General features: G+C 56.9%; 52 protein-coding genes (1 of these 52 running past the window's edge). 27 read left to right on the top strand and 25 right to left on the bottom strand.

Translation table 11 applies throughout. From position 1 onward, the window contains the following. The 3 genes from IBT47_RS02525 to grxB all read left to right on the top strand — a co-directional run. On the top strand, positions 1 to 485 hold the 3' portion of the coding sequence (locus IBT47_RS02525; RefSeq protein WP_200559028.1) for a nucleotidyl transferase AbiEii/AbiGii toxin family protein. Its footprint begins 427 nt before the window's first position; 485 of the gene's 912 nt are visible here — the last part of the coding sequence; its start codon lies off the left edge, out of view; it ends in the stop codon at positions 483 to 485. Positions 486 to 585: 100 nt separating this feature from the next. Next, a complete protein-coding gene (locus IBT47_RS02520) occupies positions 586 to 876 on the top strand; it encodes a hypothetical protein (RefSeq protein ID WP_200559027.1) in 291 nt (96 codons plus the stop codon). A 251-nt stretch (positions 877 to 1,127) separates the two neighbouring features. Continuing rightward, positions 1,128 to 1,763, top strand: coding sequence for a glutaredoxin 2 (gene grxB, locus IBT47_RS02515; RefSeq protein WP_200559026.1), 636 nt, complete (start codon positions 1,128 to 1,130; stop codon positions 1,761 to 1,763). 129 nt (positions 1,764 to 1,892) lie between these two features. Here the strand turns inward: grxB and IBT47_RS02510 are convergent, their stop codons facing one another. Beyond that, positions 1,893 to 2,765 (bottom strand): DMT family transporter, encoded by an 873-nt coding sequence (locus IBT47_RS02510; RefSeq protein WP_200559025.1) that lies wholly within the window; start codon positions 2,763 to 2,765, stop codon positions 1,893 to 1,895. Positions 2,766 to 3,227: 462 nt separating this feature from the next. Here IBT47_RS02510 and IBT47_RS02505 point away from each other — a divergent pair, with 462 nt between their 5' ends. Continuing rightward, the gene (locus IBT47_RS02505; RefSeq protein WP_200559024.1) at positions 3,228 to 4,625 is read left to right on the top strand and encodes an NAD(P)/FAD-dependent oxidoreductase; all 1,398 of its coding nucleotides are present in this window, start codon (positions 3,228 to 3,230) and stop codon (positions 4,623 to 4,625) included. Next, positions 4,622 to 5,839, top strand: coding sequence for an NAD(P)/FAD-dependent oxidoreductase (locus IBT47_RS02500; protein ID WP_200559023.1), 1,218 nt, complete (start codon positions 4,622 to 4,624; stop codon positions 5,837 to 5,839). The genes IBT47_RS02505 and IBT47_RS02500 overlap by 4 nt, the downstream gene beginning before the upstream one ends. A gap of 1,058 nt (positions 5,840 to 6,897) precedes the next feature. Here IBT47_RS02500 and IBT47_RS02495 read toward each other — a convergent pair. From IBT47_RS02495 to IBT47_RS02485, 3 genes are all read right to left on the bottom strand, one after another. After that, on the bottom strand, positions 6,898 to 7,254 hold the full coding sequence (locus tag IBT47_RS02495; protein ID WP_105591748.1) for a DUF1937 family protein: 357 nt from the start codon (positions 7,252 to 7,254) through the stop codon (positions 6,898 to 6,900). Positions 7,255 to 7,587: 333 nt separating this feature from the next. Next, entirely contained in the window at positions 7,588 to 8,835 is a 1,248-nt protein-coding gene (gene eutH, locus IBT47_RS02490) for an ethanolamine utilization protein EutH (protein WP_105591747.1), read from the bottom strand. Between the two features lie 15 nt (positions 8,836 to 8,850). Then, a complete protein-coding gene (locus tag IBT47_RS02485; protein ID WP_200559022.1) occupies positions 8,851 to 10,293 on the bottom strand; it encodes a glycerol kinase in 1,443 nt (480 codons plus the stop codon). Between the two features lie 455 nt (positions 10,294 to 10,748). On the opposite strand from IBT47_RS02485, the gene IBT47_RS02480 reads away from it, so the two are divergent. Together IBT47_RS02480 and IBT47_RS02475 are read left to right on the top strand one after the other, a co-directional pair. Next, a complete protein-coding gene (locus IBT47_RS02480; protein ID WP_200559021.1) occupies positions 10,749 to 11,513 on the top strand; it encodes a DeoR/GlpR family DNA-binding transcription regulator in 765 nt (254 codons plus the stop codon). A 17-nt stretch (positions 11,514 to 11,530) separates the two neighbouring features. Then, positions 11,531 to 12,133: a LysE family translocator gene (locus IBT47_RS02475; protein WP_200559020.1), complete on the top strand. Its 603-nt coding sequence runs from the start codon at positions 11,531 to 11,533 to the stop codon at positions 12,131 to 12,133. 140 nt (positions 12,134 to 12,273) lie between these two features. Here IBT47_RS02475 and IBT47_RS02470 read toward each other — a convergent pair whose 3' ends face one another. The 12 genes from IBT47_RS02470 to IBT47_RS02415 form a co-directional block, all read right to left on the bottom strand. After that, positions 12,274 to 12,966: an amino acid ABC transporter permease gene (locus IBT47_RS02470; protein WP_200559019.1), complete on the bottom strand. Its 693-nt coding sequence runs from the start codon at positions 12,964 to 12,966 to the stop codon at positions 12,274 to 12,276. Positions 12,967 to 12,979: 13 nt separating this feature from the next. Continuing rightward, positions 12,980 to 13,672, bottom strand: a complete 693-nt coding sequence (locus IBT47_RS02465; protein WP_200559355.1) for an amino acid ABC transporter permease — start codon at positions 13,670 to 13,672, stop codon at positions 12,980 to 12,982. An 84-nt stretch (positions 13,673 to 13,756) separates the two neighbouring features. After that, positions 13,757 to 14,575: a transporter substrate-binding domain-containing protein gene (locus IBT47_RS02460; RefSeq protein WP_105591742.1), complete on the bottom strand. Its 819-nt coding sequence runs from the start codon at positions 14,573 to 14,575 to the stop codon at positions 13,757 to 13,759. A gap of 21 nt (positions 14,576 to 14,596) precedes the next feature. Next, positions 14,597 to 15,334 carry an amino acid ABC transporter ATP-binding protein gene (locus IBT47_RS02455; RefSeq protein ID WP_105591741.1) on the bottom strand — a complete coding sequence of 246 codons (738 nt, stop codon included), beginning with the start codon at positions 15,332 to 15,334 and terminating at the stop codon, positions 14,597 to 14,599. Positions 15,335 to 15,376: 42 nt separating this feature from the next. After that, complete coding sequence (locus IBT47_RS02450; RefSeq protein ID WP_105591740.1) at positions 15,377 to 15,943, bottom strand: peroxidase-related enzyme; 567 nt, start codon at positions 15,941 to 15,943, stop codon at positions 15,377 to 15,379. Continuing rightward, positions 15,940 to 16,422, bottom strand: coding sequence for a hypothetical protein (locus IBT47_RS02445; protein ID WP_200559018.1), 483 nt, complete (start codon positions 16,420 to 16,422; stop codon positions 15,940 to 15,942). The genes IBT47_RS02450 and IBT47_RS02445 overlap by 4 nt, the downstream gene beginning before the upstream one ends. Further along, a complete protein-coding gene (locus tag IBT47_RS02440; RefSeq protein WP_200559017.1) occupies positions 16,419 to 17,888 on the bottom strand; it encodes an NAD(P)-binding domain-containing protein in 1,470 nt (489 codons plus the stop codon). The genes IBT47_RS02445 and IBT47_RS02440 overlap by 4 nt, the downstream gene beginning before the upstream one ends. A gap of 289 nt (positions 17,889 to 18,177) precedes the next feature. Beyond that, entirely contained in the window at positions 18,178 to 19,140 is a 963-nt protein-coding gene (locus IBT47_RS02435; RefSeq protein ID WP_200559016.1) for a LysR family transcriptional regulator, read from the bottom strand. 4 nt (positions 19,141 to 19,144) lie between these two features. Further along, complete coding sequence (locus IBT47_RS02430; protein WP_200544953.1) at positions 19,145 to 20,032, bottom strand: sugar-binding transcriptional regulator; 888 nt, start codon at positions 20,030 to 20,032, stop codon at positions 19,145 to 19,147. Between the two features lie 83 nt (positions 20,033 to 20,115). Then, positions 20,116 to 21,129 carry a hypothetical protein gene (locus IBT47_RS02425; protein WP_200559015.1) on the bottom strand — a complete coding sequence of 338 codons (1,014 nt, stop codon included), beginning with the start codon at positions 21,127 to 21,129 and terminating at the stop codon, positions 20,116 to 20,118. Positions 21,130 to 21,141: 12 nt separating this feature from the next. Next, positions 21,142 to 22,641 carry an FGGY-family carbohydrate kinase gene (locus IBT47_RS02420; RefSeq protein ID WP_200559014.1) on the bottom strand — a complete coding sequence of 500 codons (1,500 nt, stop codon included), beginning with the start codon at positions 22,639 to 22,641 and terminating at the stop codon, positions 21,142 to 21,144. A 5-nt stretch (positions 22,642 to 22,646) separates the two neighbouring features. Beyond that, positions 22,647 to 24,317: a glycerol-3-phosphate dehydrogenase/oxidase gene (locus IBT47_RS02415; RefSeq protein WP_200559013.1), complete on the bottom strand. Its 1,671-nt coding sequence runs from the start codon at positions 24,315 to 24,317 to the stop codon at positions 22,647 to 22,649. A gap of 202 nt (positions 24,318 to 24,519) precedes the next feature. Between IBT47_RS02415 and IBT47_RS02410 the strand changes: the two genes are divergently transcribed. Next, a complete protein-coding gene (locus tag IBT47_RS02410; protein WP_200559012.1) occupies positions 24,520 to 25,653 on the top strand; it encodes a sugar MFS transporter in 1,134 nt (377 codons plus the stop codon). A 191-nt stretch (positions 25,654 to 25,844) separates the two neighbouring features. Here IBT47_RS02410 and IBT47_RS02405 read toward each other — a convergent pair whose 3' ends face one another. Continuing rightward, the gene (locus tag IBT47_RS02405; protein ID WP_200559011.1) at positions 25,845 to 26,576 is read right to left on the bottom strand and encodes an HPP family protein; all 732 of its coding nucleotides are present in this window, start codon (positions 26,574 to 26,576) and stop codon (positions 25,845 to 25,847) included. Positions 26,577 to 26,750: 174 nt separating this feature from the next. Here IBT47_RS02405 and IBT47_RS02400 point away from each other — a divergent pair, with 174 nt between their 5' ends. After that, a complete protein-coding gene (locus IBT47_RS02400) occupies positions 26,751 to 27,158 on the top strand; it encodes an Exc2 family lipoprotein (protein WP_200559010.1) in 408 nt (135 codons plus the stop codon). 96 nt (positions 27,159 to 27,254) lie between these two features. Here the strand turns inward: IBT47_RS02400 and zigA are convergent, their stop codons facing one another. Both zigA and IBT47_RS02390 read right to left on the bottom strand, forming a co-directional pair. Continuing rightward, positions 27,255 to 28,475 carry a zinc metallochaperone GTPase ZigA gene (gene zigA, locus IBT47_RS02395; RefSeq protein ID WP_200559009.1) on the bottom strand — a complete coding sequence of 407 codons (1,221 nt, stop codon included), beginning with the start codon at positions 28,473 to 28,475 and terminating at the stop codon, positions 27,255 to 27,257. 126 nt (positions 28,476 to 28,601) lie between these two features. Beyond that, a complete protein-coding gene (locus IBT47_RS02390; protein ID WP_200559353.1) occupies positions 28,602 to 29,195 on the bottom strand; it encodes a TetR/AcrR family transcriptional regulator in 594 nt (197 codons plus the stop codon). Between the two features lie 133 nt (positions 29,196 to 29,328). Here IBT47_RS02390 and IBT47_RS02385 point away from each other — a divergent pair, with 133 nt between their 5' ends. Then, a complete protein-coding gene (locus IBT47_RS02385) occupies positions 29,329 to 30,522 on the top strand; it encodes an MFS transporter (RefSeq protein ID WP_200559008.1) in 1,194 nt (397 codons plus the stop codon). 48 nt (positions 30,523 to 30,570) lie between these two features. Continuing rightward, entirely contained in the window at positions 30,571 to 31,779 is a 1,209-nt protein-coding gene (locus tag IBT47_RS02380) for an MFS transporter (RefSeq protein ID WP_200559007.1), read from the top strand. Here the strand turns inward: IBT47_RS02380 and IBT47_RS02375 are convergent. Continuing rightward, entirely contained in the window at positions 31,776 to 32,636 is an 861-nt protein-coding gene (locus IBT47_RS02375) for a DMT family transporter (protein WP_200559006.1), read from the bottom strand. The two genes, IBT47_RS02380 and IBT47_RS02375, sit on opposite strands and share 4 nt — an antisense overlap. 144 nt (positions 32,637 to 32,780) lie before the next feature. Here IBT47_RS02375 and IBT47_RS02370 point away from each other — a divergent pair, with 144 nt between their 5' ends. After that, positions 32,781 to 34,172, top strand: a complete 1,392-nt coding sequence (locus tag IBT47_RS02370; protein ID WP_200559005.1) for a PLP-dependent aminotransferase family protein — start codon at positions 32,781 to 32,783, stop codon at positions 34,170 to 34,172. Between the two features lie 120 nt (positions 34,173 to 34,292). Here IBT47_RS02370 and IBT47_RS02365 read toward each other — a convergent pair whose 3' ends face one another. After that, the gene (locus IBT47_RS02365) at positions 34,293 to 35,927 is read right to left on the bottom strand and encodes a Na+/H+ antiporter (protein ID WP_200559004.1); all 1,635 of its coding nucleotides are present in this window, start codon (positions 35,925 to 35,927) and stop codon (positions 34,293 to 34,295) included. Positions 35,928 to 36,304: 377 nt separating this feature from the next. On the opposite strand from IBT47_RS02365, the gene IBT47_RS02360 reads away from it, so the two are divergent. The 13 genes from IBT47_RS02360 to IBT47_RS02300 all read left to right on the top strand — a co-directional run bounded on the left by IBT47_RS02360 (position 36,305) and on the right by IBT47_RS02300 (position 50,683). Continuing rightward, complete coding sequence (locus IBT47_RS02360) at positions 36,305 to 36,865, top strand: GNAT family N-acetyltransferase (protein WP_200559003.1); 561 nt, start codon at positions 36,305 to 36,307, stop codon at positions 36,863 to 36,865. A 52-nt stretch (positions 36,866 to 36,917) separates the two neighbouring features. Then, on the top strand, positions 36,918 to 38,513 hold the full coding sequence (locus tag IBT47_RS02355; RefSeq protein WP_370569856.1) for an ABC transporter substrate-binding protein: 1,596 nt from the start codon (positions 36,918 to 36,920) through the stop codon (positions 38,511 to 38,513). A gap of 10 nt (positions 38,514 to 38,523) precedes the next feature. Then, complete coding sequence (locus tag IBT47_RS02350) at positions 38,524 to 39,519, top strand: ABC transporter permease (protein ID WP_200559001.1); 996 nt, start codon at positions 38,524 to 38,526, stop codon at positions 39,517 to 39,519. Positions 39,520 to 39,522: 3 nt separating this feature from the next. Beyond that, positions 39,523 to 40,362, top strand: a complete 840-nt coding sequence (locus IBT47_RS02345; RefSeq protein WP_234471666.1) for an ABC transporter permease — start codon at positions 39,523 to 39,525, stop codon at positions 40,360 to 40,362. Next, positions 40,359 to 41,957, top strand: coding sequence for an ABC transporter ATP-binding protein (locus tag IBT47_RS02340; protein ID WP_200559000.1), 1,599 nt, complete (start codon positions 40,359 to 40,361; stop codon positions 41,955 to 41,957). The genes IBT47_RS02345 and IBT47_RS02340 overlap by 4 nt, the downstream gene beginning before the upstream one ends. 17 nt (positions 41,958 to 41,974) lie before the next feature. Beyond that, positions 41,975 to 43,315, top strand: a complete 1,341-nt coding sequence (locus IBT47_RS02335) for an LLM class flavin-dependent oxidoreductase (protein WP_200544970.1) — start codon at positions 41,975 to 41,977, stop codon at positions 43,313 to 43,315. A gap of 442 nt (positions 43,316 to 43,757) precedes the next feature. Further along, positions 43,758 to 44,624, top strand: coding sequence for a MurR/RpiR family transcriptional regulator (locus IBT47_RS02330; protein ID WP_200544971.1), 867 nt, complete (start codon positions 43,758 to 43,760; stop codon positions 44,622 to 44,624). Positions 44,625 to 44,640: 16 nt separating this feature from the next. Then, positions 44,641 to 45,225, top strand: coding sequence for a D-alanyl-D-alanine dipeptidase (ddpX, locus tag IBT47_RS02325; protein WP_200558999.1), 585 nt, complete (start codon positions 44,641 to 44,643; stop codon positions 45,223 to 45,225). Beyond that, positions 45,222 to 46,781, top strand: coding sequence for an ABC transporter substrate-binding protein (locus tag IBT47_RS02320; RefSeq protein ID WP_200558998.1), 1,560 nt, complete (start codon positions 45,222 to 45,224; stop codon positions 46,779 to 46,781). The genes ddpX and IBT47_RS02320 overlap by 4 nt, the downstream gene beginning before the upstream one ends. A gap of 56 nt (positions 46,782 to 46,837) precedes the next feature. After that, positions 46,838 to 47,854, top strand: coding sequence for an ABC transporter permease (locus IBT47_RS02315; RefSeq protein ID WP_200558997.1), 1,017 nt, complete (start codon positions 46,838 to 46,840; stop codon positions 47,852 to 47,854). A gap of 3 nt (positions 47,855 to 47,857) precedes the next feature. Next, positions 47,858 to 48,751, top strand: coding sequence for a D,D-dipeptide ABC transporter permease (gene ddpC / locus IBT47_RS02310; RefSeq protein WP_105591715.1), 894 nt, complete (start codon positions 47,858 to 47,860; stop codon positions 48,749 to 48,751). Then, entirely contained in the window at positions 48,751 to 49,737 is a 987-nt protein-coding gene (locus tag IBT47_RS02305) for an ABC transporter ATP-binding protein (protein ID WP_200558996.1), read from the top strand. Before ddpC ends, IBT47_RS02305 begins: the two co-directional genes overlap by 1 nt. Then, a complete protein-coding gene (locus IBT47_RS02300; RefSeq protein WP_200558995.1) occupies positions 49,730 to 50,683 on the top strand; it encodes an oligopeptide/dipeptide ABC transporter ATP-binding protein in 954 nt (317 codons plus the stop codon). Before IBT47_RS02305 ends, IBT47_RS02300 begins: the two co-directional genes overlap by 8 nt. Positions 50,684 to 50,934: 251 nt before the next feature. Here IBT47_RS02300 and IBT47_RS02295 read toward each other — a convergent pair whose 3' ends face one another. Both IBT47_RS02295 and IBT47_RS02290 read right to left on the bottom strand, forming a co-directional pair. Next, positions 50,935 to 51,954 (bottom strand): S9 family peptidase, encoded by a 1,020-nt coding sequence (locus IBT47_RS02295; RefSeq protein WP_200558994.1) that lies wholly within the window; start codon positions 51,952 to 51,954, stop codon positions 50,935 to 50,937. 169 nt (positions 51,955 to 52,123) lie between these two features. Further along, positions 52,124 to 53,011, bottom strand: coding sequence for a LysR family transcriptional regulator (locus tag IBT47_RS02290; RefSeq protein ID WP_200558993.1), 888 nt, complete (start codon positions 53,009 to 53,011; stop codon positions 52,124 to 52,126). A 169-nt stretch (positions 53,012 to 53,180) separates the two neighbouring features. On the opposite strand from IBT47_RS02290, the gene IBT47_RS02285 reads away from it, so the two are divergent. Next, the gene (locus tag IBT47_RS02285) at positions 53,181 to 54,398 is read left to right on the top strand and encodes an alpha/beta fold hydrolase (RefSeq protein ID WP_234471665.1); all 1,218 of its coding nucleotides are present in this window, start codon (positions 53,181 to 53,183) and stop codon (positions 54,396 to 54,398) included. 256 nt (positions 54,399 to 54,654) lie between these two features. After that, complete coding sequence (locus tag IBT47_RS02280; RefSeq protein ID WP_200558991.1) at positions 54,655 to 55,758, top strand: glycosyltransferase family 9 protein; 1,104 nt, start codon at positions 54,655 to 54,657, stop codon at positions 55,756 to 55,758. Here the strand turns inward: IBT47_RS02280 and IBT47_RS02275 are convergent. Then, a complete protein-coding gene (locus IBT47_RS02275) occupies positions 55,673 to 56,629 on the bottom strand; it encodes a LysR family transcriptional regulator (RefSeq protein ID WP_200558990.1) in 957 nt (318 codons plus the stop codon). The genes IBT47_RS02280 and IBT47_RS02275 overlap by 86 nt on opposite strands. A 211-nt stretch (positions 56,630 to 56,840) precedes the next feature. Next, positions 56,841 to 57,671: hypothetical protein (locus tag IBT47_RS02270; protein WP_200558989.1), on the bottom strand; the 831-nt coding region annotated here is incomplete at its 5' end.

Genomic DNA, 57,671 nt, shown 5'->3' with positions numbered 1-57,671 from the left:
TTGTGGCATTTGCTGATTTATTTGCCGGTAAAATTTGTGCTGCGCTCGATCGCCAACATCCCAGGGATCTTTTTGACGTTAAGTGGTTACTCGAAAATGAAGGTCTTTCCGATGAGCTACGTAAGGCTCTGCTGGTGTATATCATCAGCCATCCTCGCCCGATCTCAGAGCTACTGCAACCCCAGTTAAAGGATATTGCTGCCATATATGAAGGTGAATTTCGTCATATGGCGGAGATAGACGTCCCTCTTGGCGAGTTGGAAAGCTGCAGGTCAGCATTAATCTCCCTGGTTAATTCCTCACTCACCGATTCTGAACGTCAGTTTTTGCTGTCATTCAAAAACAGGTTGCCAGACTGGTCGCTGTTGGGGCTGCAAGGCGTAGACCAGCTTCCCGCCGTTCGTTGGAAGCTACAAAATCTTGGCAAGATGTCTGCAGACAAACACGCTGTAGCATTGGACCGACTTCGTAAAATATTAGGTTGATCGTCACTTTCTGCGGGAATGCAGAGTCCGCAACTATGCTTATGTCACTTCCCCTACTCCGACACAGGACGGGCTGAATATCTCCGAAGATGATTTCCTTATGGAGCTGCGCCAGAGCGGGGTTGAGCACCAGGGACAGGTGCGGCTGACGCTGATTGAACTGGACGAGAAGCCGAGCCTGTATTATTTCGACGATCGGGACGTGCGACCCGGCCTCAGTGTGTTGCCGCCGGAACATCGATCCGCGTTTACCCGGGTGCCAGATTCGGGGTTATATGCCTGCATCCGCTGCGGGCTGAGCTTGTATATTGTCGGAGGTGAAAGCCCGCCCTGCCCCCGTTGCAAAAATGCGCTGTGGTCGGCGGCACTGGCGACCCGACGTACGCAGTAGCAGTTAATGAGAGTTCAGTTGCTAACGTTATCGATACCCGTGAACTCAAATCGTGCGTGCCATGTGGCAGCCAGGAACAGACTCAAAAAAGTAGAGACAGACTGATATCTCTCAACTATCTCAAAATCAGCGTTTTTTGCGATAGTCTGTTGTGATTACCCACCCGAACCTCGTATAACTTAGCTCAGTGCGGCGGTGATGCTGAATTACCGGACCGCAGACATTTTTCTGAATCAAACATGGGAAACACGATGAAGCTACATATCTATCAGCACTGCCCTTTCTGTAACCGCGCGCGCATGATTTTTGGTTTTAAGAATCAGCCCGTTGAGCTTTCGGTGATTATGGAAGGCGATGTGGAAACGCCAACCCGGATGGTGGGTAAAAAAGTGGTGCCGATCCTTGAGAAAGATGACGGAACCTATATGCCGGAGAGCATGGATATCGTTCACTACGTTGATGGCCTGCAGGGCGATCGCGTGGCGGCGGAGCCTGCAGATCAGGCGATCGTTGAGTGGAGCAAGCAGGCGTCCGGGGCGATTTATAAACTGGCTATTCCCCGCTTCACCCGCGCTGATTTTGCCGAGCTGGCAACGCCGGAAGCCCGCGCGGCCTATACTCAGCGCGAAATCGCCGCGTTCGGGAATCTGGAACAGTTGCAGGCGCAGAGCGAGGCGTTTATTGCTGAGGCAGTGGAAAAGCTGACCGAGATTGAACCTTATCTGCAAAACTTCAGTAAGGTATCCACCACCGAGTTTATTCTTTTCCCCGTGCTAAACAGCCTGAGCATCGTAAAAGATTTCCCGTTCAGCCCGGCCTGTTTGGCCTATTTGCAGAAGGTTTCTGCGCTGAGCAAGGTGCCGTTGTTTATTGAGAAGGCGCTCTGATTCACTTGTTCGCCCTCTTCCCTGAGGGCGAATCCTGGCTTCCTCATTCGTTCTGCGCTGCGGATTATCCTGGTGAGGCAGCCGCCAGTCCGCTCAGCAACATTAGTGATAGCTTTCAAAGTCAAGGGATTACCTGCTTACCTGCTTTCCCGCCCTCACCCGATAGTATAAAAGCGACAGCAGGATCAGCGCACAGCCCAGCATCTGCTGCAGGCTCATCATCTCGGTAAACCACAGCGCGGCGGCGACCACGGTCAGCAGCGGTTCCAGCAGCATAATCAGCGCGGCGTTGGCGGCGCTGGTCATACTCTGCCCTTTCAGCTGTAGCCAGAAGCGCAGGCTGGTGGCGATAAGTACGCTGGCGGCCAGCCATCCCCATGTGGACAGCGCAACCTGCGGCGGCCAGGTTTCCAGCAGTAGGGAGAGTACGGAAGCAATAACGCCGGTACAGATCAGCTGGAATGACGCCAGCGGACGTACGGAAACAAAGCTGGCGTATTTGGTGTTATAGCAAAAGTAGATCGCCTGCAGGATGGCCGAGCCGAGGAAAAAGAACTGGCTTGGCTCAAACACAATGTTCTTTTTCAGGGTCAGCAGGCCCAGCCCCACCATACCCACGGGCAGGGAAACCCAGAATGACGCCGACGGACGAGCCTGTAAAATCACCCACGCGACAATCGGAACAAACAGCATCGACAGGCTCATAATAAACGCTCCCTCCCCCAGCGATCGGGTGGTGGCGACGCCGTATATCCACAGCAGCATACAGCAGGCCAGCAGCAGGCCGCTGATCAGGACCGACCGGCGATGATGCAGAGCCTGTCTTAATTCGCTGCGTTTGCAAAAGCAGAGCAGTAGCAGGCCGGCCAGCAGGAAACGCAAACCAAGAAATGCCATGGTGGGCATACCGGACACTGCCTCTCTGGAACAGATCCAGCCAAATGCGGCAATCATAGTGGTGCATACCAAAAAGATATCTGCGTGGCCCTGCCGTGACGACATGTTAAGTCCTTAAGTCGTTGAAAAATTATGTCTGCTTTGCTGGTGCGGCGATGCTGGCTTTCGCTCGTTCTCTGCCAGGATGAGTCGTGATACCGGTAAATTGTATGGAATTTTTCTTCCGCTTTATATATCAAGCGAAAATATTAATTCACTAAAAGGTTAAGGCGGCGCGAGCCCGCAGAGCCGCTCATCCCCCCAGCATAATTAAACTCACACTAAAACCACATGTTGGTTTCTGATGCCAGGAAGGCGAATGAGGCGTATTAAGGCCGCCTGTTTTCGTCGAAGATTGATGTATTTTATCTTTATAACAGCCAGTTACCTGTGGATTTCCGGCGTTAACGGGCAACTTTCTGGAAAAGTTTGATGTGGTTTTAGTGTGGCTAATACGCTGTTTTGTTGTTGTGGTTGTGTGGTTTTTATGTTTAGATAATGACAGAACCTGAAGCCGGGATGATGTTTATGACACAGTTGAATGAAAATGTTGATGTGGTGGTGATCGGCGGTGGCGTTGTCGGATGTGCGGTATTCCGGCGCTTCACGCTGATGGGCGCACGCACGATGCTGCTGGAAAAAGGGGGAGATATTCTTTCCGGTGCCAGTAAGGCGAATAGCGCCATCCTCCACACGGGCTTTGACGCCCCTACCGGGAGCCTGGAACTGCAATGTATGCAGGCTGGTTACGAAGAATATATGGCCATTCATCAGCAGATGAATTTGCCGCTGCTGAAAACGACGGCCATCGTCGTTGCCTGGAACCAGGAGCAGCTGGAGGCCCTGCCGGGAATTGTGCAGCAGGCCCATAACAATGGCGTGTTCGACGTCGAACAGATTTCTTCTGAGGAAGTCTATCGCCGCGAGCCGCACCTGGCGAAAGGCGCACTCGGCGGCGTTTACGTTCCGGGAGAATACGTCATCGATCCGTGGAGCTCGCCGTTGGCCTATATGACTCAGGCGGTGATGCACGGCGGTCAATATGCTTTCAACTGTGAAGTACAGCGTGTGAAATCCACCGATGACGGCTGGGAGCTGACGACCAGCAGAGGCCGTGTACAGACCCGGCTGGTGATCAACTGCGCCGGGAATCACGGCGATCTGATTGACGGCATGTGGCGCACCCCGGAATTTGAAATCCACCCGCGCAAGGGGCAGTTCCTTGTGTATGACAAGGCTTCGGCATCACAGATTAACGCCATTATTCTTCCGGTTCCTACACCGACCACCAAAGGCGTACTGCTGTGTAAAACCATTTTTGGCAACATGATCCTCGGCCCCACTGCGGAGGAACAGCAGGACCGTAATCGTGCGGACGTGGATGAAACGGTCATGCAGGGGCTGATTGAGAAAGGCAGCCTGATGTTACCGACGCTGACAGACTATCCGGTCACAGCGACCTACGCCGGTCTGCGCCCTGCCACCGAGAAAAAAGAGTACCGCATTTTTCATTACCCGCAGGACAGCTGGATCACCGTCGGGGGAATTCGTTCCACCGGGTTAACCGCCGCGTTGGGGATCGCCAGCCACGTGGAATCGCTTTATCAGCAGCACTTCCCGGCGTTATTTACCCTGAACCCGCCCCCCGAGCTGCAATGGCCACGTATGCCGATGCTCTCAGAGTATGAAACGCGGGATTACGCCTGCCCGGGTAACGGCGGCATTGTCTGCCACTGCGAGCTGGTCACACGCCGCGAGCTGGAAGCGACGTTTGACTCCGCCATCCCGCCGGAATGCATTGGCGCGTTACGACGCCGCACCCGGGTAATGATGGGGCGCTGCAACGGCTTCTTTTGCAGTAATAACGTTGCTGAAATCATCGGTCATCGTTTTGAAAACACACTGGTCGTCGGGAAAGTCGAATGAGCAATCAGTATGAAGTCATTATTATCGGTGCGGGCCCATCCGGGCTTGCCGCAGCCCGCTCTCTGCTTGAGGACGGCATTCGCAACGTTCTGTTAATTGAACGCGAAGCAGAAGCCGGTGGCGTTCCCCGCCACTGCCGCCACCCTACTTTTGGTTTACAGACCTATTTCCGACCGATGAACGGCCATAACTGGGCGGCGCGCATTCTCAAACGTGTTGCCGGAAAATATGAAATCCGCACCAGCACCACCGTGGTGAATATTAAGCCCGGCGGTGAAGTTGACGTGTCGTCCGATCGCGGTTTTGAAACGCTGAAGGCGAAGCGGGTGATTATCGCCACCGGCGTGCGCGAAACGCCCCGCCACGCTCGCCTTGTCAGCGGCCTTCGGCCACAGGGCGTACTCACAGCCGGTGCGCTGCAACAGTTTATCTATCTGAAGAAGCTGAAACCCTGTAACCGTCCGGTGATCGTGGGTTCCGAACTGGTGAGCTTCTCGACTATCTGGACATTGCGCAACGCCGGAATCAAAGCGCTGGCGCTGATTGATGAGAATTGCCGTACGGTGGCGTTTCGCCCCAGCGCGCTGTACGCAAAACTGATGGGGGTGCCGCTGCATCTGGGGGCGCATATCACGAAAATTAACGGCGCTGAGCGGGTGGAAAGTGTGGAGTTCACCGATGCGAAAGGCCGGACGCAGTTAGTGGAGTGCGACAGTATTATCTTCACCGGGCGTTTCACCGGCGAGTACACGCTGATCCGTAAAAGCCATCTGGCCTTTGAACCGAGCAGCGGTCGGCCGCTGTTCGACCAGTCCGGGCGCTGTTCCGATCCCTGCTATTACGCGGTTGGTAATATGACCCATCCGGCGGACATGGGCGATCAGTGTTATCAGGAAGGCCAGCAGGTCGGGCATGCGGTCGCGGATTCCCTGAAGAGTAAGGATGCAGGAGGTTTCAGCGTGCCGGTTTCACTGGCCGAGGTGTTCCGTATTTCTGCGCCGAATGTGATTCGCTGTGGTGAGGACGGCCGTGGTGCGGTGACGCTGAATGTGCGTGTGAATGCGGCTTACAGCGGAGAGATTGTGATTCGCGATGGTGAGAAAGAGCTTTATCGTAAACGTCATCGCTGTATGCCGGAGCGGCGCGTTCTGCTGAAGAATATTGATGTGGCGGGGCTGACGCCGGAGAGTGTGTTGACGGTCTCTGTTCGCTGATTATTAGCAGATGCCGGTTGTTTGCAGTCGTTATCGACTCAAGCCAAAGTAAACGTTTAGGAAGCCGCGAGTCTATTAGATCGCGGCTTTTTTGTTGCTGGATGGGTGGTAACGGCGGCCAGCCTTTGCGGCTGCCGTGTGGTCCTCGCGCCGCTTGCGCGGTTCCCTCGGTTACGGCATCCGGCCTGCCGGACCGGTGAAGATGGTGCCTCCCTGCACCAGCTTCACCTGACGCCCACATCCCTGTTGGCGTCTCCTGGCCTGCTGCCTTCACCTCAGCGCTGCGAATTACCCGGCAGCCGCAAAGGCTGGCCACCTGCATCGATCCAGTCCGCTGTTAAAAAAGCAGTGAAGTTCGAAGTGAAGCGTGCTGTATTGAACTCCTGGCCATAAGCTTCTTTCAATGAACAGCCGCAAAGCTGCGGATTTTCCTGTGAATGCGACTACTTTTGCCACATACGTTTAGTCGCTGAGCCATACTTGCCAGAACTGCCCGACGCGCTGTGGCTACCTTGAAAGGGGATTCCGTAATTGTGTTCTGCTGCTAGTCCTCACCTCGACTTTTATCCCGACGCTACAATGGCTTAAATGACCGAATGCGTCAGTTTGCCTGAAAATAATCCGCAGCGCTGAGCCTGGTCAGGAATCCCGATTCAGTTCATCAGCCCAACACGACGTTCCCCCCTGGAAAAATTCAAGCGATATAGCTATCAAAACTCGGGCGGGTGGCGGAGACTGTGGGCAATCCGCAGCGCTGAACGTAGAGAAGATGCTAAATTCGGACACAAAACAGATCGGTCTTTGCCTCCTGGTTTTCTCAGATAACACAAATATCAAAACGCGGGCGGGTGGCGGAGACTGTGGGTAATCCGCAGCGCTGAACGGAGTGACGAAAGCCAGGATTCGCCTGCAAGGACGCAGGCGAAAGGCACAGCCGCGCAGGACGCGCGTCTGTGCCGGTCCGTGAGGCTGACGAGAGAAATGAAGGAACCGCGAAGCGGCGCGAGGACCGCCCGCAGGCTCCGCCACCCGCCCGAGTCAGCACTATGCCAACCAGATTAATTAAACTCCCCCGCCACCTCAGACCACAAACTCACCCGCTGATCTCTTCCTTTATAAAATTCGATCTCACGCTGAATCCCCGCGCTCTTATCCCAGCCTTCAAGGTCCAGAATAATCAACTCGCTCATGGCATCAAGAAACACAGCATCGATCGGCGCCCACATCTTGCCGATATTCGCTTTCTCCGTTTTCTCCAGCACCAGATTAATCGGATGAGACATAGTGACCTGGCTGAAAATAACATTTCCCGACTCGGCAATTTTTGCCGCAACTTTATTACACGCCAGAAAACGTTCGTGAACGACCTTCTCGTCTGCGTGGCTGTACGGGCAGGCAAGGAAAATTTTACGCATATAAACCTCAGTAATATAAGAGTCTGATAAAAAATATAAAAGTTATTCAGATGGAAAACATGATTGCTTACGACAGCAATACGGTTAACCCTGATTTAAAATATCGGCCATCTGCAATAATTCGGTAGTGCCTTTTCTGGTAGCAACCAGATGAGTGCCGCCTGCTAAATAACACCTGAAAGAATAAAGATTATTATTCAACCTTTCTGCACAAACTTTATTAATTAAAAGAGTACTTCAACTCATGGCACGGATGATAAAAAGCTGATGCTATTAATCATTTTTCATCACAGGCAGTATGTAAACTTCATGAATACAATCGTGTTTATCGCATTACTGGCTTAACTGTGCGGCCATTTTAGTTTCGGATGATTCACTCTCATTTAATTCATCGCGCTTTTCCATTCGCTGCGCTTCTGGTACGGAAATAAATATCGCAATCGCCACCGCAATCGCCCCTGCCATAAATTTACCCACCATAATCGGCAGTACCAGAGTCGGCTGGAAGTTAGCCGTGAAGGCCAGATGGTCACCTAACGTTGCCTGAGCACAGATCCCGAAGGCCACGCAAAGCACTTTGTCACGGGCGCGCATGTCTTTAAAGAGATGATACACCGCGATAATGTTCGCCAGCACCATCACAATCCCCAGTGCACCGGCTTCGGTCAGCTTCAGCTGGCGACCAATAAATTGCATCGGGCGGTGACAGTATTTCTGGAACAGATAGCAAATCGGGAAGGTTCCGGCCAGCATAATGCCGATATATCCGGCGATCTCAATGGCTCGATACAGCTCCTTTTCATCGGCGAACAGCGGGTCGAATACCCAGCCGCCGAAGACTTTAGTGAATACGCCGGTGAAATGCTGAATAATACAGGCCGCCAGCACCAGTTTAATAAAGGCGTCCATGATTTTGCCGAACATCAGGAAGCCGCGAACCATCCATTCAGTGCGGTATTTTAATCCCAGCGCCAGCAGGAAGCAGAACGCAAACAGCGGTGATAAAAGCTGTAGTGCATTAACAAAATCAATCGTCAGATAGTGACTGGCCGGTGACGATGTGGAAATAATATCGCGTACCGGGATGTTATTTACGGTAATAATCATCAGTGAGATCAGTACGCCAAACGGAATGCTGATTAATCCCGCCATTGCACCCAGCGCCAGATATTTATGGTCGCGCTTTTGCAGCATAATTAAACCTACCGGGATCAGATAAACAATACTGGCTCCCGAGGTGTAACCAATCAGCATCGCGGTGATCCACTGATCGCGGTTCGAGGCAATCACATCCGCCAGCTGGTAGCCGCCCATATCCACGGCAATAATCGACAGTGCGGCAATCGACACATCCGACCCCATCGACTCGAACAGCGGGCCGATAGTATGCGTAATACCGTAGGAAATAATCGGAATGGCAGCCATTATCCCCGCCTGCGCCAGAAATACCGGGCCGATGGAGTGAATACCGTTAACAAATTCTTTCCCCAGTCCGCTTTCCGGGCGAACGATCGACGCCATTGCTCCTAGCAGCGTGCCAGCCATGATGATGTAAATAATGATATTTCCAATCTCTGACATGATAGCCTCTTATTATTATGCTTTCCGCAGGTTGCGTGAGCGATTAATGATGTCCTGATACCGTTCAAAATAGGGCGTGAAGTCCCTGCTTTGTGGTTCAGTGATGGACTGCTGGTTTCTGACTTTCATCGGATGCGTATTGCCTAACCCTCTTCTCGCCAGCAGCGCCACGCCCTGGGCGGTGATCTCGCGGTTAGAAGGGGAAACAATGCGTTTCTGAATCAGGGTGGCAAGGAACTGCTTGAAATAGGCGTTGGAAGACAGGCCGCCGTCGACGGAGATGGTGTCGCCAATGCTGCGCACCTTGTCCATGGCGTTAATCACTTCGGCGGAGCGCACGGCAATCCCTTCCAGAATGGACTGCAGCATGTCTTTGCGTTCGGTTTCCAGCGACAGCCCGGCCCAGACGCCCGCCGCTGAGCGATCCCAGTGCGGGCAGCCCAGCCCGGAAAGCGCCGGAACAAACGCCAGGCCGCGTGCAATCGCCGGTTCGTCCGGAAAATCGGAGAACTCCTCCAGATCGCTGTACAGGCCGATTTTTCCCGCCCAGTTGATCGCGGAGGCCGCGTTATAGACGCCGCCGTCCAGACCATACAGTGGGTTTTCACCCGGCAGCTTCCAGCACAGCGTGGGGAGCAGGCCGGAACCGGCGGCATCAGGCACTTCTGCGCCGGTAATTGATTGTAAAAATGCGCCGGTGCCAAAGGTGATCTTCATCTGGCCTGGTTCCAGACAGCCGTGGCCGTAGGTTCCGGCAAACTGGTCAACGATGCAGGCGGTCAGCGGGGTGGTGTTCCCTTCATAGCGCACGTCGCCAAAGTGGCTGATGTTGTGACGCACTTCCGGCAGGGCTTCTATCGGCACGCCGAAGATGCGGCACAGCTCCTCATCCCACTGCAGGGTGTGGATATTGAACAGCGAAGTGCGGGAGGCGGAGTTGTAATCCGTGGCATGCACGCCGCACAGGTGGAACATAAAGAAGGAATCCATCGTCCCCAGCCGCAGATCGCCACGGCGCAGTAGCTCCTGCGCGCCGGCCACGTTCTGCATCACCCAGCCCATTTTGCTGGCGGAGAAATAGGTATCCAGCGGCAGCCCGGAGCGTGCACGCACCGTCTCTTCTACGCCGTCGGCGCGCAGTTTACGAATGGTGGCTTCGGTACGCTGATCCTGCCAGATAATTGCATTGCACAGCGGCAGCCCGCTGCGTGCGTCCCAGGCAACAATGCTTTCTCCCTGATGGGCCAGCCCGATAGCATCCACCACGCCACAGTGATTCAGGCAGTTGCGGATGTTACGCAGGATCTCCATTGGATCGTGTTCAACCCATCCCGGGTTTGGCGTGAGCTGTTTGTGGGCGATCGCGGCGGGCGAAAAGTGTTTGCCGTCCTCGCTGAACACGACAACGCGCGTTCCGGTTGTTCCCTGGTCAATGGCTGCATAGCGTTGGTTAAGCATATAACCCTCAGTTCTTATGTGTTACTTAAATGTTGCCAATAAGCGATTTCCCACCATTTAGCATCATAACCACACATCAAATCAACATTAATATCACATTACACTGTACAAACGTGACATGCCTCATACTTTTTCCTTATGTCCATGTGGGTATTTTGCAGCAGTTTTCAGGGATATAGCCGAGCCATAAAAATGGGTCATATGATGGCGAAAGATACCGTCAATCCCTTGAGTATCGCGGTTCTGACGGGAAACGAGGCGCGGTGGCTCACAGAGATGAAAAATGTTCTGAGGGGGAATTTGCAGATAATCGCGGCGAGCCGGTGGGGAAATCAACAAACAAAAACAACATGAAAACAACATTGAGATGTGGTTTCTGTTGACGGTATCGTACTTGTCCGACATTTAGCGAATGCGTACTATTGCGGTTTACGATCGGATGACCGGAAATTTACATGGATCACTCAAACGGTTCGGAACGCAGGAACATCATCCTGGAAAAACTCAGGGAAAGCGGCCAGGTATTTGTGAACGACCTGGCGGAGTTCTTCAACGTCTCTCAGGAAACGATTCGTCGCGACTTCAACAAGCTTGAAGAAATGCGCTATATCAAGAAGATCCACGGCGGTGCGGTCAGCGCCCAGTTTGGTTTTGAGCTGGAATTCAAGGAACGGGCAAAGCTGGCAGAGGAAGAGAAAAAATCCATTGCCGCACGCGCCGCAGAACTGGTGAAGCCGGGAGATTCCCTGTTTATCGACTTTGGCACCACCACCATGGAGTTCGCCCGCCAGATTAGCGCAATTAACAATCTGACGGTGATCACCAATTCGCCGGTGATCGCCAACCTGTTCCATGATAATGCCACCATCAAGCTGATTCTGATCGGCGGCGAGTTCGGTTCGTCGAAGATGGAGTGCATCGGCCCGATTGCCCTGCAGTCCATCAGCGCGTTCTACGCCGATTATGCGTTTATCGGTGCTGGGGCCGTCAGCCCGGAAGCCGGTGTGATGGACCAGGATCTGAACGAAGCTGCCATCGCCAGGCAGATGATTAAACAGAGTAATCAGGCGGTGGTGCTGGCGGATGGCCACAAGGTAAACAGCCGCGCAACCGCGCTGGTGGCAGTGTGGAAGGATATTTCCTGGCTGATTACCACCGATCCCGACCGTAAACTCAGGCAGCTCTCGTTCCCGAAACACCTGAATGTGGTTGTGGCCTGAGATAACAGGATGTTCTGATGGATGTTAATCTTGCAGGCTTTCTCCCCGCTCTGCTCCCCGTTGCGCTGTCTCCCGGAGCCAGTTTTACGCTGGCGATGAACAGCGCCTTCGCCGGAGGCCGCAGCGGCCTGGTTCGTACGCTGGCGGGCACCGCGCTGGGGATTTATACCCACGCGCTGCTGATCGGGCTGGGAGTGACTGCCGTTCTGGTGGCTTCCCCCGCGATGTTCGGCGTACTGAAAGTGGCCGGGACACTGTATCTGCTGTGGCTCGGCGTGCAGCTGATCCGCAGTGGACTGCGAGCTGGCGCGATGGACTTCAGCGGCGATGAAGGGGCGATTACGCTAAAGAATGCCTGGCTGGCGAACGTGCTGAATCCCAAGGCCATCGTGTTTTATCTGACCGTGGTGTCGCAGTTTGCCGGGCGGCAGGGTGACATAACCGATTATCTGGTTCTGGCGTCGGTACATATCGTAGTGATGGTGTTATGGCTGATTGTTGTCAGCTATTTACTGATTTTCTCCGCCAGCAAAGCCGATCCGGTGAAGATTAAAAAAACCGTGAATATTGCCGGTGGGGCGTTGCTGATTATATTTTCGGTTTTGGCGGCTTTTCATTGAGCAACTTCTGCTACGGCTACTGTTGCAACTGCAACTGCTGCTGAGGTGCACCAGCCTGAGGTCGTGAATGTCACTATTTAGATAAAAAAACACCGCCAGCACAACGCCAGCGGTGTTTTCTAAGCAGAACGACTAACCCGTTACGTCCTGACCCGCAGCGCGGCCTCGATCTTATCGGCGACCTTGGTCACCACCCATGCAATCACCATATAGAACAGCACCGCAATGGCGAAGGCTTCCAGATAGTAGAAGTTCAGCGCGGCGGTCAGCTGCGCCTGAGCGAAGATATCCACCACCTCAATCGCAAAGGCCAGCGACAGCGCCTTCATAATCACCATAAACGAGTTCGCCAGATCGGGGATTGCCGAGACGATAATCTGCGGGAACATCACCCGGCGGAAAAGCTGCCAGTTGCTGTAGCCCAGCGCATGTGCGGCATCGGACTGGCCGCTGTCAAAGGCGTTCAGTGCGCCCTTCACCACTTCGGCCTGAAACGCCGACACGCAGGCGGTCAGCGCCACGATAATAATCACCCAGTTTGGCAGGGAATGGGCGTTCACTTCCACGTTCAGCACCGAGGCAACAAAGTGCAGCGCGGGCGGCAGGCCGTAGTAGGCGAGGAAAATCACCACCACCATCGGCATCCCTTTGAAGGCCACCTTCCAGGCGATCACCAGCTGACTCAGCACCGGGATGCGCCGGTATTCCACCAGCGCGAACAGGCCCCCGACCAGCGTGGAAGTGATAAAAATCAGCACCGCCATCGCCAGCGTAACGGGCACGGCATCCAGAATGCTCCAGAAGTCCGGCAGTAATACATCAATATCAAACATCACACTCTCCCGGTCAGAGGCTTGCCGTGAACTTCACCTTCGAAGCGGCCGTTTTTGAGCTGTACTTTGCATGGCGGCGTTCAAAGAAGCGCACAATAAGCCAGGCCACCAGGCACAGCAGCGAGTAGATCACCGCCAGCACCAGATAGGTGCCGAACTGATACTGGTTATAGTCGCGCTCCATAATCAGATGCGCCGTTGCCATAATGTCGGCGGCCCCGATATACATCACCAGTGCCACGTTGTGGATCAGGTAAATGATCGCGTTGCCGTAGCCGGGCAGCGCGATATGCACCGCCTGCGGGCCGATGACGCGGAATATTTTTTGCTGGAAGGAATAACCGAGACTGTCCGCCGCATCGTGCTGTCCGCGCTCAACGGCCAGATACGCCGGGCGCAGTACCTCCGACAGATAGCCTCCGTGATACAGGCTCAGGCCAATCATCGCGGCGATATTGGCGGAGAACACATCACCCAGTCCCAGCAGCGATGACACCAGCGGCAGCCCGTAAAAGGCCACAAACAGTTGCAGCACCACCGGTACGCTACGCGCATAGGATACGTACAGATCGGCAAGCTGACCGACCACGGGGATACGGTAAACCCGAAGGGTTGTGGCGATCAGCGCGAGGATAAACCCGACGATGATGGCGACGAACATAATCCCGAGTGTCAGCGGCAGGGCCGACAGCAGCTCGGGAATCATGGAAGCGAGATCCACGTTGCAATACTCCTGAATACAGTTTCAGCCGGTATGCCCGGCTGAAAACCTCGGGTTAAAGCGGAGGCGTTATTTGATGTACTTGCTGACGTCTTCGCCAAACCATTTCACCGACAGCTTATCCAGCGTGCCGTCATCCTTCAGCTCTTTCAGCGCCTTGCTGATGTCATCGCTCAGGACTTTGTTCTCATCCGATTTGTGGATCAGCGCGTAAGTGTTGTTGATCACCACCGGCTCGCTGGCCACGATGTTCAGCTTCTGGTTGTCGATAACCGTCTGCTCGCCGAGGTTGGAAGGCAGGATCAGCGCATCGTATTTGCCGTTCTGAACTTCTTTCAGGCGATCCGGGTAAGGGATACCGGCGCTGGAGGCTTTGATATCAATCTTGTCGGCCGGGTTTTCCTGCTGCCACTGGGTGATGAACTTGTACACGCCGCCACCGGCGGTGACCGGTACGATTTTCTTGCCGACCAGCCCTTTCATATCGTCGATCTTGTCGTCTTTACGGCTGTAGATTTTCATCAGACTGGCACCCATCGGGCTGTCCGGGATCAGGAACTGCTTGCTGCGCGCGGGCGCTTTGTAATAGCCGCCGGTGGCCATATCGTATTTCCCGGTGACCAACCCGGTTTCCTGCGCGATATCCGCCGCGCCTTCCATCACAAACTTGTACTGCGGCAGCTTCGCGTTCACCGCCTTCAGCACGTCCGGCTCGTAGCCCTGCGGCTCCACGCCAATCGCACCCCAGGAGAGCGGCTTGGATTCTGCGGCGGTGGCGATTTTAATGGTGCGAACGGACTCTGCGTAGCTGGCTCCGGCGGCGGTCATCGCCAGCGTGACGGCAACCGGCAGGGCCAGGCGGCGTAAAACAGTTTTGAATGCAGGCATGTCTTCGTTTCCTTTTAATTATTAGATGATGCGTTCAGCGTTAAGGAATTGCGCAAGTCGTGGCGTTGACGGGTTGTCAAAGATTTCCGCCGGGCTGCCTTCTGCGGCCACCACGCCCTGATCCATAAATACAATTCGGTTCGAGATATTTTTGGCAAACTGCATTTCGTGCGTCACCAGCAGCGAGGTAATGCCGGAAGACGTCACATCTTTAATCACCTTCAGCACTTCACCCACCAGTTCCGGGTCCAGCGATGAGGTGGGTTCATCAAACAAAATCACGTCCGGGCGAACCGCCAGCGCGCGGGCGATGCCGGTACGCTGTAGCTGCCCGCCGGAAAGCTGAGACGGGTAATTGTCGAGCCTGGTCGACAGGCCAACCCGATCCAGTTCCTGACGGGCGATTTCCCGCGCTTCCTCTTTCGATTTGCGCTGAACCACTATCAGAGGGTCCATGACGTTTTCCAGCACCGTCATATTTTTAAAGACGTTGAACTGCTGGAACACCATGGCGGTACGCAGGCGGATAGCCTGAATCGCCGCTTTATCCGCCGCGCGATAATCCATGCGGATATCGTCGAAGGTGATGGTGCCGGAGGACGGTTTCGCCAGATAGTTAATGCAGCGCAGCAGCGTGGTTTTACCGGTGCCGCTCGGGCCGATAATCGACACCACATCGCCACGATTTACCGAAAGGTTGACGCCTTTCAGGATCGGGGTGCTGCCGTAAGAGAGCGTAATATCGTTAAGTTCAAGCATGGAATTCAGTGTCCTCTCGGCTGTGCCGGGCGCAGAACGGGTTTATTTTTCCACCCCGGCATGGCCGAGGACGTGCATCAGGCGGTTTGCCCAGCCAAAAATGGCGGTGGCGTGGATCAGGTCGATAATTTCGCGATCGTTCATACCCACTTCGCGCAGCGCCGCCACATCTTCCGGCGTGGCTTCCGACGGCGTGACCGACAGGCGGCGGGCAAAGCGATAAATTGCCGCATCGCGCGGACCGAGCTGGTCTTCGCGGTGGTAATACAGGGCGCTGACCAGCGCGTTATCTTTGCGCAGCTGCGCGTGGCGGCGGGCGTGAACCACGGCGCAGTATTTGCAGCCGTTGACCAGCGATGCGCCCAGCGCACCCAGCTCGCGGTCGGCGCGGTCCAGGCCGCCTTCCACGTACATAATGGCGTTAAACAGCAGCGTGCGGGCCACGTAGCTTTCCGGGTCGTGCGCCAGAGTGCGCACGTACTCCGACACCTTCTTGTTTGACGGCGTGACCTGCATGGCAGCCAGCTGTTCCGGGGTGGCATCGGCCAGTTCAACCGGGGCGATCCACGGGTGCCAGCTCAGCGGTTTCAGGGTAACGGACGGGATCATTCGGACCTCATCAGACGCAGACCCGCGGCGACGCGCGTCTGGAAATTCACAAAGGCAATCAGTTCAGACAGCGCGACAATCTGCGGGTTGTTCAGCCCGGCCTGCTCAAGCCGCCGGATCGCGTCGGCGTCGGCGCGGTCAGGCGTCAGGGTAATCAGGTCGCTGTGGCGGCCCAGCGTTGCCAGCGGTTCCGGCAGCGCAGACTCCCCGGCGGCCAGCGCCAGCAGCGATCCATCCGGCTGCTGTTCTGCCAGCAGCGCATCGTATTCGGCAATCAGCGGGCTATCGTCGTTCAGCGCGGCGATGCGGCGGGCCAGCGCCAGGCGCAGTGCCGCATTCAGACCCAGATCGTGTTCGGGCGTCAGCACGGAACGGCGGCAGGCTTCTGCGCCATCAACAAATTCGGTGCGGAAGCGACGGGCGTGGAACAGCGCATCGTCCGGCTTCAGCCCGGCGGCTTTATCTATGGCGTCGATCACAACGCATTCTCCTTTTTCAGCAGAGGTGAAGCATCCACCCACTCGTCGCCCTGCAGTTCTGGGGTGTCGTAAGCCTGTAAACTGGCGTAATGGCTGGCGACGTCTTCGGCAAACAGCGACGCGGTAATGCCGCGCACCAGCCGCTCGGCCCCGGCGCTGACCGCCGGAATATCGCCGGATACTTTGCCGTGCGTCAGCATGGCGGCGTCGTTAAAGCAGTAGATATGAGCAAGCTGCGGGCAGGTTCCCGGTACTTTCTCGCGGAACTCGAAATCCGGACCGAGGTCGGGCGCGTCCAGCATGCTGGCACGCGGGGTGCCCATTTCCGGCGTGTAGCGGCCGTCAGACCAGCTGCGGATAAACGGGGCAACGGCGGCGAACTCAGGCCGGCCGTTAAAATCGTTGGCAAAGCCGGTGGCGGCAATCAGAAAGTCGTAATGCTTCTCGCCCTGCGTGGTGGTAATCGCCAGACCTTCACCCTCTTCCCGCACCGCCTCGATGCCGCAGTTCAGGTAGAAGTGCGCCTGCGGATGACGGGAAACGCGCAGCGTGGAGGATCGCGGCGGCGGCGTCTGCGAAGCGGAGGTGTAGTCAACGAACTTCCACTTCCAGTCGTCCGCCAGGCGATGCATACCGTGAACCACGCCCTGGCTGCCGATGCCGGTCATTTTATTGATGCGCGGCATTTCAGCACGGCGGATCAGCATATCTACCGCAGCGGCACCGGCCTCCAGCGCCGTGGCGGCGTTATCCATTGAGGATGCGCCCGCACCGATCACCGCCACGCTTTTCCCGCTCAGCGCCGCGAAGTCGATATCGTCAGCGGAGTGCGCCCAGAAGCGGCGATCGACGCCCTGCAGGAAGTCAGGAACAGCGGCCCCGCCCAGACCAGAGCGTCCGGTGGCCAACACCAGCCGACGGGTATAAATTGGCCCGGTTTCGGCACCGGTGAGGTCCAGCGCAATCAGGTCGTCGATTGGGGTGATGGCGGTAATGCGAACATTGTTACGCACCGGCAGATCCAGCACCTGGCGATACCACACCAGGTAATCCATCCACTGATTTTTCGGGATTTTATCCAGTTCCTGCCAGGCCTCTGCGCCCCACTGGGCTGTAAACCAGGCGCGGAAAGTCAGCTGCGGCAGACCGAGCGCCGGGCCGTGCAGCGTTTTTGGTGAACGCAGGGTTTCCATGCGGGCGAAGGTGATCCACGGGCCTTCCTCTCCGGCCGGAGCGGCATCGTAGGCCACCACGTTGCTGATGCCGGTGAACAGCAGTTTCGCCGTAGCCGCCAGGCCGCACATTCCGGCTCCAATCACCACCACGTCGCGCACGGCTTCACCGTGCAGGGTGCGCGGCGGCACCCAGGATTTTGCCGGGAGCTCAAGCAGTTCAAGATCGGATCGGAGCCGCTCTTCCAGAGCCTGAAGGCCGATCGCCGTTGCTGGTGCAGCAGAATGCGTCATGGTTATTTTCCTGAATGCTATCTTGCCCGAGCGGCAGGCAGCCTGCCTGCAAAACCCCGGATAGCGTCAATTTTATTATTCAAAAAAAGCATGATTAAGCATTAAGAATTAAATATTCACATAATCATGCGCAATCGCTGGATAATCCTCCGCGCTATGATTTGTGTCAAGAAAGTGCTTACATTTCGAACGACAGATTTCTTATATCTTATGCCGAAATTGATATATAGACGGGTTTGGGAAGGTCAGAGCAGCGGCGCATTCCTGAAGGAGATGCGCCGTGTAGCGATCAGCTGTCCTGGTTGATCAGCCGCATCACGCGCGGGTGTTCAGCGGCAGGCATCTGCTGGAAGCCGGGCAGCAGCGCGGCGGCCGCCGTAGCCAGCGCGCTGACCAGCGACTGCGCGGCGCTGGAAAGCGGCCGCCCCTGCGGGGTGATCACGCCGAAGAAATAGGGGATCTCTTCCTCAAGCGGGCGAATCGCCACGCCCGCCAGCGGCATACCCCAGGCGGTAACCGGCTCCAGAATGGCTACGCCCAGCCCGGCGCGCACGCAGGAAAGGATATTGGCGGAAGAGTTAGTTTCGATGGTTTCGTGCAGCGGCGTTTTCAGCTTTTTAAGCGCTTTTTCAAAGCGGCCGCGCAGGCGCAGCGGGTTCCATGGCGCAATCAGACGCCGCCCGGCCAGATCGCCGAGCGTGATCTGCTCCTGCGCCGCCAGCGGGTCGTCCTGCGGCAGCGCCACCGCGCAGCGCGACTGGCCGATCCAGTGCAGTTCCACCGCGTGATGCTCAAGCGGCAGGCTGCACAGCGCAATGTCTGCTTCACCGGAGATTACCGCGTGCGCCGTGTGCTCGGCGGATTCACTGATAATCTGCACTTTGTTCTGCAGGCTCAGCGAGGCCAGCGCCAGCGGCAGCAGCCCCGCCGCCAGCGCGGGCGTGGCGGCGATATGCAGCGGGCGATGCTGCTGGCTGCCAATTTCCTGCGCCCGCAGGCGGATCTGCTGTAGCGACAGCAGCGCTTTTTGCACGTACTGATGCAGCTGTAGCGCTTCCGAGGTGGGGTGGATGCGCGGCCCGTTGCGGATAAACAACGGATAGCCCAGCGACTGCTCAAGATCCTGAATCAGCCGTGAAACAGCGGGCTGTGAGCGATCCAGCGCTTTCGCCGCCGCCGTCACGCTTCCGGCGGAAATCACCGCGGCGAAGGCTTCCAGCTGCTTTAAATCCAAATCCTGCAGTGGCGTCACGGCTTCACTCCTGTGCCAGGATGGCTTCGGCCAGCAGCGTATCAATCACCAGCGTGTTGGCAAAGCCGCCCTTCAGCGCGGCAACGATGGCGGTGAGCTTATCCAGCCCCGAGGCCACCAGCAGGCCGTTCATCTGGCGCAGGGTATCCAGCTCAATGCCGATCACGCGATCGTCCACCTCGCCGAGCAGCGGCTGCCCTTCACTGTCAATAAAGCGACCGGCAATAATCCCCGCCGCGCCGTGGGCAACGTAGCGTTCAACTTCTTTTTCGGTAACGATTTTAAACTGGGTGACGTGGCCGTCCGGGGTGCAGGGGCTGACGGTGAAAATGGCTTTATTACAGCGGGTCAGATGCTGTAGCTGTTCGGCGATAATCGGCTCTTCGCGCAGCAGGCGGGCCAGCTCGTTGTTGCTGCACACGGCGGGTGCGTTGAGAGTGACGCACAACGCGCTCAGCCGGTGGGCTATTTCAATCGAGCAGCGTTCGGCGGTGGGCAGCAGCGGGTTGGACATCGCCCCGATCAGCTGCCGTACCGTCAGATTTTCAATCGGCCAGTACGGCACCTTATCCGAGATCAGGCTCAGCGTGGAGCCCCAGCTCACGCCGAGCTGATCGCCAGGCTCAAGGAAATCAAGCAGGACATGCGCAGCCGCTTCACACACTTCGTTAAACCGACTTTCGTCCGACAGACCGTCAGCGGGAATAACAAAGGCATCGTCCAGAGAAAAACGCTCCGCAAGACGGTCAGCAAGATCGTTGGTGCGGAAGTGCTCACCGCTTAACCTTACCGAGACAATCTCCCGCGTTTTGGCCAGCCTGAGGTAGTTAATCACCGTCAGGCGGGACAGCTTCATGCGGGTGGCGATTTCGCTTTGCGTCAGGTTTTTCACGTAATAGAGCCATGCCGCTTCGGCAATGATCCTGTCTGACGGCGACGTACTCTTGGGCTGCGTCTTGATATCCTTGCTCCTGGTTAGGTTAAATCTGACCGGAGCACATCTTCCGTTATCTCGCTATCGGTTTCAAGATGACGATCGGCACGCAGGCCTAATCGTTGTAAATCCGCATGATAGCCGCGCACGGCTTCCAGCGAGGTGGCTTCGCGATCCACCACCCGGCGCATCCAGTTCACCATGGTCGGCTGATGCTCCGCGCCGTTGATCTTGCGGCCAAACAGCGCCAGCCTGCCGCCGTGCCGTTCTGCCTGCGCCAGCAGTTCGAAGGTATCGCGATGTGTACCCTGCCCACCGCCGAGTACGCCCACCACCACCGACGGATCGTGGCTGACCAGCTCTTCCAGCGCCTGCGGCCCGTTATAGGCCACTTTAAGAAACTCCGGGCGCTCTGCACGGGTCAGCGAGGCCAGCGTGCGGATAATGCAGTCGTTAATAAACGCCGGAGTATCCCGGGCGCTGAGTCCGGTATCCACGTTCGGGTTAAACACCTCCAGGAAATGCATAATCCCGTGCGAGCGGGCGTCAGCGCGGAAGCGTGCGTATGCTTCCAGCGAGGCGACATCGTGTCGTGCATCATTGATCCAGGTCAGCGAGTAAAGGCAAATCGGCGCGCTGGCAAACTCCAGCGCCGCGCCGCGATACGGCAGCGGGGCAAACTCGCGGTAGCGGCCGCCGCGCAGCCCGACCCAGGCATCGGTGGCTTCATTGCCGCGAAACGCCGCCAGCATCCGGCTGCCCTCGAAAGCACCCTCTTCCTTCAACTGCTCCATGGTGGCGGTAGAGGTCAGCATGATATCCAGCGTATCCTGCTGGATCAGATCGCGGATCTGCTGATGGAATTCAGGCCGGGTGCGCAAACCCGCAGCGGCACCGCTGCCGTCGCGGCGATAGCCCATTGCGGTTACACCTGCGGCCAGATCGCCGTCTTTGGCATCGGCCAGCATAAAATCACCCGAACGATATTCACCGCGACGGATACGATCGATTTTTTCAGCAAATCGCGTGGTTTGAAACGGTAGTAACGAACTCATTTTTTACCCTTATCAGTAATCGGAAGGTTGAACGTCAAGCAGCGCTTTGATTCCCTGGTCGAGGCGCGTGAATTCCCGGTAGCGGGCCTGCAGTACCGCCACATTTTCGGCAACGGGTTCATGGCGGCGCAGAATGCGGCTCATGGCGGCAGTAGCCTGCTCCAGCGAGGTATAAATCCCGCCCGCCACGGCGGCACAGATCGCCGCGCCCAGCGCGCCGACCTCCGGCGTATCCACCACCTCAACCGGACGGTTACAGGTATCGGCGAAGATCTGCGCCCACAGCGGTGAACGCGCCGCCCCGCCGGTCAGACGGATAGCCTCCGGCCAGGTACCGTCGGTGTGAACCAGCAGCGCTTCGGCGTGGCGGCGGTGCTCAAACGCCACACCTTCGCAGATGGCGCGAATCATCGAAGCCTCGTTGTCCGTGGCGCGCAGGCGCATAAAGCTGCCCTGGTACGGATCGGGGCCGTGGATATACGGCATAAAGAAGCAGCGCTGGCTGTCAACCGGGCAGCCTGCCGCGATGTTCATCGCTTCGTCTACGTCGATCCGGTTGCCCAGCGCGTGTTTGAGATACCAGCCTAAATTGGCGGCCGATGACGGGCTGCCTTCGGCGACCAGTCTGGCTGCACCGTCGCGGTAGAGCATATTCAGCAGCGGATAGTTCTCGCTTATCGGGCGCGGCACTTCGATGGCGTTAATCGCCCAGGTACCGGCAATAAACACCATACGATCCGGCGAAGTAACGCCCGCGCCCAGTGCGCAGGAGGCCACATCCATCATGCTACCGGCGACCGGAATGCCCTCGCGCAGCCCGGTCAGCTGGGCAATCCCGGCGGTGATCCGCCCGCCGATGGCGGAGCTGTTGACCACCGGCGGCAGCTTCTCCGTCAGCGGTCGATGGCCCAGCAGTTCGAATGCCTCCACGGAATAGTCCTGCCTGTCGAGATTCATCAGTCCGCCGCCGCTGGCATCGGACGGATCGGTCAGCGCCTCCTGTGTCAGGCAGAAACGAATGAAATCCTTGCAGGCCAGGCCCCAGCGGGTTTTCGCCATCACCGCAGGCTCATTCTCCGCCAGCCCGGCCAGCTGGATCAGCGTCTGGCCGCCCCATGGACGGTGGCCGTTTTCATCACTTAACGCACGGTCCTGCCCGGCGGCAATGGTGCGATCGGCAATCGGCTGGGCGCGATGATCCACCGAGACAATGCCGGGACGGGTGGGCTGTCCATGCTGGTCAACGAGGAAGATGCCGTTGCCGAAACCGGTACAGCCAACGGCAACCACCCGTCCGGCGGTATCGCCTTCCAGCACGTCGCGGATGGCGGTGAGCGTGGCCTGCCAGAAGGCATCACCGTCGCGTTCTACCCGGCCATCCGGATAGTGTTCGGTGGTCACTTCGGCGTTGCGGTGGCTGACCAGACGCCCCGTACTGTCAAACAGCGCGACTTTGACGGCGGTGCCACCGGCATCGATGGCGAGAACGAGAGGTAAGTAGGATGCAGACATAATTATTATTTTCCATTCCAGAGAATGCGGGGATCGGCGGCGCAGCCCTGTGACTGCGTTTGCGCCCATAAATCATCATGGCCCAGCGTGTCGGCCATAATGTCAGCGATGTTGTCGAGCGTGCAGGTTGAAAGGCGTCCGGTCATGACGATATTTGTCCGGCGCAGGATCATATCCTCCAGATTAAGGGTCATACGGTTGCGGGTCAGCCAGATGATTTCGCGGCGCGAGTAGCCCGGCGCATCGGTAACCGGCGCATCCTCCTGCTGGCCACAAAACGCCGCGACTTCGCGGGCCACGGTACCGTAGCGGCTATAAAGCTCTTTCGTTCGCTGGGTGGTCAGTCCGCTATCCTGCGCCAGCTGCACCACATCCAGAGTGCCCGCTCCCGGGTAGGCGCGATCGGCGGTACTGGCCGTTCGCTGTCGCCCCAGCAGGTTGAGCACGCTGTTGGCCGCCATTTCGGCAAACGAGCGGAAGGTGGTCCATTTTCCCCCGACCAGCGAGATAACCGGCGTACTGCCCGCGCGGTCTTCAAACAGAGCATGATCGCGGGCGGCCTGCGTCGCGCTGCCGTTGCCCGCCTGCAACGGGCGGATGCCGCTGGTGACCGCGACAATGTGTTCCCGGGTCAGGGTGATATCGTCAAACAGGTGATTCAGTGACGACAGCAGATAGTTCACTTCATCATCCACCACCTGGCGGTCCTGCGGATCGTCGGTTTCCACCTCGGTGGTGCCGATCAGCGTTACGTCCTGCACCGGCATACAGACCACCATCCGTCCGCGCCCGTCGTCAAAATAGAATGACCGACCGCCCATACGTCCGTGAAGCTGAGGATGACGCAGCACCAGATGCGCGCCCTTTACGCCACGGACGCGGGTTGCGTCGATGCCCAGCTGCGAATTGACCCGGTCAATGGCCGAACCGGCGGCATTAATAATGACTCGGGGCCGCAATTCTGCCGTCTCGCCGCTCAGCGGATCGGTAACGGTAATACGTCCATCCTGCATGTATTGCCAGCGGATGTGATTCACTGCGGTTACGCCCTCAATACGGCTGGCGGCCTCCAGCATTTCAAAGACCAGCGCTTCCGGGCCGGTGATTTGCCCGTCGTAATAGCTGATCACCGAACGCACGGCTTTAGGCAAGCCTGGCGGAAAGTTCCTGCCGCTGAGAACCACTTTATGATGCGGCAGCGCACGGCGGATCGCCCCAAAACGTTCATAGGCCAACAGGCCACTTTTCAACGCCACGAAACTGAGTGGACCTGGGCTGCGGGAAAAGCCAAAAAAGCGCAGCGCCGTGCCCGGCAGCCCTTTCACCCAGTGACGTACCGGCACCACCACCTCCAGCGGTTTCACCAGATGGGATGCGTCGTGCAGCAGCATATTACGCTCCCGCGCCGATTCCCGGACCAGATCGAACTCGCGGTTCTCCAGGTAGCGCAGTCCGCCGTGAGCCATACGGCTTGACGCACTGCTGGCCCCGGCGCAGAAATCCCCGCTGTCGATCAGCGTTGCCGATACGCCGTTGAGGGACAGATCCCGCAGCAACCCCACCCCATTGACACCCCCACCAATCACCAGCACGTCCGGCACCGGGTTCGCTTTCAGCTTTACCCAGGCTTCCTGACGGCCAGTCTGCGATTGATCCCTAATTTCAGAACTCAACATGCGATCTGCCTCACGAAACTTTGATTATTAAACACGTTGTACGCATTACATATGTCAATAACGATAGACTAATGTCAATATCGATGTAACAGTAATGTGAAGAAAAAACACCTGCCCGCGGGATTTCACCACCCGACAGCCGCAGGTTTTTTTCTTCTTACCTACTGAAAAACAACGAAAACCTGCATAACTTTGGAGTGAAATGATGGATAGAGTGAAAAATAACGGGCTGCTGCTGAGCGGAAGCATCATTGCCTTTGTACTAATGGGGGCCGGGCAATCGCTGATGGGGCCGGTGCTGCCGGAGTTCCGCCAGATGTTCGATCTGACCATTGCTTCAGCCAGCATGGTGGTGACTGCTCAATGGGTCGGCGCGTTAATTGGCGTTATCGCACTGTTTTTCGCCGGTAAGCGCGACTGGACAGCGCTGGCCTTTACCCTGCTGGTGGTGGGTGCGGCGCTGATGGCGTTTCATCTGAACTGGCCGCTGACGCTGCTGGGATCGCTGGCGTTTGGAGCAGGTTACGGTGCCAGTCTGGCGCTGGTGAATACCCGCCTGCTTGACGCCTTTGGCAAAAAGGGGCCGTCGATGGTCAGCCTGGTCAACGCCCTGTTCGGCGGCGGTGCCATTGTCGCCCCGCTGGTGTTTGTGGCGCTGGCGCGCAATCCGCAGCTGTGCTTCGGCATTCTGGCTGTCGGGCTGGTCCTGCCGCTGCTGTTGTCGTTCCGTTTTCCAAAAACGCACGCGGCAGAAGAAACGGCTCAGGGTAATAGCGGTTTCACACTCTCGGTGCCGACGCTGCTGGTGGGCGCATCGGGTACGGCGATTGAGGCCTGCCTGATCGGACTGGGTCCGGTGATCCTGGTAGCGGGGAATTTCAGCGACACGGCGGCGGCCAGCGCGCTTTCGCTGTTCTTTGTCTTTTTCCTCAGCGGGCGTATTGCGCTGAGCTTTGTCGGCCATCGCCTGCCGGCCGCGCCGATGCTGATCGGCGGCTTTGTCGGTGGCGCTGTGCTGCTGGCCTGCGCCGGGAGTGGGATCGCCCCGACGCTGACCTATCCGCTGGTGGGCTTCTTTATCGGCAGCATCTTCCCGAACTTCTTTGTGTTTGGTTCGGCGCGGATGGGCAACGACCCGCGCACCGGCTCTATTATCGTGACCGCAGCACTGGCCGGAGGCGTGGCCGGGCCGCTGATTGTGGGACAGGTGATGGCAAATCTGCCGCCGCTGACGCCGTTCTGGCTGCTGGCAGGCTACAGCGCGTTTGTTGCGCTGTGTGGTCTGCGCATTCTGAAGACCAGGACGGCATCGCCGCTGCCCGTCGCCGGGAAATAAGATTTTGTGATGGTTGATAATTCTGCTGCCGATAGCCTGATGACCGTGGTTTCAAGCTTCGCGTTAGAAAGTGAACCAGAAGGGTACTGCCGTTTATCGGAAGGGGTACGCAGTGGAATGCCCGCCTGGCAGTAAAGTAGCGGACAGATGAGCAGACCAGGTATCCCCGCGTACTGCGGGGATACCTTCTGTTACGCGGGCGAGCGGCTTAGCTGCCGACGTTCGGCGATCTTCTCGGCGTGCAGCAGCACTTCCTGCAGATCGCCTTCATCGATATCGAGCAGCTGGCCTGCCAGCAGTGCCTCATGCAGGTCGTCACGGGTAATCGATACGGTGATGTCAACCGGCGACGGCGCGGGTTCCGCAGCGGCCAGCGGGTGCGGATAGCGACGCCCGGCAAGGTTGTTGAACAGAATGGCCAGCAGCGCCAGCGACACCGAATTCAGCAGGACCGGGGTAAACGCAAACTCGTAGCCCGTGTTGTGGATGCCCGGCCCGCCGAGCACGGCGGTCAGCGCCACGGCCCCACCGGGCGGATGCAGGCAGCGCAGCTTAAACATCAGTGCAATTGCCAGGCACGCCGCCACACCACAGGCAATGGCCGGATTGTCGATCCACATCCCGACGGTCACCCCGGTCAGGGCGGAGATAAAATTACCGCCAACGATCGACCACGGCTGGGCCAGCGGGCTGTTGGGTACGCCAAATAATAAAACAGCCGAGGCCCCCACCGGGGCAACAAACCATAAGTTAACCTCACCCAGCACCCAGTGGCTGAACAGGCTGGTGATCGCCAGCCCGATACCGGCACCGATACTGGCAAGAACCATCTGCTTTCTGGCAACCGCCAGCGGATGGGGTTTCAGGCGACCGAAGAAAATTCGAACCTTCGCGAGAAGATTATCTGGAGTGGAGTGATTCATAGCGCAGGTGACTAATCCATAGAAAATTCTTATATTATGAGCGGCGATTCTCCTCCGATTACGCCCCGCAGGCAACCTGAAAAAAGTAAGGTTTTTCATATTCAACCGACCGGTTTTCGGCTACGGTATTTTTTATCTTTATAAAATCGCTGTGTTATTTTTCAAGGAGCTGTAATGCGTCGTTTCGTACTGAAGGGATTTATGCTGATGTTAGTGGGTTCTTTGGCCGCCTGCAGTCAGTCCACGGATAGCGTCACCGCCCACACCAAAAGTTATGTTTTTAAAGCCAAAAACGATTTTGACCCCAACTACACCACCCAGATTTCCGGCACTATCCAGTTAATGAAGCCTGTTTTTAAAACGTTTTATGATGACGGGATAAAGGATCGTCAGGCGGGGATGACGCGCGAACAGGCGCTGCTGAAAGCGGAAAACTTCAGAAAAGAAAAATCCTCAGAAAAGATGGAAAGCCAGCATACCTTTATTAACAGCAGCTATACCAGTTCGCTGAGCGACAAGCAGCGGGCGCTGTTTATTAATGAGGCGATGGGAACCTATCTGGACGGTTTTGACGGCCGCTGATCGAAAACCACTGCGGGGCCGGGGCCAGACCCGGCGATTCATCTGGCCCCGACGAGCCGCCTTTGGCCAGCGGCTCGTTACCCTGACTGAGGCAGGTCAGTTAAACCAGTGCGGCAGTGGATCGGGCAAATGAACCCAGCTACGTGGCCCGGCAGCCAGTTCGCTGTCGGTCAGCAGCGCCGCATTCAGCTGGCGGCGCAGTTCCCCTTCATCCATCTGCATACCGATAAACACCAGTTCCTGTCGTGCATCGCCTACCCCATCCTGCCAGTGCTGCATAATCCAGCGCAAGGATTCTTCATCCTGCGGCCAGCGATCGCGCGGTACGCCTACCCACCAGCGGCCCGCCATCTCCTGGCGCGACACACCACCGGCCTGTGACCAGCTACCGGCAAATTCAGGCCTGCTTGCCAGCCAGAAATAGCCTTTGGAACGCACGACCCCCGGCAGTTCGCCGCTGAAAAATTCCCAAAAGCGCTGCGGGTGGAACGGTCTGCGCGCGCGCCAGACAAAATTGCTGATACCGTACTTTTCCGTCTCCGGCACGTGGGTGCCGCGCAGCTCCTGCATCCAGCCGGGAGCCTGCGACGCTTCGGCAAAGTCAAACAGGCCGGTATTCAATACTTTATCCAGCGGCACCTGGCCGAAACGAGCGATTTCAATACGTGCGCGGGGATTGAGGCTGCGCAGGATACCGGTAAGCTGTTCGCGCTGCTTTTCGCTGATCAGATCGGTTTTGTTGATAATCAGCACGTCACAGAATTCAATCTGTTCAATCAGCAGATCGACTACCGAGCGTTCGTCAAACTCGCCGAGCGACTCGCCGCGGGATTCAATGCTGTCGCGTGACTGATAGTCGCGCAGGAAGTTAAAACCATCGACCACCGTCACCATGGTGTCCAGCCGTGCCACCGCCGACAGGCTTTCGCCGCTGTCGTCTTCAAAGGTGAAGGTTTCCGCCACCGGCAGCGGTTCGGAGATGCCGGTGGATTCAATCACCAGCTGGTCGAAGCGGTTTTCCCGCGCCAGGCGGTTGACCTCCAGAAGCAGGTCTTCACGCAGCGTGCAGCAGATACAGCCGTTGCTCATCTCGACCAGCTTTTCATCGGTGCGGGAGAGATCGGCTCCGCCGTCGCGGACCAGTGCGGCATCGATATTGACTTCAGACATATCGTTGACGATAACCGCGACGCGTCTGCCCTCGCGGTTATTGAGAATATGGTTGAGCAGCGTGGTTTTACCCGCGCCCAGAAAGCCGGAAAGCACGGTAACCGGCAGGCGACCATCACGATCGGTGTTGATGCGTTGTTGTGACATAGTGACATCCTCAGGTGCGTTAACGCGGAGATGAACGGGCGTTAAACCGTATCCCTTATGGGGTAATTGTTATGTTATAACATAACAATCGAGGCTGTCATCTGTTTATCGTTGTTACGGCCCGCATTAGCGGGCACGTTCAGCCAGTAAACCCCGCAGCAGCAGCGCCAGCGCTTCGCTACTCTGCGCCAGGCGGGCGTCGCTATCTTCTCCTTCCGCGATCCAGAATGCGGCTTCGGCCAGGCTGCCGTATATCAGCGAGGCCAGCGCCTGCGGATTCGCTTCGGCTATCACGCCCTGAGCAATCAGTTGGCCAATCAACCGCTGCATGGCATCAACGCAGTGGCGCTGTGATTCCTGAGACGGTCCACCCAGCACGGAACGGGCATCGCGCAGGACAATACGCTGATATTCAGGCTCCAGAGCCATGGTCAGATAGGCATTGCACCGATGGGTAAACCCCTGCCAGCCATCTTCAGCCGTGCTGGAAATCGTCTCCAGCCGTGCGTCCATTTCTGCATCGATCTGCTCAACCACCGCCGCGAGCAGTCCCTTTTTATCGCCGAAATGATGATAAAGCGCCCCCCGGGTTAGCCCCGCCTGCCCGGTCAGATCGTCCATCACCGTATCGGCATAGCCGACCTCACTAAAAACCTTTCGCGCCGTTGATATCAGCGCGGCACGGGTTTCTTCCATCTCTGCGCGCGTACGTCGCACCATCATCCTCTCCTTCAGCTAACGAGTCTTGACTGTTTACATACGCGACGTATGAATATATGCTTTTTCATACGCCACGTATGTATTATGTCTGCAGCCGTTTTTCGTGGCAAGCGGATGCATTATGGAGAAGGAAATGATCGCCACTTATCGTGAGTTATTTGCTGCACCGGGCACGCGGGCTTTTACCCTCGCCGGAATACTGGCAAGGCTTCCGCTGCCGATGACGGGTATTGGTATCATCGTCATGCTATCGCAGTCCGGTGGCAGCTACGCACTTGCCGGGGCCGTTTCTGCAACTTTTGTTTTGACCTATGCGCTGATATCACCGCAGATTTCCCGTCTGGCGGACCGCTACGGCCAGCGCCGGGTGCTGCCTGCTGCCACGGCAGTCAGTTCGCTGGGCTTTTTAACTCTCTCAGTGAACAGCCTGTGGCAGGATACGGCATGGCTGATGTTCGCTGGCGCAATGCTCACCGGATTTATGCCTGCGGTCTCGGCGATGATCCGCACTCGCTGGACGGCTCTCTATCGTGGGCGACCTCTGCTACAGACGGCCTATTCACTGGAAACGGTGCTGGACGAACTCTCTTTTATCGCGGGGCCTCCGCTGGCGGTGGCGCTCGGAGTGATTGTGCAGCCCCAGGCCGCTTTGCTTGTGGCTATGTTGCTGCTGATCGTCGGCATAGCCGCGCTGCTTGCTCAGCGAGTAACCGAGCCGCCGCAAATCTCACGTGATATCAACGGCGGCAGCCAGGCTCTTATCCATCTCCCGACGGTGCGCTTACTGGTCATTTTAATGATGGCGATGGGCGTTATCGTTGGCACCATCGACATCGTCAGCGTAGCTTTTGCCACCAAACAGGGGCAGCCCGCTCTGGCCAGCCTGGTTTTGTCTGCGTATGCGTTGGGATCGTGTTTTGCCGGGCTGCTGTTTGGCACGCTCAAGCTGCGGGCCACTTTGAATCAACAGTTGGTGTTCGGTGGGCTGGGGACCGCTTTAGCCACTCTGCCGCTGATAATGGCAGGTAGCATCCTTTCCCTGACCGCAGCGGTCCTGCTCTCCGGTCTGTTTTTCGCCCCAACGATGATCGTCGCGATGTCACTGGTTGAGCGAACCGTACCCGAACATCGTGTAACCGAAGGGATGGCCTGGCTGCTTGCCGGGTTGAATATCGGAGTTGCACTCGGCGCGGCAGTGGCGGGACAGGTACTCAATCATGGCTCGCCTTCACAAGGGTTTAGCGTAGCGGCGGGAGCCGCAGCGGTGATTCTTGCCGTCGTTTTTTATGGCTTCCGCCGCCCGGAGCCCGCCGTCACCGGTGAATAAATACGATCGGGTTAACGACGAAATCGACTGATTTTAATAAGGAAAAAAATGAGCGCTGAACTAAAACCCTCTGCGGTTGCCCCGGAAAACAGTTTATGGATGGCGGTGATTTGCGTTGGCCTGGCAACGTTTGCCGTGGTTACCACAGAAATGCTGCCCGTGGGGCTGCTGACGACAATGGCAGAATCCTTAAACACCACTAACGGAAAAGCCGGGATGGCTATTTCACTGCCCGCTCTGCTTGCCGCCCTGTTTGCACCGTTTGTCGTTATTGCATCAGGAGGAACTGACAGACGCATTATTTTACGCTGGCTATTGGTGCTGTTGGTGATTGCCAATGTCGCATCAGCGCTGGCTCCCTGTATCCTTCCGCTGCTGGCTGCACGTATCCTGGTGGGGTTTTGTATGGGAGGGATCTGGGCGATTGCCGGGGGATTATCTTCGCGTCTGGTTACCGCACAATCCGTCGGCCTGGCAACGGCCATTGTGTTCGGCGGCGTGGCCGCAGCCTCTGTGCTTGGCGTTCCGCTTGGCGCATTCATCGGGGATTATGCCGGATGGCGTTGGGCATTTGGCGGCATGGCGCTGTTCAGTGTTTTAGTTCTGACCCTGCACTGGATCTTTATTCCGGCGCTGCCGGTAACGCATTCCGTTTCGTTCCGCCAATTTGTGCAACTACTGCAAAACCCCCGGATACGGGCCGGTCTGGTACTGACTCTGCTGCTGGTGGCCGGGCATTTTATGGCTTTTACCTTTGTTCGCCCGCTGCTGCTGGATGTGGCGCTGTTTGAGGTGAAGTGGATCGGTATTCTGCTGCTTGTTTATGGTATCACCGGCGTGGTGGGGAATTTCCTGACCGGGATCGTCACCACAAGGCGCGCCGCATTGACCCTGTTAGTGATTTCGCTGGGCTTAATGTTCACTCCGCTGCTTTTTTTGAGCATCGGACACTATCACACCGGCAGCGGAGCCGCGCTGATACTCTGGGGCCTGGCTTACGGCGGAGTCTCGGTCGGTTTGATGAGCTGGATGATGAAAGCCGCACCGCGAGCAATCGAAATCGCCACGTCGCTCTATGTTGGGGTGTTTAACATCGGTATTGCGGGCGGTTCCTGGTTCGGAGGGCAGATCGTCGACCGGTTTGGTCTGGTGCCGAACCTCTGGGTGACAGCCGCGATACTGACGGCTGCGGCGCTGCTGTCACTTTACCTGTTGCTTCACGAGCGGAAAAACACCCCTGTTACTCTGAAGCACTAGCTATAACGCTTTGCCCCAAACACACAAAGGATCACCGCCGTGGCGCAGGCAACCATGCTCCAGGCGATGGATTCATGGAGCAACACGGCGGCCAGCAGCAGGCCGAAAAACGGCTGCAACAGCTGAAGCTGACTGACGCCTGCAATGCCGCCAAGCGCCAGGCCGCGATACCAGAACAGAAATCCAATCAGCATACTGAACAGCGAAACGTAGCCCAGGCTTAACCAGCCTGGCTGGCTGACGGCGCTCCAGCTGTGCGGCAGGCTGAACAGCGCGATAATCGCCATCAGCGGCAGAGAGAGCAGCAGTGCCCAGCTGATCACCTGCCAGCCCCCCAGCCGACGCGATAAACCCGCGCCTTCCGCATAGCCCAGACCGCAGACGATGACCGAAGCGATCATCAGCAGGTCGCCGCTTAGCGATCCGCCCTGCCCGTTGGCGATAGCGAATCCGGCCACGATGGCGGCACCGAGCAGTGAAAACAGCCAGAACGCCCTACGGGGGCGTTCTCCGCCGCGCAGTACGCCAAACAGTGCCGTGGAGAGCGGCAGCAGACCGATAAACACCACGGAGTGACCGGCGCTAATATGGCGCAGGGCCAGCGCGGTCAGCAGGGGGAACCCTACCACCACGCCTAGCGCGACAATAAGCAGCGGCAGGATATCCGAGCGCGCCGGGCGGCGCTGGCGCAGCAGCAACAGCAGTGCCCCGCCCAGTAGTGCGGCAATGGTGGCTCTCGCCGATGTCAGGAACAGGGGCGAAAAATCATTTACCGCCACGCGTGTGGCCGGGAGCGAACCGCTGAAAATCATTACGCCTGTCAGCCCACTCCACCATCCTGCCGTTGTCCGTTCCATAGTTCCTCGTTTCTGTTTTGCCTCACATTTTCAACGATAATAGGCAACGTCAGGAACGTTTCGAAGATACAATGCAGTACAATTTTACCAAACTGTATGGATAAAATTGACCATACAGCTGTGATTGCCGTGAGGAAAACTGCGATGACCCGTACCGAAATGCTGATAGCCGATATTCGCAGCCAGATTATCGGCGGCGCACTCTCCGCAGGAGAACGTCTGCCGTCAGTGCGCGGCTATGCGGCAAAGATGCAGGTATCGCCGTCGACCGTCGTTGAAGCCTATGAACGACTGGCGGCGACGGGAATGATCCGCGCACGCCGGGGGGCCGGATTTTTTGTGACCGGGTCGCATCAGCCACCGCTCAATCTGGTGGAAAAGAATGTCGATTATCAGCGCGACGTTGATCCGTTCTGGGTGTCTCGCCAGGCGCTGGATGCCGATCGCGATGTGCTGAAACCCGGCTGTGGCTGGCTTCCTGCCGACTGGATGCCGGTGGAGCCCTTGCGAAAAGCCATGCGGCAGCTGGCCCGTTCGGATGCCAGCCTGCTATGTGATTACGGTACGACACGCGGTGCGACGGCGCTGCGGCGTCTGCTGCTGGCGCGCTTTGCCAGCGAAGGGCTGACGACGCCCATGGAGCAGATTATGCTGACCGGCTCCGGAACCCAGGCGCTGGATTTAATCTGTCGTTTCCTGCTGCGGCCCGGTGACACGGTTCTGGTCGACGATCCCTGCTATTTCAATTTTCAGGCCCTGCTCCGTGCGCATCAGGTCACTATCGTGGGCGTTCCCTTTACGCCGACCGGCCCTGACGTGGCCGTATTTGAGTCGGTTCTCAGCCAGTCGCGCCCCAGGCTGTATATCACCAACTCGGCGTTACATAACCCGACCGGGGCAAGCCTTTCCCCGCAAACGGCCTGGCGCTTGCTTAACGCGGCCCGCGAGCACGATCTGATTATCGTTGAAGATGATATCTTCGCCGAGTTTGAACCTGAACTGTCATCACGGCTGGCGATCCCCGACGGCCTGGAGCGGGTGATTCGCATGGGCAGTTTTTCCAAAACGCTTTCGGCTTCGGTTCGCTGTGGCTATATCGCCTGTCGTCCTGAATGGATCGAGGGGCTGACCGATCTGCAAATTGCCACCAGCTTCGGCGGCCCAAGCCCGATGACCACTCAACTGCTGGCTGCTGTGCTTTCCGGCGGGAGCTACCGTAAACATCTTGATGAGGTTGTCCGCAGGCTGTCAAAAGCGCGTAAAGACGCGGTCGAGCGTCTGGCTGCGCTCGGCATAACGCCGTGGATGGTGCCGCGCGGTGGGTTTTATCTGTGGTGTCGTCTGCCTGCGGGATTAGATTCCACGGAAATTGCCCGCCGCTGCCGACTGCACAACGTGGTGCTGGCACCGGGCAATGTCTTCAGCGTGTCGCAGTCGGCGGGGGAATTTTTACGTTTTAACGTCGCGCATCTGAACGATGAGCGCGTGTATAGCGTTTTGAAGGAAATGATGGCGGCATGTTCAGCCGGGGATTAGCGTCCGGGCGGGCAGCGTATAACAGAGGCTTCCGTTTAAAACTGCCCGCCGGGCTCCGTATGCCGCTGACGGTCTCACCGTTTTCACGACGGAGAGATTCGCCAGCGGGGTGTTTCGCCTTTAGTGCAGGCTCTCTTCCTTCAAATCAATCGCTCTCAGCGCCTGCTGGAAGGTGGTGTCGGTAATGTTGCGGGCGCGTTTAAGCCTGAACAGCTCGGCGCGCTGGGCTACGATCGCCTCGCGCTGCATCTCTTTTTCAATGCGGGCACGCTTCTTCAGTTCCTGGCCAACATCGTTCTGGTCGTCGCTGTCATTGTAGTGAAGGCGACGCTGGTAGGTTTCCAGCAGCAGGTTTCCGGCATCCGCCCGCATCGCTTCTTCTTCCGGGTCGTCTACGGGCTGGCTGAGCAGTTCGTTCAGGCGGGCAATCGCCGCTTCGGTTAACGCAGCACCAATCGCGCCCTTTCCGGAATCATGGGGTAAGTCATCGGCCAGATACGAAGTCATGATCGGCAGACCGATCGCGGCAACGATCAGCGACAGCAGGATCACCGACATCGACAGGAAAATCAGCAGGTCTCTGCCCGGGAACGGTGAGCCATCGGTCAGCACCACAGGGAGCGTCAGGATACCGGCCAGCGTGATCGAACCTTTTACGCCGGCCAGCGCCATCACCGCCACCGCGCTGAACTGCGGGCGGCTGGTGGTCACTTTGCCCTTACGCTTCTGGCGGAACACCGTCAGCGTAATGGACAGCCATACCCAGCAGAAGCGCACAACGCCCAGAGCGAGGGTGATCACCACCGCATACAGCAGCAGATACCAGGGGGAGGAGACGCCCGCCTGGCTGGCAACGTCTGGCAGGGTTTGCAGCATGCGGGGAAGCTGTTCACCGAGCATCAGGAAGATCATCCCGTTCAGGATGGTCTGCAGCATGTTCCAAACCGCGCTGCTTTTCATGCGCGTGGCGGGCAGGCGCGGACCGGAGAGCTGCTCGTAGTGCATGGCAATCCCGGCGGCAACCGCGGCCAGAATCCCCGACACGTGGAAGCTTTCAGCCAGAATGTAAGCGGCAAACGGGATAAGAATACTGATCAGGATCTGTATTGCCGGTTCTTCGCGGGTACGCTTAATCAGGAAGTTATTGCACTTACCGGTGGCCCAGACCACCACCAGCCCGCTGAGGATACCGCCGATGGCCATCACCACAAACCGGGTGACCGCATCGCTGGCGGAAAAGCTGCCGGTCAGCACCGCAGCGACGGCAAAGTTAAATGCCACCAGGCCGGATGCGTCGTTGAGCAGCGATTCGCCCTCAAGGATATGCCCCATGCGTGAGGGTAGCGGCGAGCTGGCGGTCATAGCCGATACGGCGACCGGGTCCGTCGGTGACAGAATCGCCGCAAGGGCAAATCCGGCGGCGACGGTGATCGCCGGGATCAGCCAGTGGATAAACAAACCGATACCGATAATGGTAAACAGCACCAGCCCGATGGCCAGTGAAAGAATGGGTTTTAAATCACTGAAAAAAGCATCCTTCGGGATGCGCCAGCCGTCAAGAAACAGCAGAGGAGGAATAAACAGCAGCAGAAAAATGTGGGGATCAAAATCGACCTGAAAACCGCTGGCTGCCAGCGCCGCACCGGCCGCAATCTGGATCAGCGGCAGCGGGATTTTGGCGGAAAGCAGGTGAGAGATAAACACAGTAACAACAATGGCCATCATAAAAACTAATACAATGGTGATCAGTGACATTCGTAGCCTCCCCTTTTAGTAAAAATGGCGTCACGCATACAGACCATCTCCCTGGTTGAAATAAACAACAAAAAATGACTGATATTCACGGAACAACGGTTCTCTCGTCATTGAATGAAGCGTCATTTTGGCTATCAGCCCGGAGGGATGATACAGGAAATATCCGATGCGAAAATGATGCATTCATGGCGCGCCGTGCGGGCACTGCTCACGTGGTCAAAATATCCCCACTTTTTAAGATGGTAATTTTTAACATCAGATGCGGTAGTCAACCTATTAAGATTTTAACTGCGCATCGTTATCAGATATTTATCTTTCACAGTTTCCCCCCGCGCTGTTAATAATCGTAATAACTTAATTGTGTGGCGGTGAAACTCATGACTGAACGTATTCGTTTAGCAAAAGCGGAAGAGGCAGAATTACTCCACGGTTTATTGCAGCGCGCCTATGCGCCGCTTATTCCTCAGGGAATTCATTTCACCATTACCCGCTCCAGCGTGGAAGATGTTCGCGCGGTGATCGCCAGCGAATCGACCTTCGTACTGGAAAATGAGGGACGCCTGGTTGCCACGCTGACCGTCCGCTTTCCCTGGGCTGCCGACAGTAAACAGGTATCGCCGTGGCCCTTCCTGCACTGGTTTGCCGTCGATCCGGAGTTCAAAGGCCAGGGTTTCGGCAGCCGGATTATCCGTTACGTTGAAGAAAGCTTCCTGCGCGATACGCTGAAATCCCCGGCGGTTTACCTGGCGACGGCAATTAAACATCCGTGGCTGTCACAGCTCTATTTGCGCCGCGGCTATCAGCCGTTTCATCGTGCGGTCAATCCGCTGGGCGTAGAGCTGGTTTATTTAACCCGCGTGCTCGATCAGCAGCGCTATCAGCAGGCGAAAATTAAAGAGTACATACACGATTTTATTGAAAACTCACTGACTGCTTAGTCGTCTTTATTACCTTTCTGGGAAAACTATGCGCTTAAATAATAAAGTGGCCATGATGGCTACGGTATCGCTGTTGGCTTTATCCGTCTCATCGGCATTTGCCGCCGCTGAACCCCGCACGGGCGGCACCCTGACGTGGGGCGTTGAAACCGAACCTAAACCGTTAAATCCTCAACTCAACGGCCAGTCAAAAGCCGAGCTGATCCTGCGCGTGGCCTATGAATCACTGCTGGCACGTAATGCCGACGGCAGCTTCGTTCCGTGGCTCGCGGAAAGTTACCGCGTGGAGCAGGACGGCAAGCGCATTATTTTCACCCTGCGCCCGGATGTAAAATTCTCCGACGGGGCCAAATTGAATGCTGAAGCGGTGGCAGAAAACTTCCGCCATATTCAGGACCCGTCCTACTGCGCGGGTTCCAGTCTTTGTGCGTTAAGCCGCCATATTGACAGTATTGAGACCCCGGATGAACGTACCGTGGTGCTGAATCTCAAGGCGGTTTACTCACCGTTCCTCGCCTTTGCCGCCGGTCTGAAACTGATTTCACCGAAATCCTGGCAGTCGCCGGATCTGAAAGCGGGCGGCGCTTCCGTGGCCGGAACCGGGCCGTTTATCCTGCAGCGCTATGAAAAAGGCCAGCAGATTGTCTTTGTGAAGAACCCGGAATACAACTGGGCACCGGCCAACGCCGGCCATCAGGGACCGGCTTATCTGGATGGCGTGACCTATCGCTTCCTGCCGGAATCCTCGGTGCGCGTGGGAGCGCTGCTCTCCGGCCAGGTTGATGCGATTGAAGGCGTTTCCGGTAACGATGCCGGTGAGTTTAAAAACAATCCGGACTTCACCTATCAGCACGCGCTGAATACCGGTACGCCGTACTCGCTGTTCCTCAACGTGGAATACGGCCCGACGCAAGAACTCAAGGTGCGCCAGGCATTGTTACAGGGACTGGACGTGGCGCCGATCCTGCAATCCATTTATCGCGGCGAACGCACCCGCGCCTGGGGCATTACCTCCCCGGTCGATCCGCTGTACACCAACGGCGTGGAGGGTAAATACGGTAATAACCCGGAGCTGGGCAATAAACTGCTGGATGAAGCAGGCTGGAACACGCGTGATGCCGACGGTTTCCGCACTAAGGACGGCCAGCGCCTGAGTATTGAAATTATCCAGGCGCAGGCAACGGTGCGCGATCAGCGCGATGTGCTGCTCCAGGCCATTCAGGCTCAGGCCCGTCAGCGTCTGGGCGTGGAGCTGAAGCTGCGCTACGTGGACTCCGGCACGTATACGGAACTGCGCAACAGCGGCCAGTTTGGTTCCATCGCCAACTCGAATACCGAAACCGACGGCATTGATATTGAAAACCACTATCTGCCGGTGAATGCAGGCGGTGCTATCAACTACAGCCGCACGTCCGATCCGGCGATCCTGCCGTTGCTGAAAGGCGCTTCCGCGACCGCTGATGTTCCGGCTCGCCGTGGCTTCTACGCGCAGCTGCAGCAGCTGGCGATTATCGACCAGGCCGTGGCGATACCGCTGTACGAGCCGGAAGATCAGATTGCCGCCGCCAGCTACGTCAACGGTATTGGCTTCCGTCCCTTTAAACAGATGCCGGAAAACGCCTACAGCGTCTGGCTGAGCGAACATTAACAGGTGAGCCATGAGTAGCGAAACCACCCCCCTGATTAAAAGCGTCGGGCAACCGCGCCTGAAGGCGTCATCATCGCTGGCCTGGCGTATTGCCGGGCGTATCGGCGGTGGGGTGATGGTGCTGTGGGCAGCCGTCAGCCTGTCGTTCATTGCCGTCTGGCTGGCCCCGGGTGATATCGTCAGCCTGCTGGTCGGTGAACAGGTGCGTACCCCGGCAATTGAGGCGGCTATCCGCGCCGAATGGGGGCTGGATCGCCCGCTGTGGCAGCAGTATCTCAGCTATCTGTGGCGCATCATGCACGGTGATTTTGGTCGCTCCTACATGCTGAACGTTGATGTGGGCCAGCTGGTTGCCTCGCAGCTGCTGCCCACGCTGAAACTGGCCGGTGCGGCGCTGCTGGTCAGTGTGGTGTTTGCGGTACTGGTTGCCGTGCTGACTGCACACCGCCGTTGGGGACGCAGCGTTGCCAACGGACTGGAGCTGCTGCTGGCCTCCACTCCCTCTTTCTGGCTGGGGATTGTGCTGCTGTTTATCTTCAGCTTTACGCTGCGCTGGTTCCCGGTGGCCGGTGACCGCAATTTCGCCGCGCTGATACTGCCTTCTCTGTCGCTGGGGCTGGCTCAGGGCGCGGTGGTGTCGCAGGTGCTGCGGCGCGGGCTGGAAGATGCGCTGGACCAGCCCTTCTCCCTGACGCTGCGCGCCTGGGGGATTCACGGGGTGATCGTGCGTCTGCGCCATGCGCTACGACATGCCGCACTGCCGGCGGTGACGCTGACCGGCTGGCTGGTGGGTGGCCTGCTGAGCGGCGCGGTGATCACCGAACAGGTGTTCAGCCGCCCGGGACTCGGCAAGGTGACCGTTGATGCGGTGCTGGCCAAGGACATGCCGGTGGTGCTGGCCGTGGCGATCCTCTCTGCGCTGGTTTATGTGGTGATGAGTACGCTGGTCGATATTCTCGGCCTGCTGATCGATCCGCGCCTGCGCAGCCAGGCAGACAAGGAGTAAGCCATGTCTACGATGTTGATAACCCCCCGCCTGCCGCGACGCATTCCGTTTGCTCTGCTGCTGTCCTTTATTTTTCTTGCCGTGCTGGCGCTGGCCGCCGCGTTCCCCGCCTGGCTGGCTCCGGGCGATCCGCTGCTGGCCGATCCGTTAAACGCCATGCAGCCGCCGTCCTGGCAGCACTGGTTGGGAACCGATCAGCTGGGTCGTGATCTGCTCAGCAGGGTGATTTACGGCAGCCGCTACTCCCTGCTGATTTCGGTGGCGGCTATCGGTCTGGCCGTGGTTGTCGGCACCGCGCTGGGCCTGCTGGCCGGGCTGGCGCGCGGCGTGGTGGATGAAGTGATTGGCCGCACGGTGGATGTGATCTCCGCTTTCCCCGACCTGCTGCTGGCGCTGATGCTGATCGCTTTCACCGGTCCCGGAACCACGAATCTAATTATCGCGCTGGGCGTGGCGTCTGTTCCCCGCTTTGCCCGTGTGGTGCGTGCGCAGACCTTTCTGATTGCCCGCTCCGGCTACGTTGAACAGGCACGTACATTCGGCCAGCCCTGGCCGGTGCTGGTGTGGCGGCACGTGCTGCCACACGCCATTGCTCAGGTTCCGGCGCTGGCAACCCTCGGTCTCGGCACGGCGATTATTGGTACGGCGGGATTAAGTTTCCTTGGTATGGGCCCACAGCCGCCGACGGCGGAATGGGGACTGATGCTGGCCGAGGGGCGTAACTATCTGCGTAACGCCTGGTGGACCGGCGTCTGGCCCGGTGTGGCGATAACCCTGACGGTGGTGGCGGTGAGTATCGTTGGCCGTCACTGGCAGGCTCGATTTGAAGGAAAACAGCGATGACCGCGATTGTCGATATTCAAAATCTCTCGATTCGTTTTGGCGCTCAGACGGTAGTTGACGGGCTTGACCTCAGCATTTACCCGGGTGAGTCGGTGGCGCTGGTTGGTGAGTCGGGGTCGGGTAAAACCGTTACCGCCCGTGCGCTGCTGGGGCTTCAGGCAAAAGGCGCATCGATCGAGGCCGATCGTTTCACGATTCAGGGGCAGCCCGCGCTGGCAAACCGCGAGCGCGACTGGCGGCAGGTGCGCGGCCGGGAGATTGGCTATGTTCTGCAGGATGCACTGGTCTCGCTGGATCCGCTGCGAACGGTGGGTCAACAGCTGGCCGACGCGCTGACGGCCAGCGGTCGGGTTTCCCCCCGCGATATTCCGGCTCGCAGCTTGCAGCTGCTGCATGAAGCGGGCATGGCCGATGCGCAACAGCGGCTGGCGGTCTACCCGCATCAGCTTTCCGGCGGGCTGCGCCAGCGTGTGCTGATCGCCTGCGCGCTGGCCGGGCAGCCCGCGCTGCTGATTGCCGATGAGCCGACCACCGCGCTGGATATGACGGTACAAAAACAGATCCTGACGCTGCTCCGGCGGCGGCGGGAAAACGGCCAGGCGCTGCTGCTGATTAGTCACGATCTGGCGGTGGTGGCCGAGTTGGCCGATCGCGTGCTGGTGATGCGTGACGGCAAGGTGGTGGAAAGCGGTGAAACCCGACAGGTGTTAACCGCGCCACAGCATCCGTGGACCCGCCGACTGCTGCGTGCCATTCCAACGCCGCAGACGCGCGGCTTCCGGCTCGCCAGCGAACGCCCGCAGGCGCTGCCTCCCCGCCCGGCGGTCAGCGGTGAACCGCTGGTCAACGTCAGCAACGTACATAAATACTACGGCGATCGCCACGTGGTGAATAACGTCTCTTTCCAGCTGCGCGCCGGTGAAACGCTGGGCGTGGTGGGCGAATCCGGCTCGGGCAAAAGTTCGCTGGCGCGGCTGTTGCTCGGACTGAGTGAGCCGCAGCGCGGCAGCATTGATATTGCCGGTGAGCGCTGGAGCCAACAGCCGGAAACACTGCGCCGCAGCCGCCGCGCAGGGCTTCAGCTGATCGCGCAGGACCCTCTCAGCTCCTTCGACCCGCGCTACAACGTTGAACGGCTGATTGGCGAGAGTCTGGATACTGCCGAAATCGTCGGAGCGGCACGTCGTCAGCGCGTGCTGCAGCTGCTGGATGAGGTCAGCCTCAGCCCTAAATTACTGCATCGCTATCCGCGTGAACTGTCCGGCGGGCAGCGACAGCGCGTGGCGATTGCCCGTGCCTTTGCGCCAAACCCTGCGCTACTGGTAGCCGATGAGCCGGTCAGCGCGCTGGATGTCTCGGTGCAGGCGCAGATCCTCGATCTGCTGGCCGATATGCAAACTGAACATCATACCGCCCTGCTGTTTATTTCCCACGATCTGGGGGTGATTCACCATCTTGCCGACCGGGTGCTGGTGATGAAAGAGGGGCGGATTGTCGAAAGCGGGGATGTGGAGCAGGTGTTTAAGCACCCTGTTCATCCCTGGACGCAACAGCTACTTGATGCGCTGCCGGCGATGCCCGGCCGCGCTGCCTGAGATAAAGGAGCACTATCATGAGTCAGACCCAATCCCAGCTGCGTCTGGGTGCGATTATTCAGGGGCCTTCCGGCAATATGTCGGCATGGCGTCATCCTGATGCGCAGAGCGATGCCAGTATTAACGTTGAATTTGTGCAGAAGCTGGCAAAACAGGCGGAGCAGGCAAAATTCGATTTCCTGTTTGTCGCCGACGGGCTGTATATCAATGCCCAGTCAATTCCGCATTTTCTCAACCGTTTCGAACCGATCACCCTGCTTTCCGCACTGGCGCTGGTGACGAATAAAATCGGACTGGTTGCCACGTTATCCACCTCCTACAGCGAGCCGTTTACCGTGGCGCGACAGTTTGCCAGCCTCGATCAGCTGAGCGGCGGTCGGGTGGGCTGGAACGTGGTGACTTCACCGCTGGAAGGCTCGGCGAAGAACTTCTCCCGCGATCGTCATCCTGAACACGACGAGCGCTATCGCATTGCCAGCGAGTACCTGCAGGTGGCGAAGGGGCTGTGGGATTCATGGGAGGCCGATGCCTTTGTTCGCAACAAGCAGACGGGGGAATTCTTTGACGCCAGCAAACTGCACACCCTGAACCACAAGGGCCATTACTTCTCCGTGCAGGGGCCGCTTAACGTTGGGCGTTCGCCGCAGGGCCGTCCGGTGATCTTCCAGGCCGGGGCGTCGGATGCCGGTAAGGCTTTTGCCGCCGAAACGGCCGATGGCATCTACACCCGCCAGGAAACGCCGGAGCTGGCGCGGGCGTTCCGTGAAGACGTGCGCCGTCAGCTGGTGGCACGCGGCCGCAGCGCCGATGATATTCGCGTGTTCCAGGGGATCAGCGTGATTATCGGCGAGGATGAGGCGCAGGCAGAGGAACGCTACCAGCAAACCGCCCAGCTGGTGACGGTGGAAAAAGCGCTGGAGTATCTGGGGCGCTATTTCGAACACTACGATTTCAGCCAGCATCCTCTGGATGAACCGTTCCCGGATATTGGCGATCTCGGCCAGAACAGTTTCCGCAGCACCACCGACACCATCAAGCGCGATGCCCGCGAGCGTGGCCTGACCCTGCGTCAGACGGCGCTGGAGGCGGCAACGCCAAGGCCGGGATTCTTCGGCACGGCGGAACAGGTTGCCGACGGGCTGGAGCACTGGTTCCGTTCCGGTGCGGCGGACGGCTTTATCGTGCGCGGCGGCACGCCGACCGCCTTTGATGATTTTGTTGAGCAGGTGATTCCGATCCTGCAGCAGCGCGGACTGTATCGCACCGAGTACGAGGGTAATACGCTGCGTGAAAACCTTGGGCTGAGCGAACCGGAAAATCAGTTTGCTGTGCAGGAGCAGCAGGCGCTGAGCGCCTGATCTGACGCCTTCTTCCCCGTTGCCCGGCAGATCGCATTCGCCGGGCAAGACAGGCAAGCATTCACACCGGAATACAGTCATCGTCTGTATCAAGGCTGCTGCCGGCGTTATCCCACCGCGTCGGGTATCGACCGACGGCGCCTTTCGCTCCCGATCAATCCTCCTCCTTCTTCTGTCATTTGTTTAAATATTATCCATTTAACGCCCGTTGATTTGGCATCCTTTTCTCACGTGTTGCACTGATGTGATGCAATTGTCACCCGTGTTGCACTGCTGCATTTTCTGACGGCTAAACGCCCGAAAATGCCTGTCTCGAAAATAGTCGATGTAACAACATGATTTTTATCAATAAAAAATAACCCCACAAAGATGGCATACATCGTGCTTTGTTAGCTTCATGTCAGTAAAGAGTTCAATGACAGCGAACTAACACGGAAACACGATGAGCGCGAAGAACAAACTGTTCACCCTGATTGAAGCCGCCTGGAGTAGCCAGACGCCGAGCGAAAAACGCATCAGCTCCTGGCTGCTAAGCAACCGGGAACAGATCCCGTTTGAGACGGCTGACAGCATCGCCCAGGCCACCGGCACCAGCGGCATCACGGTGGGGCGGTATCTGCGCAAAATGGGATTCCGTAATCTGGAAGACGTAAAAAGCCAGCTGCGTGAAGCGCCAAGCCAGGTCTACAAACACTGGGGGGTGATCGACCGGCTCGACTCCTGGGAGCAGCAGCAGGCTCTGCCCGACCGGGTGAATCAGTCGCTGCATATGGAGCTGGAAGCCATTCGCTACGTCTATCAGCTGGCGCAAACCGACACGTTTAGGGCGGTCAGCAAACAGATTGCCCAGGCGGATGCCGTGGTGATCCTGGGTATCCAGTCGACACGAGGCATCGCCAATACCTTTTTCAGCCATCTGGAATATCTGCGGCCGCGCGTGAGCTATGCCGAAGGCAGTTCGGGTAGCTGGCTTGAATCACTCAACTCCGAATATGAAAAGCCTTACGTGGTGCTGACCGATACCCGCGCCTACTCCACCGTGGCGCGGCAGTTTTGCCGGGTGGCCGCCGAGCGCGGCGTGGCCATGGCACTGGTCACCGACATGTGGTGCCCCTGGGCGCGTGACTATCAGGCCGATGTGCTTCAGGTAAAAACCGATACCGGCAGCTTCTGGGACTCTCTCGCACCGGTGAGCTGCCTGTATAACCTTCTCCTTTCTGCCGTGGTGGAACAGCTTGGGCCAACACTGTCGGCTCGTCTGGCCCAAAACCGCCTGCTACAGCAGGAATTTGGTCAGTTTGAACGTTAAAAGCAGGGATTAAAGCATGATTCGCGAGACACACCTTATCGACATTGCTGAGCAGTTTCCTCAGCTGAAGTTCGATATGAAATATGCCACGGCCGACAACATCACCGGCCAGCAGATTTACAGCACTGCGCTGTGCCTGCTGCATGCTGATGCGGTTAAGGCGCTGGAAAAGAGTATCGACATCGCCCGCCTGGCGGGCTTCACCCTGCTGGTGCTGGACGCCTATCGCCCGCAGAAAGCCCAGGAGCTGCTGTGGCGCGCCTGCCCCAACCAGGACTACGTAGTGCCGCTGAGCCAGGGATCGAACCACAGCCGGGGGACGGCAATTGACGTCACGCTGCTGGACGCCGATGGCCACGCGCTGGATATGGGCACCGGGTTTGATGAAATGGACGAATTATCCCATCCCTACCATCCCGCACTGGCGCAGGCTGCACAGCGCAACCGGCTGCTGCTTAACGCGGTGATGTTCGGCGGGGGCTTTACCGGTATTGCGACCGAATGGTGGCACTTTGAATTACCGCAGGCGTCGGTTTATCCGCTTATTGATGATGTTTTCTCCTGTATTTCACCCGCACCGATTGACGGAGTCTTACCATGAACAAGACGTACACAGCATCAGGTTATTTTCGTCCACTTTTACTGGCGGCACTGGTAGCCGTTTCAGCTCAGGCGATGTCAGCCGTTCCGAAGGATATGCTGGTGATTGGCAAAGCGGCCGATCCGCAAACGCTCGATCCGGCAGTGACCATTGATAATAACGACTGGACCGTGACTTACCCCGCCTATCAGCGCCTGGTGAAGTACAAAACCGAAAACGGCAAAGGCTCGACCGACGTGGAGGGCGATCTGGCCGCCAGCTGGAAAAGCTCCGAAGACGGAAAGGTGTGGACCTTTACGCTAAATAAGGGTGCTCAGTTCGCTGACGGCAGCGAGGTTACGGCTGAGGCAGTGAAGCTCTCTTTTGAACGACTGATGCGGATTAAACAGGGGCCGTCCGAAGCGTTTCCGGCGGATTTAAAAGTGGAAGCGGTCGATCCGCAGACCGTTCGTTTTACCATGAAGGATCAGTTCGCTCCGTTCCTGTACACGCTGGCTAACGACGGCGCATCGATTATCAATCCGGCGGTGCTCAAGGCGAACGCGGGCGACGATGCGCGGGCATATCTGGCCGAACACACCGCCGGTTCCGGTGCCTATATGCTGCAGCGCTGGCAGAAAGGCCAGCAGCTGGTGCTGGTGCCGAACCCACATTTCGCGGGTGGCAAGCCCGCCTTTAAACGCGTCTCGGTGAAAATCATCAGCGAAAGCGCCGCGCGTCGTCTGCAACTGGAGAAAGGCGATGTAGATATTGCCGACTCTCTGCCGGTTGATCAGTTCGCAGCCCTGAAAAAACAGGGTGAGGTGGCGGTTTATGACTATCCGGCACTGCGGGTCACCTATCTGTATCTGAACAATGCCAAAGCGCCGTTAAATCAGCCGGATCTGCGCCGTGCGGTGTCGTGGGCGACCGACTATAAAGGCATGGTTGACGGCATTTTGGGCGGAAACGGCAAACAGATGCGCGGGCCAGTACCAGAGGGCATGTGGAGCTATGACGCCTCTGCCATGCAGTATTCGCTGGACTTAACCAAAGCGAAAGAGGCGTTCGGCAAGGTGGCGGATAAACCAAAAACGCTGTCGTTCCTTTATTCCGATAACGATCCGAACTGGGAGCCAATTGCCCTGTCAATGCAGGCCAATCTGCAGTCGCTGGGTATCAACGTGAAGCTGGAAAAACTGGCTAACGCCACCATGCGTGAACGCATTGGCAAAGGGGACTATGACATTGCCATTGGTAACTGGAGCCCTGATTTCGCCGACCCGTATATGTTTATGAACTACTGGTTTGAATCGAATAAAAAAGGGCTGCCCGGCAACCGTTCCTGGTACGCCAATCCGCAGGTGGATACGCTGCTGAATCAGGCGGTATCGACCTCTGACCAGGCACAGCGCACCCAGTTCTATCAGGCCGCGCAGAAAGTGGTGATTGATGAAGCCGCCTACGTTTATTTATTCCAGAAGAACTACCAGGTGGCGATGAATAAAAACGTTAAGGGCTACGTCTTTAATCCGATGCTGGAACAGATCTTCAATATTTCCGAGATGAGTAAGTAAGTCGTTCATTCATCCTTATTCCGCAGGATCGGTTTCGAGCCTGCTAAGGAAGCCATATGAGTTTCTGGAGTTTAATCCGGCAGCGAAGCTGGGGACTGCTGCTGGTTGTCGCCGGCGTTTGCGTGATTACGTTTATTATTTCACATCTGATCCCCGGCGACCCGGCGCGACTGCTGGCTGGGGACCGGGCCAGCGATGAAATCGTGCAGCATATTCGCGAACAGCTGGGGTTGAACCTGCCGCTCTGGCAGCAGTTTATCCGCTATGTGGAACAGCTTTTACATGGCGATTTGGGGATGTCGATCCGCACCGGACGCCCGGTGCTGGAAGATTTGAAAACCTTCTTCCCGGCCACACTTGAGCTGGCGCTCTGTGCGTTGCTGATTGCTCTGGTGGTCGGCGTTCCGCTGGGCGTACTCTCTGCGGTGTATAAAAACCGCTGGCTGGATCATCTGGTGCGCCTGCTGGCGCTGACGGGTATTTCCACACCGGCATTCTGGCTCGGACTGGGTGTTATCGTGCTGTTTTACGGCAAGCTGAATCTGCTGCCCGGCGGCGGCAGGCTGGACGACTGGCTTGATCCTCCTGCTCACGTCACCGGTTTTTATCTGATTGACTCCCTGCTCAGCGGCGACATGGAGGCATTTGTTAATGCACTGACTCACCTGATCCTGCCCGCTACCACTCTGGCTTTTGTGCATCTGGGCATCGTGGCTCGCCAGATCCGTTCGGCGATGCTGGAACAGCTCAGCGAGGATTACGTGCGTACGGCATTAGCGAGCGGGCTGAGTAAATTCACTATCGTGGTGCGCTATGCCTTGCCTAACGCGCTGATCCCGTCGGTGACGGTGCTGGGGCTGGCGCTCGGCGATCTGCTGTACGGTGCCGTACTGACCGAGACGGTATTTGCCTGGCCGGGTATGGGGGCCTATGTCGTTTCTTCTATTCAGGCGCTGGATTTCCCGGCAGTGATGGGCTTTGCCATCGTGGTTTCCTTTGCTTACGTGCTGGTTAACCTGCTGGTCGACCTTCTTTATCTGTGGATTGACCCGAGAATGGGTCGTGGAGCGTAACCGATGATGTTAACTCAGGAACAGCCCGCCATTGCCCGGGCTACGCCCCGCGCTTCGGCATGGAAACGCCGTCTGTGGATGATTCGCCAGAGTCCGTTAACGGTGGTGGGCGGCGCGATTATCGTGTTAATGCTTCTGTTGATGATTTTTGCGCCATGGCTTGTCCCGCAGGACCCCAACGCCATTAATCTCGCCGAACGCCTGCTGCCGCCGGGGGCCGGGCACTGGTTCGGCACTGATGAGGTAGGCCGCGATCTGTTCAGCCGGGTGCTGATCGGTAGCCAGCAGTCCGTTGCCGCCGGTCTGGCTGTCGTTCTGGTGGCGGGAATCAGCGGGTCGCTGCTCGGTTGCCTGTCCGGTGTACTCGGCGGCCACAGCGATGCCTTTATTATGCGCCTGATGGACATCATGCTGTCGATTCCGTCGCTGGTGCTGACCATGGCGCTGGCCGCCGCGCTCGGCCCGAGCCTGTTCAACGCTATGCTGGCGATTGCAATTGTGCGCATCCCGTTCTATGTGCGGCTGGCCCGCGGTCAGACGCTGATTGTTAAGCAGCACACCTTTGTTGAGGCTTCCCGTACCTTTGGCGCTTCGCGCTGGCATTTGATCAGCTGGCATATTCTGCGTAATGCGCTGCCTCCGCTTGTGGTGCAGGCTTCCCTTGATGTGGGCAGCGCAATTCTGATGGCGGCTACGCTGGGCTTTATCGGCCTGGGTGCCCAGCAGCCGACCGCAGAGTGGGGCGCGATGGTCGCTATCGGCCGCAACTATGTACTCGACCAGTGGTGGTACTGCACCTTCCCGGGTGCGGCCATTTTGATTACTGCCGTCGGATTTAACCTGTTTGGCGACGGCATTCAGGATTTACTCGACCCGAAAGCCGGAGGACGTAACTGATGCAGGACAGAATACTGACCATTGAAAATCTTCGCCTCAGTTTTCCGGTGTACCAGGGGGAAGTGAGCGTACTGAACAACGTATCGATGCATATCAACCGCGGAGAAATTGTCGGCGTTGTCGGTGAGTCCGGCTCCGGCAAGTCCGTTACCGCCATGTTGTCCATGCAGTTGATCCCCCGGCATACCTATCGGGTGAACAGCGGCAGGCTGGAAGTCGCAGGAAAAGACGTGCTCAGCGCCAGCGAAGCGGAGATGCGGCAGATGCGCGGCAACAGGGTGGCGATGATTTTTCAGGAGCCGATGACCGCGCTGAATCCGACCCGCCGCATTGGCAAACAGATGGTGGATGTGCTGCGTCAGCATAGGCCGCTGTCGGTCAGCCAGGCCCGCGAGCGTGCCGAAGCGCTGCTGAAAGATATGCAGATTGCTGACCCGCATAATGTGATGCAACGCTATCCGTTTGAACTGTCCGGCGGGATGCGGCAGCGGGTGATGATCGCGCTGGCCTTCTCCTGCGAGCCGGACCTGCTGATTGCCGATGAGCCGACAACGGCGCTGGATGTGACGGTTCAGCGCCAGGTGCTGAGGCTGTTGAAAGAAAAAGCCGCCGCCACCGGCACCGCCGTGCTGTTTATCAGCCACGATATGGCGGTGGTCTCTCAGGTTTGCGACCGGATTTATGTGATGTATGCCGGTTCGGTGATCGAAAGCGGCAGTACGGCCAGCGTTCTGACCCAGCCGTCGCATCCCTACTCTGCCGGGCTGCTGGAATGCTCACCGGACAGCGCCGAACCCCGCGCGGAACTGGCCTCGATTCCCGGCACCGTGCCTAATTTGGCCAGCCTTCCGACGGGCTGCGCCTTCCGCGAGCGCTGTTTTGCAGCGGGTGATGCCTGCGGTAAAGCACCGTTACTGCGTACTGCTGGCAGTGTCGACCGGCAGGTGGCCTGCTGGTATCCGCAAAAGGAGGCGGTAAATGTCTGAATCCCTGCTCGAACTGAATGACGTCCACGTTAATTTCCCGGCCAGAACCAACTGGCGGGGGAAAGTCACCGAGCGCGTTCATGCGCTTAACGGTCTGGATATGGTGGTCCATCGCGGCGAAACGCTGGGCATCGTCGGCGAGTCCGGCTGCGGAAAAAGTACCCTGGCGAAGCTGCTGATGGGCATGCTGAAACCGACTTCGGGGAAACTGGAGCTGGCCCGATCGCCAAATTCGTGGCTGGGACGGGGTATGCAGATGGTCTTCCAGGACCCGCTCTCCTCCCTCGATCCGCGACTGCCGGTGTGGCGAATTATTACAGAACCGGTGTGGATACAGTCGCGTAGCGATGAAAAGGCCCGCCGTCAGCTCGCGGAGTCGCTGGCCGCGAAGGTCGGTATTCGGCCCGAGTATCTTGACCGCCCGCCCCACGCCTTTTCCGGCGGCCAGCGGCAGCGTATCGCCATTGCCCGCGCGCTTTCCGGGCAGCCGGACATTATGGTGCTGGATGAACCCACTTCCGCGCTCGATATTTCCGTGCAGGCGCAGATCCTTAATCTGCTGGTTTCATTACAACAGCAGCAAAACCTCACCTACGTGCTGATTTCCCATAACGTGTCTGTGGTTCGCCATATGAGCGACCGCGTGGCGGTGATGTATCTGGGGCAAATCGTCGAGATTGGCGAAACGCGCCAGGTGCTGGATGCGCCGCAGCATCCGTATACGCGACTGCTGATGGAGTCGGTGCCGCGCATCGGTGCTCCGCTGGATGGCGCTCCGAGCAATACGGAACTGCCGGGAAATCGTCAGCTACCTGCGGGCTGTTATTTCCGCGAACGCTGCCCTTATGCGACAGCCCGGTGCAGTGAAGTGCAGCCGCTGCGAAAGTTGGCCAACGGTCATTCCGTCAGGTGCTGGCAGGCGGGGGAGTCAACATCGTTGCAGTAAATCCAATCGTTTTCCCCGGGGAATGTCGCCCGGGGAGGACGTAGTGCACCTCGTCACACTTCCCGTCCCACCGTTCAGCGAGGTTAAAAGAGCACCATATTGATCAAAATAGTTACAACATACAATATGCGCATCAAACCAATCAGCAAACCTATGTAACAGAGAGACCTAAATGAAGATTGGCAAAACATGCACCAGCTAAGCAGGAATTAAAAGGCTGAAACTGGCGCAGTTCCTTAAACGCCAACTGGTTACGACTCAACATAGCACCGCTGCCGGTGAATCCAGTCCGCCACACCTGGCAGCACTCCCGGGGCATAGGCTTTCTGTCCGAGCATCAAAAAAGCCCCCTGCTTCCACAAGGGCCACTGCGACGTCAGCTGATAGTCGAACAGCGCACTCCGCAGCAATCCATGAGTCGCCCCGCTCACCTGCCGCAGGCATCTCGGCGTATTCGCCGGCAGCGATTCTTTCCACCGTTCGACGGACTCATCGGAATCAACATTTCGGTCCGCTTCACCCATCAAAAGCTGAACTGGCGTGGTCATCTGGCGGATATCCTCACGAGCATCCGCCAGCGCATTCCGTCGCTCAAAATCCTGCCGGTTACAGTGAGAAAGGCAGGGACGATCGACTGCCTGGCGTGAATACTGTTTATCGAAAGCTTCTGTTTCATCGGCCAGCGCTTTCGCTATTTCACCGTCAGGCACGCCTTCCGACAGCAGCCTTTGCCGCATAAAATAAAAGCCCTGGCTACGCCAGTTAATCGCGGCCCCAATCAGCACGGCAAAATCCGCGCGGCTCTGGCGACTGGCGCGCGGTACAACCCAGCCAGCCTGGGAAAATCCCAGAAAGCCCAGGGAACTATTTTGCAATTCGGGAAGCGCTTTCAACTTTTCCAGCGCCCGCGTGGCTTCATCGGCACGGTCGGCCATGGTTTGCGCCAGCCAGTTACCGCTGCTGCTACCTACGCCAGGTTTATCCCAGGAGAAAACCGCGATCCCCTGCGAGAGCAGATAATTCACCAGCGGCAGATAGCCCCCGGCCGACCAGCGATCCTGCGCACCATCCCCATGAACCAGCAGAACCACCGGCGGTGAAGATATGCCATCCGGCAACAGCAGCGTTCCTTCCAGCCGGTCTGCGCCCTGGCTGAAAACAACATGACGCTGCCAGGCAGAATCGGGCAGTTCAAATGCCTGAAGCCTGCTCAGTACCGCTATTATCATCACCATTAGCAATGCGATGAACGGGAGAACAATTCTCAACATCCATTTTCCGCGAGACATATCATCCTTTCACATCCGTGCCGACCGGATACTTTTCAAGTCGTTCCGTAGCCAGCGATGAGCTTCCCGACTGCGGGTTTCGTAATAAACTGGATATAACACTAGCAGGATCGTTCACGATCCTCAAAATGCAGGGTCAGTGCCGGTATCTTTAACGGCTGGATAACCGCAAACCCGCCTCGGCTACAATCTCCACCAGAAAATCCGCCACTGCTCTGACCCGTGCCGATGCGGTCAGCTCGGCATGCGTCACCAGCCACAGATCTTCACTAAAGACGCAATCGGCAGGGATCGCTATTCTCAGTTCGCTCTCCTGCGCGGCAATAAAACCAGGCAATACGGCCAGGCCCAGGCCCGCTTTTACCGCAGCCAGCTGTGCCACCAGACTGGTTGTCACCATTACGGAAGGCGCATTCGGGTAATTTTCAGCTAACCATCTCGCCGAGGGAAGATGCCCGTAGGCAGGCTCCCAGGTGATAACCCCCCTTCCCTGTAGCGGAAGATCGTCAGGGGCCGGATGCCTTTCGAGGTACGTTTTCGAACCGTACACCGCCGAATCAATGCGGCCCACTTTACGAATTTTCAGCGACTGCTGTTCCGGCCGCACCAGGCGGAGTGCGATATCAGCATCGTGCCGGGACATCGAGACGGTATTTATCCCGGTTATCACTTCCAGCACGATATCGGGATATCTTGCATTGAATCGCGGCAGCGCAGGAATAATCAAATGGCTGGCCAGCGTCATTGCCGTTGCCAGCCTGACCTTTCCCGCCGGGCGCATATCCGTGCCGGAAATATGACTCTCCAGCGCCAGGATTTTTCCTTCCACTTCTTCGGCATAGTGCAGCACGTCCTGCCCGGCATCCGTTAAGAAGTAGCCGGTCTGATGATGAACAAACAGACGGGTTTTCAGGCTGCCTTCCAGCGCATTAATTCTTCTTGCTACGGTTGACTGACTGACCCTTAGCGCGGCCGCCGTTTTCGTTAAACTTTGCGTACGCGCGACGGTAAGAAAGAAGCGCAAATCGTTCCAGTCCACAGTAAATTCCCCGTTACCGTTTTCTATTATTGGAAAATGATTGTCCTGTTTTGTCTGTTTTTTCCCAAATCCGCCATAACTATACTGCCTGAAATGATACGTAACCTAATGATTTAAAGATAAAGAGGGTTTTTATATGGCACAGGAAAATAACCTAAGCACATCAAATTTGACTGCCACTGAAGTTGTCAAACGCTATTTCGCCGCATTTGCCAGAGGCAATATCGCGGACGCTATCGCCCTGCTGGATGAGAACGTTGTCTGGCATATCGACGGCGATCCGAGCGTTTCTACCACCGGTCTGCTGTGCGGGCAGAAAGAGGTCAAAAACTGGCTGGAGCGCTTTCCTGAAAACTTCAAGCCAAAGGTCTTTGCCATCAACGAACTTATTGAACACAACGGCAGCGTGCTGGCTATCGGTCGCTTTCGACATACGGTGTTAAGCAGCGGTAATACCATCGGTAGCGATATGATTATTCATTTCACCGTCGAAAATTCGAAAATTACCCGCTATCAGATATATGAAGATTCAGCACTGCTACAGCGTGCTTTTGATGCCAATGACAGCTGGCACAATCAGCAGGTCAGAATTAACGGCACTCTCTATCGCTACCTCGACTGCGGTGAAGGCCCTACCCTGCTGTTTGCTCACGGGCTGCTGGTTGATCGCGATGTCTTTGCGGCACAGGTCCGCGTACTCAGTCAGACACATCGCTGCATTGTGCTGGATATGCCTGGCCACGGGCAGAGCGGCTACCGCCCCGATGGCTGGACGCTGGATGATATCAGCAGCGACCTGGCGTTAATGATCCGTGAGCTGTCGTTAGGCAAAGTGACGTTTGTGGGACAGAGCCAGGGCGGGATGGTGGGAATACGACTGGCAGCGCGGGAGCCGGAGTGCGTATCGGGACTGGTTTTGATCGGCACCAGCGCCAGGGCTGAGTTCCCGGAACGGCTCGATAGCTGGAAAGCGCAGCGTGAGGTGATACGCAACGGCAGCGATGAGTCGCGTGAATCGCTGTTCAGGGATATTCAGCACCGGCTTAACGGAGAGCGCTGGCTTGCAGATCGTCCGGATGAGGCCCTGCGTGAACGCGCCGTGATGCTGAGCCATAACCGAACCGGACTGGCACTTGCGCTCGATGCCGCCGTATTCACCCGAGGCGATATCCGGGCGCTGCTGCCGATGATTACCGTGCCCACACTGATTATCAGCGGTGAAAGCGATCGGGCTACACCACCTGAGTTAAGCCATGAGATGGCGCAAGCGATACCCGACTCAACGCTGCAACTGTTACCCGAAACGGGGCACCATCCCACGCTTGAGTCAGCTGAAGCGGTGACCGACGCTATTGCCGCATTTTTATCTCTGCACCCGAAGGATTGATCCTAACGGCCAGTCGCGGTACACCATGTACCGCGACCTCTGAGTATGAATAACGCAAAATAAGTATTTAAAAATACGTTAATCATAAAAAATCCATATTATCGTTATTTTAATCAGTGCAGAATGAATAAAACATGATTAATTACGTCTCAACATCATTCTTTACATGATTGCCATCCTGCATCCTATACTTACCGACATACCGCTGCTAAAATTCGCCCATTTTTAATAACTAACGAAAAGTGAGGCCTGAAGCATGTCCTGGAAATATCTATTAAGGCGCATTGCATTCAGTCCCTATGACTATAAAGCCACTCATATTAATCCGGAAAAAGTCAGTCTGGCCGTTATTCATATTCCAGATCAAATCGGAGATGCGATGTCAATTTTTCCGGTGATACGTTCGCTGGAAAGGCAAAAAGTCGACCATCTTATTATTGTAGCATCCACGCTGAACAAAACGGTCTTTGACGATCTGATTTTAGCTTCGACCAGGCTCACCGTGATTGAGATGACCTTTCAGGATAACGCAGGCCTGGCGGAAGTGAAGGCGGTAGCGCTGGAGATACGTAAAGCGTTTGGCACACCCGATCTCTGCGTTGAAGCGATGCGGAAAAACAATTTTAAAACAATGTGTTTCATAAAAAACCTGAAGGCTAAAACTAACTTTCAGGTGGTGGGATTATCCCTGAAATGCTTTTCGCCAGCATGCAAAATCCCGTCCAGAATGGATCAGATTTTTCGCGCACCGGTGCCGTTAACATGGTCAATTATGATGCGCGAAGCCGGATTTCCTCTGGTGCGGCCCCAATTCGAATTTCCTCTGGGTGAGGATGTGCAAAATGAAGTGCGGGAAGACCTCGATTATGCGGGAAAATATGTTGCACTCAATTTTGAAGGCAGCGTTGATGAACGGACTTTTTCAGCGGCAATGATTAAAAAAATAATAGTATTAATCAGGCAGCAGCTAAAAATTCCGGTGGTAATTGTCCACAGTCCTAAAGGAATGAATACCGCCATTGAATTAGAACAGATGTGCGATCATGTTTATCGCCTGAACCTGGCACCATCCATAAAACGCTCCGCTGCGGTGATTAAAGACGCGTTTATCGTCATCACGCCGGACACGTCGATATTACATATTGCCAGCGCGTTTAATATACCGACCCTTGCCATTTACGCCAATTATAAAACGCGCTGGCCGGCCATGCAGGATATCGCGGAAACGATCGTCGTTGGAAATCACATTAACGATCTCAATCTCGATGAGTTCTCTATGGCCTTACGGAGCCTGCTGACGCGCCTTGGCCTGCCTCATGAAGATCGGGAAGTGCCTGCAGGCCATGCTGTGAACGAATGATATTGATAAATTCTCGCAGGGCCGGATGAACGTATCGCCTGCTGCTGTAGTAAATATGAAAAGGCTCGCCATAAGATGAGTGTGCGGGCATGACATTCACCAGCGCACCCGCAGCAAGCTCGTCACTCACGCGCGATTCCAGCACATAGGCCAGACCTGTACCGGCTTTGGCTGCCGAAATTGTGGTTTCCGTATCCTTGATGGTGATATGGCCCGGAACATTGATACTGATGCCGCCTTCAGGTGAATCAAATTCCCAGCGATAACGCGCGTTATTCCCCAGTAATAGCTGGATGCAGCGGTGTTTTACCAGATCTGCCGGTGATGCGGGCACGCCGTATTGCTCAACGTACTGCGGAGAACCAACCACGATCCAGCGCTGCGCACCGGTAAGCGGCACGGCGACCATATCCTCCGGCACCAGATGACCGTAGCGCATACCGGCATCAAAGCCTTCGGCGGTGATATCGACCGGCCTGTCCTCCACCACAATGCTGAGCCTGACCTGCGGGAAGCGTTCGGAGAATATCGGTAAGGCAGGAGCAACCAGCAGCCTGGCCGCATCGGCAAAAACGTTAACGCGCAGGGCACCGAAACTGTTACGGCCGGGCGCATCCAGTGTTTCAATCGCGGCAGAAATGGTGTCAAATCCCTCACCCAGTTTTTCAGCGAGCTGCTGACCTAACGCCGTTGATGATACCGCCCGGCTGGTGCGGTTAAGCAGGCGGGCATCCAGGCGCGCTTCCAGCCGCCGTATTGCATGGCTGACCGCCGAAGAGGTCAAACCCAGCTCAATCGCCGCCAGCTTAAAGCTGCGGCAGCGCAGCACGGTCAGAAAAACCTGAAGGTCTGCGAAATCAATGCGCTCCATAACGATGTTGATCCTGATTAACGGCTTGAGGGGACGGTAAACATCTATTATTGCGGGCTATATAATCTGGTAAAGGCAAGACTCTGCAATCATTCTGCTGTCTGCCCCGATGTAGCGAGTCATCTTTGCCCTTTAAGCCAGCCCGGAATAAAATCTCCGGTTAATTTATCCATCCAGCCACCTTATAAGGTGGCTATTAATTTAAATGGCCTTACGACTTATTTTTTTCGCTGTTGCTTAGCTCTTCGATGAACGTAGCTCTTTCTTTCAATTTTTTATATTCATCAGTCTCACCAATTAATCTACCCAGCTCATGGAACGAATGGATTATTGCTCCAGCCTCTCGGGTTTTATTTTTCTTTGAAAGTAAGTTGGCAAGAAAAATTTGTGCCCTAGCAACAACGATTAAAATCTCTTCGTTATCAGAATCACTAAATCTTTTTATTATGTCGCCACATGCTTTTTCTTCGTCTTCAGCGTTTGATTCAAAAACTAAACCAAGCATAGAACGGGCAACCATTAACTGAATCGCATCGTCTTTATTTTGACTAAAGCGTTCGATAATCTCTTGGAATCCCTGACGCTTCTCTTCACCTTCAGCACCAACCGCAAGATTGTACATTGACCGGGCAACCCGTAGCTGAATAGCGTCGTCTTTGTGTGATCCAAAGCGGTTGATAATTTCTCGGTATCCCTGACGTTCCTCCTCCCCCTGAGATTCAAGAGCAAGGTTCAACATCGCCCGGACAACCTGTAACTGAATAGTATCATCTTTGTGTGAACCAAAGCGGTTGATAAGCTCTCGATAACCTTGACGCTCCTCCTCACCCTGAGATTCAAGAGCAAGGTTAAACATCGCCTGGGCAACTTCCAACTCAAAAATACTGTTTACATGTGAACCAAACCGATTTATCAGTTCGCGATAGCCCTCACGTTCTTCTTCACCGCCAACCGCAATTGCCAGATTGAGCATCGAGCGGGCCACGCGTAACTGAATAGCGCCGTCTTTGTGTGAACCAAAGCGGTTAATAAGTTCACGATA

This window comes from Erwinia sp. S43 (assembly GCF_016624745.1).
Classification (GTDB): Bacteria; Pseudomonadota; Gammaproteobacteria; order Enterobacterales; family Enterobacteriaceae; genus Erwinia; species Erwinia coffeiphila.
This window is presented reverse-complemented; position numbering and strand designations above follow the sequence as displayed.

What these genes read in the sequence shown, in the direction of transcription:
- IBT47_RS02520 (WP_200559027.1), top strand. Translation starts at nt 586, where the DNA reads ATGGAGCTGCGCCAGAGCGGGGTTGAGCACCAGGGACAGGTGCGGCTG.
- grxB (WP_200559026.1), top strand. Translation starts at nt 1,128, where the DNA reads ATGAAGCTACATATCTATCAGCACTGCCCTTTCTGTAACCGCGCGCGC.
- IBT47_RS02510 (WP_200559025.1), bottom strand. Translation starts at nt 2,765, where the DNA reads ATGTCGTCACGGCAGGGCCACGCAGATATCTTTTTGGTATGCACCACT.
- IBT47_RS02505 (WP_200559024.1), top strand. Translation starts at nt 3,228, where the DNA reads ATGACACAGTTGAATGAAAATGTTGATGTGGTGGTGATCGGCGGTGGC.
- IBT47_RS02500 (WP_200559023.1), top strand. Translation starts at nt 4,622, where the DNA reads ATGAGCAATCAGTATGAAGTCATTATTATCGGTGCGGGCCCATCCGGG.
- IBT47_RS02495 (WP_105591748.1), bottom strand. Translation starts at nt 7,254, where the DNA reads ATGCGTAAAATTTTCCTTGCCTGCCCGTACAGCCACGCAGACGAGAAG.
- eutH (WP_105591747.1), bottom strand. Translation starts at nt 8,835, where the DNA reads ATGTCAGAGATTGGAAATATCATTATTTACATCATCATGGCTGGCACG.
- IBT47_RS02485 (WP_200559022.1), bottom strand. Translation starts at nt 10,293, where the DNA reads ATGCTTAACCAACGCTATGCAGCCATTGACCAGGGAACAACCGGAACG.
- IBT47_RS02480 (WP_200559021.1), top strand. Translation starts at nt 10,749, where the DNA reads ATGGATCACTCAAACGGTTCGGAACGCAGGAACATCATCCTGGAAAAA.
- IBT47_RS02475 (WP_200559020.1), top strand. Translation starts at nt 11,531, where the DNA reads ATGGATGTTAATCTTGCAGGCTTTCTCCCCGCTCTGCTCCCCGTTGCG.
- IBT47_RS02470 (WP_200559019.1), bottom strand. Translation starts at nt 12,966, where the DNA reads ATGTTTGATATTGATGTATTACTGCCGGACTTCTGGAGCATTCTGGAT.
- IBT47_RS02465 (WP_200559355.1), bottom strand. Translation starts at nt 13,672, where the DNA reads ATGATTCCCGAGCTGCTGTCGGCCCTGCCGCTGACACTCGGGATTATG.
- IBT47_RS02460 (WP_105591742.1), bottom strand. Translation starts at nt 14,575, where the DNA reads ATGCCTGCATTCAAAACTGTTTTACGCCGCCTGGCCCTGCCGGTTGCC.
- IBT47_RS02455 (WP_105591741.1), bottom strand. Translation starts at nt 15,334, where the DNA reads ATGCTTGAACTTAACGATATTACGCTCTCTTACGGCAGCACCCCGATC.
- IBT47_RS02450 (WP_105591740.1), bottom strand. Translation starts at nt 15,943, where the DNA reads ATGATCCCGTCCGTTACCCTGAAACCGCTGAGCTGGCACCCGTGGATC.
- IBT47_RS02440 (WP_200559017.1), bottom strand. Translation starts at nt 17,888, where the DNA reads ATGACGCATTCTGCTGCACCAGCAACGGCGATCGGCCTTCAGGCTCTG.
- IBT47_RS02425 (WP_200559015.1), bottom strand. Translation starts at nt 21,129, where the DNA reads ATGAGTTCGTTACTACCGTTTCAAACCACGCGATTTGCTGAAAAAATC.
- IBT47_RS02420 (WP_200559014.1), bottom strand. Translation starts at nt 22,641, where the DNA reads ATGTCTGCATCCTACTTACCTCTCGTTCTCGCCATCGATGCCGGTGGC.
- IBT47_RS02415 (WP_200559013.1), bottom strand. Translation starts at nt 24,317, where the DNA reads ATGTTGAGTTCTGAAATTAGGGATCAATCGCAGACTGGCCGTCAGGAA.
- IBT47_RS02410 (WP_200559012.1), top strand. Translation starts at nt 24,520, where the DNA reads ATGATGGATAGAGTGAAAAATAACGGGCTGCTGCTGAGCGGAAGCATC.
- IBT47_RS02405 (WP_200559011.1), bottom strand. Translation starts at nt 26,576, where the DNA reads ATGAATCACTCCACTCCAGATAATCTTCTCGCGAAGGTTCGAATTTTC.
- IBT47_RS02400 (WP_200559010.1), top strand. Translation starts at nt 26,751, where the DNA reads ATGCGTCGTTTCGTACTGAAGGGATTTATGCTGATGTTAGTGGGTTCT.
- zigA (WP_200559009.1), bottom strand. Translation starts at nt 28,475, where the DNA reads ATGTCACAACAACGCATCAACACCGATCGTGATGGTCGCCTGCCGGTT.
- IBT47_RS02390 (WP_200559353.1), bottom strand. Translation starts at nt 29,195, where the DNA reads ATGGTGCGACGTACGCGCGCAGAGATGGAAGAAACCCGTGCCGCGCTG.
- IBT47_RS02385 (WP_200559008.1), top strand. Translation starts at nt 29,329, where the DNA reads ATGATCGCCACTTATCGTGAGTTATTTGCTGCACCGGGCACGCGGGCT.
- IBT47_RS02380 (WP_200559007.1), top strand. Translation starts at nt 30,571, where the DNA reads ATGAGCGCTGAACTAAAACCCTCTGCGGTTGCCCCGGAAAACAGTTTA.
- IBT47_RS02375 (WP_200559006.1), bottom strand. Translation starts at nt 32,636, where the DNA reads ATGGAACGGACAACGGCAGGATGGTGGAGTGGGCTGACAGGCGTAATG.
- IBT47_RS02370 (WP_200559005.1), top strand. Translation starts at nt 32,781, where the DNA reads ATGACCCGTACCGAAATGCTGATAGCCGATATTCGCAGCCAGATTATC.
- IBT47_RS02365 (WP_200559004.1), bottom strand. Translation starts at nt 35,927, where the DNA reads ATGTCACTGATCACCATTGTATTAGTTTTTATGATGGCCATTGTTGTT.
- IBT47_RS02360 (WP_200559003.1), top strand. Translation starts at nt 36,305, where the DNA reads ATGACTGAACGTATTCGTTTAGCAAAAGCGGAAGAGGCAGAATTACTC.
- IBT47_RS02355 (WP_370569856.1), top strand. Translation starts at nt 36,918, where the DNA reads ATGATGGCTACGGTATCGCTGTTGGCTTTATCCGTCTCATCGGCATTT.
- IBT47_RS02350 (WP_200559001.1), top strand. Translation starts at nt 38,524, where the DNA reads ATGAGTAGCGAAACCACCCCCCTGATTAAAAGCGTCGGGCAACCGCGC.
- IBT47_RS02345 (WP_234471666.1), top strand. Translation starts at nt 39,523, where the DNA reads ATGTCTACGATGTTGATAACCCCCCGCCTGCCGCGACGCATTCCGTTT.
- IBT47_RS02340 (WP_200559000.1), top strand. Translation starts at nt 40,359, where the DNA reads ATGACCGCGATTGTCGATATTCAAAATCTCTCGATTCGTTTTGGCGCT.
- IBT47_RS02335 (WP_200544970.1), top strand. Translation starts at nt 41,975, where the DNA reads ATGAGTCAGACCCAATCCCAGCTGCGTCTGGGTGCGATTATTCAGGGG.
- IBT47_RS02330 (WP_200544971.1), top strand. Translation starts at nt 43,758, where the DNA reads ATGAGCGCGAAGAACAAACTGTTCACCCTGATTGAAGCCGCCTGGAGT.
- ddpX (WP_200558999.1), top strand. Translation starts at nt 44,641, where the DNA reads ATGATTCGCGAGACACACCTTATCGACATTGCTGAGCAGTTTCCTCAG.
- IBT47_RS02320 (WP_200558998.1), top strand. Translation starts at nt 45,222, where the DNA reads ATGAACAAGACGTACACAGCATCAGGTTATTTTCGTCCACTTTTACTG.
- IBT47_RS02315 (WP_200558997.1), top strand. Translation starts at nt 46,838, where the DNA reads ATGAGTTTCTGGAGTTTAATCCGGCAGCGAAGCTGGGGACTGCTGCTG.
- ddpC (WP_105591715.1), top strand. Translation starts at nt 47,858, where the DNA reads ATGATGTTAACTCAGGAACAGCCCGCCATTGCCCGGGCTACGCCCCGC.
- IBT47_RS02305 (WP_200558996.1), top strand. Translation starts at nt 48,751, where the DNA reads ATGCAGGACAGAATACTGACCATTGAAAATCTTCGCCTCAGTTTTCCG.
- IBT47_RS02300 (WP_200558995.1), top strand. Translation starts at nt 49,730, where the DNA reads ATGTCTGAATCCCTGCTCGAACTGAATGACGTCCACGTTAATTTCCCG.
- IBT47_RS02295 (WP_200558994.1), bottom strand. Translation starts at nt 51,954, where the DNA reads ATGTTGAGAATTGTTCTCCCGTTCATCGCATTGCTAATGGTGATGATA.
- IBT47_RS02280 (WP_200558991.1), top strand. Translation starts at nt 54,655, where the DNA reads ATGTCCTGGAAATATCTATTAAGGCGCATTGCATTCAGTCCCTATGAC.
- IBT47_RS02275 (WP_200558990.1), bottom strand. Translation starts at nt 56,629, where the DNA reads ATGGAGCGCATTGATTTCGCAGACCTTCAGGTTTTTCTGACCGTGCTG.